The 57,671-nt window shown below is 67.6% G+C and carries 48 protein-coding genes and 3 pseudogenes (1 of these 51 running past the window's edge); 22 read left to right on the top strand and 29 right to left on the bottom strand.

The genetic code is table 11. The features are described from left to right. Together AVL48_RS10280 and AVL48_RS10275 are read right to left on the bottom strand one after the other, a co-directional pair. Positions 1 to 166, bottom strand: the start of a protein-coding gene (locus tag AVL48_RS10280) for a beta-xylosidase/alpha-l-arabinosidase (RefSeq protein WP_061987503.1). 2,129 nt of this gene lie to the left of the window's left edge; the window shows 166 of its 2,295 coding nt (coding positions 1-166); it begins with the start codon at positions 164 to 166; its stop codon lies off the left edge, out of view. Then, positions 163 to 1,197, bottom strand: coding sequence for a LacI family DNA-binding transcriptional regulator (locus AVL48_RS10275; RefSeq protein WP_061987505.1), 1,035 nt, complete (start codon positions 1,195 to 1,197; stop codon positions 163 to 165). Before AVL48_RS10275 ends, AVL48_RS10280 begins: the two co-directional genes overlap by 4 nt. A gap of 133 nt (positions 1,198 to 1,330) precedes the next feature. Here AVL48_RS10275 and AVL48_RS10270 point away from each other — a divergent pair, with 133 nt between their 5' ends. Genes AVL48_RS10270 through AVL48_RS10260 form a run of 3 tightly spaced genes read left to right on the top strand, consistent with a single transcriptional unit; the run spans position 1,331 to position 4,403 of the window. Next, positions 1,331 to 2,623 (top strand): ABC transporter substrate-binding protein, encoded by a 1,293-nt coding sequence (locus AVL48_RS10270; RefSeq protein ID WP_061987507.1) that lies wholly within the window; start codon positions 1,331 to 1,333, stop codon positions 2,621 to 2,623. Beyond that, positions 2,620 to 3,585, top strand: coding sequence for a carbohydrate ABC transporter permease (locus tag AVL48_RS10265; RefSeq protein WP_061987509.1), 966 nt, complete (start codon positions 2,620 to 2,622; stop codon positions 3,583 to 3,585). Before AVL48_RS10270 ends, AVL48_RS10265 begins: the two co-directional genes overlap by 4 nt. After that, positions 3,585 to 4,403, top strand: coding sequence for a carbohydrate ABC transporter permease (locus tag AVL48_RS10260; protein WP_061987511.1), 819 nt, complete (start codon positions 3,585 to 3,587; stop codon positions 4,401 to 4,403). Before AVL48_RS10265 ends, AVL48_RS10260 begins: the two co-directional genes overlap by 1 nt. 462 nt (positions 4,404 to 4,865) lie before the next feature. Here AVL48_RS10260 and AVL48_RS10255 read toward each other — a convergent pair whose 3' ends face one another. Next, on the bottom strand, positions 4,866 to 5,915 hold the full coding sequence (locus AVL48_RS10255) for a LacI family DNA-binding transcriptional regulator (RefSeq protein ID WP_061987513.1): 1,050 nt from the start codon (positions 5,913 to 5,915) through the stop codon (positions 4,866 to 4,868). 38 nt (positions 5,916 to 5,953) lie between these two features. On the opposite strand from AVL48_RS10255, the gene AVL48_RS10250 reads away from it, so the two are divergent. Then, positions 5,954 to 6,970: an endo-1,4-beta-xylanase gene (locus AVL48_RS10250; RefSeq protein ID WP_244162551.1), complete on the top strand. Its 1,017-nt coding sequence runs from the start codon at positions 5,954 to 5,956 to the stop codon at positions 6,968 to 6,970. Positions 6,971 to 7,352: 382 nt separating this feature from the next. Here AVL48_RS10250 and AVL48_RS10245 read toward each other — a convergent pair whose 3' ends face one another. From AVL48_RS10245 to cmtR, 3 genes are read right to left on the bottom strand one after another with little or no spacing between them, the layout of a single operon-like run. Continuing rightward, positions 7,353 to 7,967, bottom strand: coding sequence for a class I SAM-dependent methyltransferase (locus AVL48_RS10245; RefSeq protein ID WP_061987515.1), 615 nt, complete (start codon positions 7,965 to 7,967; stop codon positions 7,353 to 7,355). Positions 7,968 to 7,977: 10 nt separating this feature from the next. Next, positions 7,978 to 8,646, bottom strand: a complete 669-nt coding sequence (locus tag AVL48_RS10240; RefSeq protein ID WP_177242312.1) for a cation efflux transmembrane domain-containing protein — start codon at positions 8,644 to 8,646, stop codon at positions 7,978 to 7,980. Next, positions 8,643 to 8,984, bottom strand: a complete 342-nt coding sequence (cmtR, locus tag AVL48_RS10235) for a Cd(II)/Pb(II)-sensing metalloregulatory transcriptional regulator CmtR (protein WP_061987517.1) — start codon at positions 8,982 to 8,984, stop codon at positions 8,643 to 8,645. Before cmtR ends, AVL48_RS10240 begins: the two co-directional genes overlap by 4 nt. 497 nt (positions 8,985 to 9,481) lie before the next feature. On the opposite strand from cmtR, the gene AVL48_RS10230 reads away from it, so the two are divergent. The 4 genes from AVL48_RS10230 to AVL48_RS10215 are packed head-to-tail and all read left to right on the top strand — an operon-like array spanning position 9,482 to position 14,376. Beyond that, positions 9,482 to 10,903: a family 2B encapsulin nanocompartment shell protein gene (locus AVL48_RS10230; protein WP_061987519.1), complete on the top strand. Its 1,422-nt coding sequence runs from the start codon at positions 9,482 to 9,484 to the stop codon at positions 10,901 to 10,903. Then, positions 10,900 to 12,288 carry a family 2B encapsulin nanocompartment shell protein gene (locus AVL48_RS10225; RefSeq protein ID WP_061987521.1) on the top strand — a complete coding sequence of 463 codons (1,389 nt, stop codon included), beginning with the start codon at positions 10,900 to 10,902 and terminating at the stop codon, positions 12,286 to 12,288. The genes AVL48_RS10230 and AVL48_RS10225 overlap by 4 nt, the downstream gene beginning before the upstream one ends. 53 nt (positions 12,289 to 12,341) lie before the next feature. Beyond that, positions 12,342 to 13,205, top strand: a complete 864-nt coding sequence (locus AVL48_RS10220; RefSeq protein WP_061987523.1) for a geranyl diphosphate 2-C-methyltransferase — start codon at positions 12,342 to 12,344, stop codon at positions 13,203 to 13,205. A gap of 34 nt (positions 13,206 to 13,239) precedes the next feature. After that, the gene (locus tag AVL48_RS10215) at positions 13,240 to 14,376 is read left to right on the top strand and encodes a family 2 encapsulin nanocompartment cargo protein terpene cyclase (RefSeq protein WP_061987574.1); all 1,137 of its coding nucleotides are present in this window, start codon (positions 13,240 to 13,242) and stop codon (positions 14,374 to 14,376) included. A 69-nt stretch (positions 14,377 to 14,445) separates the two neighbouring features. Here AVL48_RS10215 and ligA read toward each other — a convergent pair whose 3' ends face one another. The 3 genes from ligA to AVL48_RS10200 all read right to left on the bottom strand — a co-directional run bounded on the left by ligA (position 14,446) and on the right by AVL48_RS10200 (position 17,927). Beyond that, positions 14,446 to 16,437, bottom strand: coding sequence for an NAD-dependent DNA ligase LigA (gene ligA, locus AVL48_RS10210; protein ID WP_061987525.1), 1,992 nt, complete (start codon positions 16,435 to 16,437; stop codon positions 14,446 to 14,448). Positions 16,438 to 16,489: 52 nt separating this feature from the next. After that, positions 16,490 to 17,587 (bottom strand): calcium:cation antiporter, encoded by a 1,098-nt coding sequence (locus tag AVL48_RS10205; RefSeq protein WP_061987576.1) that lies wholly within the window; start codon positions 17,585 to 17,587, stop codon positions 16,490 to 16,492. A gap of 100 nt (positions 17,588 to 17,687) precedes the next feature. Then, complete coding sequence (locus tag AVL48_RS10200) at positions 17,688 to 17,927, bottom strand: hypothetical protein (RefSeq protein ID WP_061987527.1); 240 nt, start codon at positions 17,925 to 17,927, stop codon at positions 17,688 to 17,690. A 285-nt stretch (positions 17,928 to 18,212) separates the two neighbouring features. Here AVL48_RS10200 and AVL48_RS10195 point away from each other — a divergent pair, with 285 nt between their 5' ends. Next, positions 18,213 to 18,734 (top strand): hypothetical protein, encoded by a 522-nt coding sequence (locus AVL48_RS10195; RefSeq protein WP_244162550.1) that lies wholly within the window; start codon positions 18,213 to 18,215, stop codon positions 18,732 to 18,734. A gap of 47 nt (positions 18,735 to 18,781) precedes the next feature. Here AVL48_RS10195 and AVL48_RS10190 read toward each other — a convergent pair whose 3' ends face one another. The 4 genes from AVL48_RS10190 to AVL48_RS10175 all read right to left on the bottom strand — a co-directional run bounded on the left by AVL48_RS10190 (position 18,782) and on the right by AVL48_RS10175 (position 22,104). Beyond that, positions 18,782 to 19,243, bottom strand: a complete 462-nt coding sequence (locus AVL48_RS10190) for an OsmC family protein (RefSeq protein WP_061987531.1) — start codon at positions 19,241 to 19,243, stop codon at positions 18,782 to 18,784. After that, on the bottom strand, positions 19,240 to 19,875 hold the full coding sequence (locus AVL48_RS10185; RefSeq protein WP_061987533.1) for a GntR family transcriptional regulator: 636 nt from the start codon (positions 19,873 to 19,875) through the stop codon (positions 19,240 to 19,242). The genes AVL48_RS10190 and AVL48_RS10185 overlap by 4 nt, the downstream gene beginning before the upstream one ends. 82 nt (positions 19,876 to 19,957) lie before the next feature. Next, entirely contained in the window at positions 19,958 to 20,899 is a 942-nt protein-coding gene (locus AVL48_RS10180; protein ID WP_061987535.1) for a glycoside hydrolase family 43 protein, read from the bottom strand. Between the two features lie 356 nt (positions 20,900 to 21,255). Then, on the bottom strand, positions 21,256 to 22,104 hold the full coding sequence (locus tag AVL48_RS10175) for an alpha/beta fold hydrolase (RefSeq protein WP_061987537.1): 849 nt from the start codon (positions 22,102 to 22,104) through the stop codon (positions 21,256 to 21,258). A gap of 137 nt (positions 22,105 to 22,241) precedes the next feature. Here AVL48_RS10175 and AVL48_RS10170 point away from each other — a divergent pair, with 137 nt between their 5' ends. Further along, positions 22,242 to 23,159, top strand: coding sequence for an AurF N-oxygenase family protein (locus AVL48_RS10170; protein WP_061987539.1), 918 nt, complete (start codon positions 22,242 to 22,244; stop codon positions 23,157 to 23,159). Position 23,160: 1 nt separating this feature from the next. Beyond that, the gene (locus tag AVL48_RS10165) at positions 23,161 to 24,666 is read left to right on the top strand and encodes an FAD-dependent oxidoreductase (protein WP_061987541.1); all 1,506 of its coding nucleotides are present in this window, start codon (positions 23,161 to 23,163) and stop codon (positions 24,664 to 24,666) included. Between the two features lie 15 nt (positions 24,667 to 24,681). On the opposite strand, the gene AVL48_RS39505 is transcribed toward AVL48_RS10165, so the two are convergent. The 3 genes from AVL48_RS39505 to AVL48_RS10155 form a co-directional block, all read right to left on the bottom strand. Beyond that, positions 24,682 to 24,858 carry a hypothetical protein gene (locus AVL48_RS39505; RefSeq protein ID WP_167386372.1) on the bottom strand — a complete coding sequence of 59 codons (177 nt, stop codon included), beginning with the start codon at positions 24,856 to 24,858 and terminating at the stop codon, positions 24,682 to 24,684. A gap of 6 nt (positions 24,859 to 24,864) precedes the next feature. Then, positions 24,865 to 26,127, bottom strand: coding sequence for an NAD(P)/FAD-dependent oxidoreductase (locus tag AVL48_RS10160; protein WP_061987544.1), 1,263 nt, complete (start codon positions 26,125 to 26,127; stop codon positions 24,865 to 24,867). A 108-nt stretch (positions 26,128 to 26,235) separates the two neighbouring features. After that, positions 26,236 to 27,774 (bottom strand): PucR family transcriptional regulator, encoded by a 1,539-nt coding sequence (locus AVL48_RS10155; RefSeq protein ID WP_061987545.1) that lies wholly within the window; start codon positions 27,772 to 27,774, stop codon positions 26,236 to 26,238. A 172-nt stretch (positions 27,775 to 27,946) separates the two neighbouring features. On the opposite strand from AVL48_RS10155, the gene AVL48_RS10150 reads away from it, so the two are divergent. The 3 genes from AVL48_RS10150 to AVL48_RS10140 all read left to right on the top strand — a co-directional run bounded on the left by AVL48_RS10150 (position 27,947) and on the right by AVL48_RS10140 (position 32,213). Further along, a complete protein-coding gene (locus AVL48_RS10150; protein WP_061987548.1) occupies positions 27,947 to 29,515 on the top strand; it encodes a discoidin domain-containing protein in 1,569 nt (522 codons plus the stop codon). 89 nt (positions 29,516 to 29,604) lie between these two features. Beyond that, a complete protein-coding gene (locus AVL48_RS10145; RefSeq protein ID WP_061987550.1) occupies positions 29,605 to 31,164 on the top strand; it encodes a discoidin domain-containing protein in 1,560 nt (519 codons plus the stop codon). Between the two features lie 17 nt (positions 31,165 to 31,181). Continuing rightward, positions 31,182 to 32,213 (top strand): TolB-like translocation protein, encoded by a 1,032-nt coding sequence (locus AVL48_RS10140; RefSeq protein WP_061987552.1) that lies wholly within the window; start codon positions 31,182 to 31,184, stop codon positions 32,211 to 32,213. A gap of 125 nt (positions 32,214 to 32,338) precedes the next feature. On the opposite strand, the gene AVL48_RS10135 is transcribed toward AVL48_RS10140, so the two are convergent. After that, positions 32,339 to 35,335 carry an RICIN domain-containing protein gene (locus AVL48_RS10135; protein WP_061987554.1) on the bottom strand — a complete coding sequence of 999 codons (2,997 nt, stop codon included), beginning with the start codon at positions 35,333 to 35,335 and terminating at the stop codon, positions 32,339 to 32,341. A 398-nt stretch (positions 35,336 to 35,733) separates the two neighbouring features. Between AVL48_RS10135 and AVL48_RS10130 the strand changes: the two genes are divergently transcribed. The 3 genes from AVL48_RS10130 to AVL48_RS10120 all read left to right on the top strand — a co-directional run bounded on the left by AVL48_RS10130 (position 35,734) and on the right by AVL48_RS10120 (position 41,868). Next, positions 35,734 to 36,660 (top strand): hypothetical protein, encoded by a 927-nt coding sequence (locus AVL48_RS10130; protein ID WP_061987578.1) that lies wholly within the window; start codon positions 35,734 to 35,736, stop codon positions 36,658 to 36,660. A gap of 306 nt (positions 36,661 to 36,966) precedes the next feature. Then, positions 36,967 to 41,271 (top strand): DNA/RNA non-specific endonuclease, encoded by a 4,305-nt coding sequence (locus AVL48_RS10125; protein WP_063054097.1) that lies wholly within the window; start codon positions 36,967 to 36,969, stop codon positions 41,269 to 41,271. 18 nt (positions 41,272 to 41,289) lie between these two features. Continuing rightward, positions 41,290 to 41,868: an SMI1/KNR4 family protein gene (locus AVL48_RS10120; RefSeq protein ID WP_061990456.1), complete on the top strand. Its 579-nt coding sequence runs from the start codon at positions 41,290 to 41,292 to the stop codon at positions 41,866 to 41,868. Positions 41,869 to 42,271: 403 nt separating this feature from the next. Here AVL48_RS10120 and AVL48_RS10115 read toward each other — a convergent pair whose 3' ends face one another. After that, positions 42,272 to 43,417: an acyltransferase family protein gene (locus tag AVL48_RS10115; RefSeq protein ID WP_061990315.1), complete on the bottom strand. Its 1,146-nt coding sequence runs from the start codon at positions 43,415 to 43,417 to the stop codon at positions 42,272 to 42,274. A gap of 218 nt (positions 43,418 to 43,635) precedes the next feature. Between AVL48_RS10115 and AVL48_RS10110 the strand changes: the two genes are divergently transcribed. Beyond that, entirely contained in the window at positions 43,636 to 44,955 is a 1,320-nt protein-coding gene (locus tag AVL48_RS10110) for a cytochrome P450 (protein ID WP_244162676.1), read from the top strand. A 13-nt stretch (positions 44,956 to 44,968) separates the two neighbouring features. On the opposite strand, the gene AVL48_RS10105 is transcribed toward AVL48_RS10110, so the two are convergent. After that, positions 44,969 to 45,745 (bottom strand): SDR family oxidoreductase, encoded by a 777-nt coding sequence (locus tag AVL48_RS10105; RefSeq protein ID WP_061990309.1) that lies wholly within the window; start codon positions 45,743 to 45,745, stop codon positions 44,969 to 44,971. Positions 45,746 to 45,810: 65 nt separating this feature from the next. After that, entirely contained in the window at positions 45,811 to 47,592 is a 1,782-nt protein-coding gene (locus AVL48_RS10100; RefSeq protein WP_061990307.1) for an asparagine synthetase B family protein, read from the bottom strand. A gap of 240 nt (positions 47,593 to 47,832) precedes the next feature. Between AVL48_RS10100 and AVL48_RS10095 the strand changes: the two genes are divergently transcribed. Then, on the top strand, positions 47,833 to 49,029 hold the full coding sequence (locus AVL48_RS10095; protein ID WP_063816618.1) for a cytochrome P450: 1,197 nt from the start codon (positions 47,833 to 47,835) through the stop codon (positions 49,027 to 49,029). Positions 49,030 to 49,144: 115 nt separating this feature from the next. Here the strand turns inward: AVL48_RS10095 and AVL48_RS10090 are convergent. From AVL48_RS10090 to AVL48_RS38980, 6 genes and pseudogenes are all read right to left on the bottom strand, one after another. Next, positions 49,145 to 49,477: pseudogene (locus AVL48_RS10090) on the bottom strand (lysine 2,3-aminomutase); the annotation flags it as partial. Positions 49,478 to 49,799: 322 nt separating this feature from the next. After that, on the bottom strand, positions 49,800 to 50,114 hold the full coding sequence (locus AVL48_RS10085) for a hypothetical protein (RefSeq protein ID WP_061990301.1): 315 nt from the start codon (positions 50,112 to 50,114) through the stop codon (positions 49,800 to 49,802). Next, the gene (locus AVL48_RS10080) at positions 50,111 to 51,373 is read right to left on the bottom strand and encodes an RNA polymerase sigma factor (RefSeq protein ID WP_061990300.1); all 1,263 of its coding nucleotides are present in this window, start codon (positions 51,371 to 51,373) and stop codon (positions 50,111 to 50,113) included. Before AVL48_RS10080 ends, AVL48_RS10085 begins: the two co-directional genes overlap by 4 nt. Then, entirely contained in the window at positions 51,370 to 51,795 is a 426-nt protein-coding gene (locus AVL48_RS10075) for a YciI family protein (RefSeq protein ID WP_425266139.1), read from the bottom strand. The genes AVL48_RS10080 and AVL48_RS10075 overlap by 4 nt, the downstream gene beginning before the upstream one ends. A gap of 468 nt (positions 51,796 to 52,263) precedes the next feature. Then, positions 52,264 to 52,905, bottom strand: a pseudogene (locus AVL48_RS10070) (tyrosine-type recombinase/integrase); the annotation flags it as partial. Between the two features lie 431 nt (positions 52,906 to 53,336). Beyond that, positions 53,337 to 53,495, bottom strand: coding sequence for a hypothetical protein (locus AVL48_RS38980; protein WP_156515765.1), 159 nt, complete (start codon positions 53,493 to 53,495; stop codon positions 53,337 to 53,339). Between the two features lie 173 nt (positions 53,496 to 53,668). On the opposite strand from AVL48_RS38980, the gene AVL48_RS10065 reads away from it, so the two are divergent. The 3 genes and pseudogenes from AVL48_RS10065 to AVL48_RS38175 form a co-directional block, all read left to right on the top strand. Further along, complete coding sequence (locus AVL48_RS10065; protein WP_061990296.1) at positions 53,669 to 54,181, top strand: DUF2231 domain-containing protein; 513 nt, start codon at positions 53,669 to 53,671, stop codon at positions 54,179 to 54,181. A 36-nt stretch (positions 54,182 to 54,217) separates the two neighbouring features. Next, complete coding sequence (locus tag AVL48_RS10060) at positions 54,218 to 54,619, top strand: hypothetical protein (RefSeq protein ID WP_061990294.1); 402 nt, start codon at positions 54,218 to 54,220, stop codon at positions 54,617 to 54,619. A 37-nt stretch (positions 54,620 to 54,656) separates the two neighbouring features. Continuing rightward, positions 54,657 to 55,184: pseudogene (locus tag AVL48_RS38175) on the top strand (NAD(P)/FAD-dependent oxidoreductase); the annotation flags it as partial. Between the two features lie 106 nt (positions 55,185 to 55,290). Here AVL48_RS38175 and AVL48_RS39500 read toward each other — a convergent pair. The 3 genes from AVL48_RS39500 to AVL48_RS10035 form a co-directional block, all read right to left on the bottom strand. Then, positions 55,291 to 55,758: a hypothetical protein gene (locus tag AVL48_RS39500; RefSeq protein WP_061990288.1), complete on the bottom strand. Its 468-nt coding sequence runs from the start codon at positions 55,756 to 55,758 to the stop codon at positions 55,291 to 55,293. A gap of 180 nt (positions 55,759 to 55,938) precedes the next feature. After that, positions 55,939 to 56,487, bottom strand: coding sequence for a hypothetical protein (locus tag AVL48_RS10040; protein WP_061990286.1), 549 nt, complete (start codon positions 56,485 to 56,487; stop codon positions 55,939 to 55,941). Positions 56,488 to 56,781: 294 nt separating this feature from the next. Next, the gene (locus AVL48_RS10035; RefSeq protein ID WP_061990284.1) at positions 56,782 to 57,099 is read right to left on the bottom strand and encodes a hypothetical protein; all 318 of its coding nucleotides are present in this window, start codon (positions 57,097 to 57,099) and stop codon (positions 56,782 to 56,784) included. Positions 57,100 to 57,671: the final 572 nt, after the last annotated feature.

Here is a 57,671-nt window from a genome sequence, read left to right as displayed (position 1 = left end):
GGTGCGGTGCCATCTCGCCACCGGAGTCGATGCCGACCCAGACGCCGTAGAGCTGAGCGAGCTTCTCCCGCAAGGTCATCCGGTCCAGCAGCGCACGGACCCGGTCCGCCGGATCCGCGGTCGGGTCGTGCCATGGCCGGGGTGACGCGCTGGGCTGCGTGGTCAAGGCCGTCCGTCCTTCGTCTGAGTGTCGAGGGCGCGCGTCGAGCGGCGCACCACCAGACCGGTGGAGAGGGTGATGTGGGTTCGTTCCTCGGGCTCCCCACTGATCAGCGAGATCAGCAGAGTGATGGCGCGATGGCCCATCTCGCGAATGGGCTGGTCCACTGTGGTCAGTGGCGGGGTGCACAGGGCGGACTCGGGGACGTTGTCGAAGCCGACCACCGACAGGTCGTCCGGCACGGAGAAGCCGAGGTCCGCGGCGGCTCCGACGGTCGCGATCGCCGAGATGTCGTTGGCGGCGAACACCGCCGTCGGCCGATTTTCGCTGGTCAGCAGTTCGCGCGCCGACCGGGCGGAGATCTCCGGATCATAGGCGCCGAGCCGGATCAGGTCCTCGTCGATCGGCACGCCCGCCGCGGTGAGCGCCCGCAGGTACCCGGTCTTGCGCAGTTCGGCCGATTCGAGATCCGGCCGCCCGGCGAGGAAACCGATGCGGCGGTGGCCGAGATCCAGCAGATGCCGGGTCGCCAGCTGCGCGCCGCGCAGGTTGTCGGAATCGATGGTCGGCACCGTCGACGGGCCGGTGTGCGGATCGACCGCCACCACCGGGGTGCCCGGGACAGCCTCCAGCGAGGCCACCGGCGTGACCAGCACCGCGCCGTCGACCAGCGTACCGGAAAGTCTTGACAGGTAACGCTTTTCCCAGCCCGACAGGTCACCGGTGCGGCCGCCCGCCGAGTACACGACGAGTTCGTAGCCGGTGCCCCGGATGGCGTCCGCCGCGCCCTTGAGCAATTCGGTGGAGAACGGTTCGAGATCGGCGACCAGGATCCCGATCACGTTCGTCTTGTGGTTGCGCAGGCTTTGGGCGACCAGACTCGCCTCGTAACCGAGTTCGTCGATCACCGCGCGGACCTTGGCCAGGGTCGCGGCGGCGACGCCGTAGCGGTCGTTGATCACTTTGGACACCGTGGCCACGGAGACGCCGGCACGAGCCGCGACGTCACGGATCGTGACCCTCGAACTGGGCTGCATGTGCTCAGACTAGCCATGTAAAACGTTATCGACAACGATTGACATAGGAATTTGATGCGCGCAAACTCATCGCCAGTCCGGGCGCAGTCACGCCCCGTCCTACTCGGCCGAAGTCGTCAGGAGTGGACTCACCATGTTTTCGAACCGCCGAATCCCCGCCGCCGCCGCGCTCGCGGCGGCCGTCCCGCTCGCGATCGCCGGCTGCTCCGGGGGCACCGAGACCGCGGCCGAGCCCAGCGGGCCGGTCACCCTCACCTGGTGGCACAACGGCACCACCGACCCGATCAAATCGATCTGGGCCCAGGTCGTCGCCGACTACCAGAAGGCCCATCCCGAGGTGACGATCAAGGGGCAGCCGCTGCAGAACGAGGAGTTCACCACCAAGGTCCCGCTCGCCCTGCAGTCGAACGAGCCGCCGGACGTCTACCAGTCCTGGGGCGGCGGTGAACTGGCCTCACAGGCCACCTCGGGCAAGGTCGCGGATCTGACCGACGCGGCGAAGGGCTGGCTCGGCTCGGTGGGCAAACTCGCCGAGAGCTGGCAGGTCGACGGCAAGCAGTACGGGATCCCGTGGGAGCAGCACTTCGTCGGCTTTTGGTACCGCAAGGACCTTTTCGCGCAAGCGGGGGTGACCGCGCCGCCGTCCACCATGGACGAACTCAACGCCGCCGTCGCCAAGCTCAAGCAGGCGGGTATCACGCCGATCGCGGTCGGCGGCAAGGATCGCTGGCCGGACGCCTTCTACTGGAACTACTTCGCCCTGCGGGCCTGCTCGGCCGACACGCTGAAGCAGTCGGTCAAAGCGGTGAAACTCGAGGATCCGTGCTGGACCAAGGCCGGACGCGACCTCCAGGCGTTCCTGGCCACGCAGCCGTTCCAGCCCGGGTTCACCGGCACGCCGGCCCAGCAGGGCGCCGGCAGCTCGGCGGGGCTGGTGGCCAACGGCAAGGCGGCGATGGAACTGCAGGGCGACTGGGAGCCCGGCACGATGTCCTCGCTCACCGAGGACAAGGACCTCGACTCGAAGGTGGGCTGGTTCCCGTTCCCATCGGTCCCGGGCGGGGCCGGTGATCCGGCCGCGGTGCTCGGCGGCGGCGACGGTTTCTCCTGCACCACCCGCGCGGCCAAGGCCTGCGCGGACTTCCTGCAGTACCTCGGCAGTGAGCCGGTGCAGAACCAGCTCGCGGCGAAGGGCGCCGGACTGCCGATGACCGCTTCGGCGGCCAAGTCCCTCAAGACCGAGTCGCTGAAGACCGTCTTCGACTACGGGCAGAAGGCGCCGTACCTGCAGATGTACTTCGACAAGGCGTTCCCGACCGCGGTGGGTGCCGCGCTCAACGACGCCGTCGCGGACTTCTTCGCCGGGCAGGGCACCCCGGAAAGCATCGTCGACGCGGTGAACAAGGCCGCGGCGGGCGACAAGTGACGGCGACGGACACGCGGGTGCGGGCGGCGGCGCGGCCGCCCGCACCCGCGGTCCGGACGCGGCGACCAGGAACCCGCAGGAAGCTGGAACTGGCGTTCCTGCTCGGACCAGCGCTCGTGCTGTTCGTCGGGTTCGTGCTGGTCCCGATCGGGATCGCGGTGTTCTACAGCCTCTACGAGTGGAACGGTTTCGGTCCGCTCGACGACTTCGTCGGTCTCGACAACTACACCGACGCCCTGTCGGGCTCGGTGTTCCAGGGCGCCATTGGGCACAACCTGATCATCGCGGGCCTGTCCATTGGGGTCCAACTGCCCCTGTCCATCGCGCTCGCGCTGCTGCTCAACCGCAAACTACGCGGCCGAGCCGTCCTCCGCGCCCTCGTGTTCGCGCCGTACGTGCTGTCGGAGGCGATCACCGCGGTCATCTGGCTGCTGATGCTGCAGCCGAACGGCTTCGTGGACCAGACGTTGCGCGGAATCGGCCTCGGCGGACTGGTCCAGCACTGGCTCGCCGACCCGGGGATCGTCCTCTACACACTGTTCGCGGTGATCACCTGGAAGTACATCGGCTTCGGCATCATCCTGTTGCTGGCCGGGCTCCAGGGCGTGCCCGCCGAAATACGGGAAGCGGCCGCGCTCGACGGCGCATCGGCCTGGCAGACCACCCGGCATGTGGTGCTGCCGCTGCTCGGACCCACCATCCGGATCTGGGTGTTCCTGTCGGTGATCGGCTCACTGCAGCTGTTCGACCTGGTGTGGATCATGACTCTAGGCGGTCCGGCCAACTCGTCGGCGACCATGGCGACCTACCTGGTCGACCACGGGTTCAAACGGTACGAGTTCGGGTTCGGCAGCGCCGTCGCGGTGATCCTGTTCGTGGTCTGTTTCCTCTTCGCGTTGTTGTATCAGCGTTTCGCCCTGCGTCGCGACACCGACGGCGCCCTGACCAGGATGGTGGGCTGATGCGCCGCGCCGGGACGCCGATCGGATACGTCGCCGCGATCGCCGTCCTCGGGATCACCGTGGTGCCGCTGCTGTTCGTGGTACTGGGCGGGTTCCGCACCACCGCGCAGATCAACGCCTCACCCGCGGGCCTGCCGGATCCGTGGGTATGGGACAACTACGCGGCGATCCTCGGCTCGTCGGCGTTCTGGACTTTCCTGGGCAACAGCGCGCTGATCGCGGTCATCGCGACCACGTTGACCGTCGTGCTGGGCTCGATGGCCGGGTACGCGTTGTCGCGGTACGACTTCAAGGGCCGCGAGGGCCTCTACACGCTGTTCACCCTCGGCCTCCTCTTCCCGCTCGGAGTGGCGACCCTGCCGCTGTACCTGTGGCTGCGCCAACTGGGAATGCTGGAGAGTTTCTGGGGCGTGGCGATCCCCGAAGCGGCGTTCTCGCTGCCGGTGACCATCGTGATCCTGCGGCCGTTCATGCGGGCGATCCCCGGGGAGATCGAGGACGCCGCCGTACTCGACGGCGCGAGCAGGCTCGGCTTCTTCTGGCGGATCCTGCTGCCGCTGTCCGCGCCCGCCCTGACCACCGTCGCCGTTCTCGCGTTCGTGACCAGCTGGAACTTCTATCTGCTGCCGTTGCTGGTATTCAACGACTCCGCGAACTTCACGCTGCCGCTCGGGGTGGCGACGTTCCAATCCCAGTACTCGCAAGACACCGCGCGCGTGCTCGCGTTCACCGCGCTGTCGATGATCCCCGCACTCGCGTTCTTCGTGCTCGCCGAACGCCGCATCGTCGGCGGACTGACCGGATCCGTGAAGGGCTAGTTTCCAGGAGGTCGAAGATGACGTCCGACGAGCAACCCCTGCACCGCAGGAATTTCCTGCGGCTGCTCGCCGTGCTGGGCGCAGGTACCGCCTTCGCTCCGGAAGTCGCCGAGGCGGCACCGGAGAAGGGCGGATTCCCGCTGGTCGCGCGGGGCAAGGCGGCGACACTGGTGGTGAGCTCCCGTGACAAACCGGGAGTCCGCCGCGTGGCCGGTGATCTCCGGGACGACATCGAGCGGGTCACCGGGATCCGGCCGGAGCTGGTGTTCGACCGGATCCCCGCTTCCGGCCCGGTCGTGCTGATCGGCACGCTCGGGCACAGTCCGCCGGTCGACGACCTCGTGGCCGCGCGGAAGCTGGACGTCACCGGGATCGCGGGGAAGTGGGAGACGTCGCTCAGCCAGGTCGTCGACGGCAGGCTCGTCCTCACCGGCAGTGACCAGCGCGGCGTCATCTACGGCGTTACCTCGGGCCGCCCGAACGCCTCCGGCTGGGCACATGGCCGGCCGGCGGAGCGGTGCTGTCGCGGACGACGAGGCTGGTGGCGAGTTCGATGCGGTGGCTCTCCGGTACCCGGCCCCTGGCGAGCGAGAGGGCGAGCCGGGCTCCGGCGACGGCCATCTGCCGCAACGGCTGGCGGATCGTGGTCAGTTCCGGGGTCAGCCAGCAGGCGAGCGGCAGATCGTCGAAGCCGATGACGCTCAGGTCGTGCGGGATGCGCAGGCCCGCGTCACGTGCGGCCTCGTAGACGCCGAGCGCCTGCAGGTCACTGCCGGCGAACACGCCCGTCGGCCGGTCGGGCAGGGCGAGCAATGAGGTCAGCTGCCGGTAGCCGGAACGCGGGTGGAAGTCGCCGCGGCGCACCAGAGCCGGATCGAAGGCCAGCCCGGCCGCCTCCAACGCGGCGCGGTAGCCGTCGATCCTGGCGCGACCGCACAGGACGCCGTCCGGACCACCGATCACCGCGATCCGCCGGTGGCCGAGGTCGAGCAGATGCCGGGTGGCGGCCAGCCCGCCCTGCCGGTTGGTCGTGCCGACCGAAGGCGTCTCCGGACCGGGTTGCCCGGCGGGGTCGATCACCACCAGCGGGATGTCACGGGAGCGCAGTTTCGCCAGCTGGCCGGCGGTGAGGTCGGAACAGACCGAGACGATGCCGACCGGGCGGCGGGTGAGCACGCTTTCCAGCCAGTCGTGCGCGGGCGTGTGGCGGCCGGAAGATTCCGCGAGGACGACCGACATCCCGTTCTCGCGGGCGACGTTCTCCACACCACGGATGATTTCCAGCGCCCAGGTGCTTTCGATTTCGTGGAACATCAATTCCAGCAGACGTGACCGCTGTGATCTTTGGTCGGCACGGCGCCGATAGCCGTATTTACGGATCAATTCCTCCACTCTCGCCCTGGTTTCGTCGGCGACGTCGGAGTGACCGTTGACGACCTTGGAAACGGTCGGCACGGACACGCCGGCTTCGGCGGCTATCCGGCTGATGGTGATCCGAGGTTCCGTTGACATGTCAGTGATTCTACGTCTTATCAACGAAAAGGAGACCCATGAAGAACACGTTCTCGACAAGACGAGCGGTCGCTCTTTTGGTCGCCGTCGCGGGTATTTCGGTGTGGAACTCGACCCCGGCTTCGGCCGCCGGTCCGCTGAAGGACATCACGAATCGCTACGTCGGCAGCGCAGTCGCGGCGAATCACCTCGCCAGTGAAGTCGATTACCGTTCCGTGCTCACCCGCGAATTCGACAACGTCACCCCCGAAAACGAGATGAAATGGGGTGTCGTCGAGACGGACCGGGGCCAGTACAACTGGTCCGGCGCGGACGCGATCGTCGACTACACCCAGCGAAACGGCAAGTCGGTCCGCGGGCACACCCTCGTCTGGCACAGCCAGCTGCCCGGTTGGATGAACAACGTCGGCGCCGGTGAGCTGCGGTCGGTGGTGCAGCGGCACATCACCACGGAAATGGGCCGGTACAAAGGCAAGATCCGGGCCTGGGACGTGGTGAACGAGATGTTCGACGACGACGGCACCCGCCGGGCGTCGGTATTCCAGCGGAAACTCGGTGACGGCTACGTCGCCGACGCGTTCCGCTGGGCCCGCGCGGCGGATCCGTCCGCGAAGCTGTACATCAACGACTACAACACCGAAGGGCTCAACGCGAAGAGCGACGCCCTGTACAACCTGGTGCAGACGCTGAAACAGCAAGGCGTGCCGATCGACGGCGTCGGCTTCCAGGCGCACTTGGCCACTCAGTACGGCTTCCCCGGCGGCTACCAGGCGAACCTCGCCCGGTTCGCCGCGCTGGGTGTCGACGTCGCCATCACCGAGGCCGACGTCCGCATCCCGATGCCCCCCGACAGCACCAAGCTGAACACGCAGGCGAGCTACTTCAAGCAGCTCTGGGACGGGTGCCACGCGGTGGCGCGGTGCGTGGAGTTCACGACCTGGGGCTTCACCGACCGCCACTCGTGGGTGCCGGACACGTTCCCCGGACAGGGCGCGGCGTGCCTGTTCGACACCAACCTGCGGCCGAAACCGGCCTACACCCGCATCAACCCCTGAGTCCCTTCGGGGTCGTGAGTGAGGTTGGTCCGTGAAGGCCTCCTTTCCTACCTTGAACGTAGGGAAGGAGGCCTTCACGACCTTTCGCGACCGAGGCAGCCCACACGGCAGCGCGCCGTGCCTCGGCGCGAACCTTCGAAGTACATGATGGCCCCCTTCCTTGCGCTAGGCGCAAGGAAGGGGGCCATCATGTACTTCCCGCGCCACCGGTGTGACTGGTGACGCCGCCGCATCCCGGTGAGCCCTCGCGCCACAAGACTCTGTCACGCCACGTTTGTCTTACCCCTCATTAGCACTCACCACCTGCTCGTGAAACCGGGTGAAGTCCGCTCCCGCCGGCACCTTCGAGGAGTCGTGACTGTGCGGACACCGGCGTCCCCGGTCACCCCCTGGTCGCGACGAGCCGCTCCACCAGCCCGAGTTTGAACCGCTCCTGCTTCTCGACGGCCAGGCCGAGCGCGCCGATCATTTCCGCCGGGCGGCGAAGGAAGTGCTCGCCGGCCATCGGCACGGTGATCTTCTCCGTGAGCCATTGCAGGCCGCGGATCGCGCGCGTCGAACTCGCGATGTGGTCGAGCAGGATGAGCCGTCCACCGGGCCGGAGGACGCGGGCCATTTCCCGCAACGCCTTGTCGTGGTCCGGGATCGCGCAGAGCCCGAGCGTGCAGACCACGGTGTCGAACGAACCGGCCTCGAAGGGCAGGTCGTGGGCGTCGGCCCGCCGGAGGGTGACCGGGTGGCCGATGCGTTCGGCGCGGCCGCGGGCGATGGCGAGCATGCCGTCGCTGAGGTCGACGCCGGTGAGGGTGACGCCGTCGGGGTAGAGCGGCAGGTTCAGTCCTGTCCCGACGGCGACCTCGAGGACGTCTCCGGTGGCCTGACCGCAGGCCCATTCCCGGGAATCGCCGAAGAGCTTCCGGTCGAGGAACTGCATCTCCCGGTCGTAGTTCCGCGATTTGCCGTCCCAGTAGCGGTTCCAGCGCGCGGACCGGGTCATGACGCTCCTTTCAGCAGCAGTGCTCGCCGCGCCAGGCTTCGCGGCCTTCCTTGATCGCGACGGCGGCGATGACGAGCGCGACCAGCGGGTCCACCCAGTACCAGCCGAGGAGGCTGTTGAGCAGCAACCCGACGAGCAGCACACCGGAAAGACAGCTGCAGAGCAAGGTCTGTTTCGAGTCGGCGACGGCACTCGCTGAGCCGAGTTCTCGGCCGGCGCGGCGCTGAGCGAGGGAGAGGAACGGCATCACGAGCAGTGAGATCGCCGCCAGCACGATGCCGACTCCTGAGTGCTCGGCCTGGTCGGCGCCGAACAGGGTGCGTACGGACTCGACGGTGACGTAGGCGGCCAACGCGAAGAAGGACACCGCGATGATCTTGAGCGCGGTGCGTTCACGGGCTTCAGGGTCCGCTCCGGAGAACTGCCAGGCGACCGCCGTGGCGGAGGCGACTTCGATGACCGAGTCCAGGCCGAAGCCGATCAGCGCGGTCGAGGAGGCCATGGTGCCTGCCGAGATGGCGACGACGGCCTCGATGACGTTGTAGGTGATCGTCGCCGCGACCAGGAGCCGCACCCGCCGTGACAGCAGGGCGCGCCGATTCGGGTCCACTGTGGACACCGTGGTGCAGCAGCCATCCGTGCAGCCACCGGTCTCGACGGGAAGAGCGCGTTCGGTCATCGGAGCACCCGGAGGCTGGTGTCGTCCTCGATGCAGGGCTCGGCCGTGTCGACGGCGAGCACGACCTGGACCAGTTCACGGAGTGCGCGGGCGAGATGCCCGTCGGCCAGCGCGTAGCGAACTTGGCGGCCTTCGTAGGTGGCCACGACCAGGCCGCAGCCCCGCAGACAGGCGAGGTGGTTGGACACATTGGACCGGCTCAGTCCGAGTTGGACGGCCAGCTGACCGGGGTAGCTCACACCGTCGAGCAAGGCGACCAGGATCTTGCACCGGTTCGGGTCGGCGAGGGCACGTCCCAGCCGGGCGAGCGCGGCACCGTGGGTTTCACACGTCAGCACAGCCAGGACAGTACAGCCACCGCTGATATATCAGCAAGGACTGAACTATGACCCGTCCGTACCGGAACATGGTGGCCGCGCGGGAGTGACTGACACGACGGGGTGTCCGAACGCGACCCTCTGTTTCGTCGCTGTCTGTCAAGTCGCCGTCGAACATGTGCGGGGCGTCGACCCGAAAGTGATCGCCCTGCCCACTCCAACGGCCGCATCACCGGCACCGCCGGGAGTTTCGCGAGGGCTTCGCATAACACCTCAGGGCTGGGACTGACCCGATTGCGTGAGCGTTTTAAATTGACGAGTCACGATGAGAAGATCTTTCGGCGGCAATGCCTGAATCGGCATTCGGGTGGCCTTTTCGCATTACCCGAAAGTGCGCTTGTGCGGGCAAAACGCCTTGCTATGTTGATCCCTGCGGGGCCGTCACCTCGGGGAATACCGGCCCGCCGCGGTTCGTGGATCTTGTTTGTTCACATGACTATCGAAGGGTGGACCTTGCTGTGACCGTGACCGAATCGGACACTTCCGCCGAAGGTGTCCAGGGGCCGGGAAATCCGCAGCTGAGTTTGGGTCGGGCCGCCGCGCGCAACCTGGCGACCACGACCAAAACCGTCCCGCAGATGCAGGGAATCTCGTCCCGGTGGCTGCTGAAGATGCTCGAATGGGTCCAGGTCAACGGTGGCGCCTATCGGGTCAACCGGCGGCTCAATTACGCGGTCGGCGACGGACGGGTGACGTTCTCGAAGACCGGTGCCACTGTGAGCGTGATCCCGGCGGAACTCGGGGAACTGAAGCCCCTCAAAGGTTACGACGACGAAGAGGTCCTCGCCGAACTCGCCCGCCGCTTCGAACAGCAGGAGGTGGCCGCCGGCGACGTGCTCGTCGAATTCGGGCATCGCGCCGACCGGGTCTACCTCATCGCGCACGGCAAGATCACCAAGACGGGCCCCGGGCCTTACGGCGACGAGACCGCGCTCGGCGTGGTCAAGGACGGCGACTACTTCGGCGCCCAGGCGCTCGTCGACGGCGACGGTATCTGGGAGTTCACCGCCAAGGCTGCCACCGTCTGCACCGTGCTGACGCTGAGCCGCCAGGCCTTCGAGCAGGTTTTGGAGCAGTCCGAATCACTGCAGGCGCAGATCGAGCTGGCGTCGCAGGACACCGGGCGGTCCAACGACTTCGGCGAGGCCGAGATCGACATCTCCTCCGGCCACGACGGCGAGCCGCTGCTGCCGGGCACGTTCGTCGACTACGAGACCTCACCGCGGGAATACGAGCTGAGTGTCGCCCAGACCGTGCTGCGGGTGCACAGCCGGGTCTCCGACCTCTACAACCAGCCGATGGACCAGACCGAGCAGCAGCTCCGCCTGACCATCGAGGCGCTGCGTGAGCGGCAAGAATACGAGATGATCAACAACTCGGACTTCGGCCTGCTCCACAACGCCGACTTCACCCAGCGGATCGCCACGCGCACCGGCCCGCCGACCCCGGACGACTTCGACGACCTGCTCGCGCTGGTGTGGAAGGAACCCGGCTTCTTCCTCGCGCATCCGCGCACGATCGCCGCGTTCAGCCGTGAGTGCAGCAAACGCGGTATCTACCCCACCGGCGCCGACCTCGGCGGGCACAAGGTGCCGTCCTGGCGCGGGATCCCGATCCTGCCGTGCAACAAGATCCCGGTGAGCCAGAGCAACACCAGTTCCGTGCTGCTGATGCGCACCGGCGAGAAGAACCAGGGCGTGGTCGGCCTGCGTCAGATCGGCCTGCCCGACGAGTACGAGCCGGGCCTGAACGTCCGCTTCATGGGGATCTCGGAGCAGGCGATCATCTCCTACCTCGTCAGCACGTACTACTCCGCCGCCGTGCTCGTACCGGACGCGCTGGCCGTGCTCGAAGCCGCCGAACTCGGCCGCGAAGGATGACGGCCACGACGCCGGAGGTCGACCGGCGGTCGAGTCTCAGCCCCGCGGCAGCGCGGAATCTGGCGACGACCACCAAGACGCGGCCGCAGATGCAGAGCATCACGCCGCGCTGGCTGCTGAAGCTGCTGCCCTGGGTCGAGACGAAAGGTGGCACCTTCCGGGTCAACCGGCGCCTGACCTACGCCATCGGCGACGGGCGGGTGAGCTTCACCAACGTCGGCGCCGAGGTCCGGGTCGTCCCGCAGGAGCTGGCGGAATTGGCGCTGCTGCGGGGGTTCGACGACGAGGATACGCTCACCGCGCTCGCCGACCGGTTCGTACAGCACGAGTACCGGCCCGGCGAGACGATCGTCCGCCACGGCACCCCGCTCGACGAGGTCGTGCTGGTCGCGCACGGCAAGGTGGTCAAGGTGGCGCCTGGCGAGTACGGCGGCGAGTCGACCATCGGCAGCATGGCCGACGGTGATCATTTCGGCGAGGAGACGCTCGCCGGGATCGAGCGGAACTGGCCGTACACGGTCAAGGCCATCACCCCGGTGATCGTGCTGACCCTGCGCGCCGGCGACTTCGCCGACCTCAACGGCAGGTCCGAGGCGATGCGCCGTCATGTGCAGGACATGCTGGCGCGGGGGACCAAACCCCAGAACGCGAAGGGTGAGGCGGAGATCGGGATGTCGTCCGGACACGACGGCGAGCCGCCGCTGCCGGGCACGTTCGTCGACTACGAGACCTCACCGCGCGAGTACGACCTGGCCGTCGCCCAGACGTCGCTGCGGGTGCACACACGGGTGACCGATCTCTACAACGGGCCGATGAACCAGTTCGACGAGCAACTCCGGCTGACCGTGGAGGCGCTGCGGGAGCGGCAGGAGCACGACCTGATCAACAACCGTGAGTTCGGCCTGCTGCACAACGCCGATCTGAAATCGCGGTTCCAGACCCGGTCGGGCCCGCCTACGCCCGACGACATGGACGAACTCGTCAGCCGCCGCCGCAAGACGAAGTTCTTCCTCGCCCATCCGCGCGCGATCGCCGCGTTCGGGCGGGAATGCACGCGCCGCAGCCTGTACCCGGAGGGCACCACGGTCGACGGCAAGGTGGTCGCCGCGTGGCGCGGGGTGCCGCTGCTGCCCTGCGACAAGATCCCGATCACCGACGCGGGGACGTCGTCGATCCTCGCCATGCGGACCGGGTTGGAGGACAACGGCGTGGTCGGGCTGCATCAGACCGGTCTGCCCGACGAGTACGAGCCCGGTCTGAACGTGCGGTTCGACGGCATCACCGAGCAGGCCGTGGCCACCTATCTGGTCAGTACCTACTACTCGGCCGCCGTACTCGTACCCGACGCGCTCGGCGTCCTGGAGAACGTCGAGGTCGCCCGGTGACCCCTCGATCCACATCGACACCGCACTTGAACAACCGAGAAAGGACCACCCACGTGACAGTCGCCCGTACGCCCGCTCCCACCAAGGTTCTGCGCACCGAATACCAGAAGTCGGTGGCGTCGTACTGGAACAAGGAGAAGGACCCGGTCAACCTGCGGCTGGGCGACGTGGACGGGCTCTACCACCACCACTACGGGGTGGGTGAGGTCGACTGGTCGGTGCTGGAGGGGCCGGAGAGCACCCGTGACGAGCGGATCATCGCCGAGATGCACCGGCTGGAGACCGCGCAGGCGGACGTCCTGCTCGATCACCTCGGCGACGTCAAACCGGGCGACCGGCTCCTCGACGCCGGCTGCGGACGCGGCGGGTCCAGCATCATGGCCAACGCGCGGTTCGGCTGTCACGTCGACGGGATCTCGATCTCGGAGAAGCAGGTCGAGTTCGCCAATCACCAGGCGGAGATCCGCGGGGTCGCCGACAAGGTGCGCTACCACTTCCGCAACATGCTCGACACCGGCTTCGAAACCGGCTCGCGCAAGGCGATCTGGAACAACGAAAGCACCATGTACGTGGACCTCTACGAACTTTTCGCCGAACACGCGCGGCAACTGGAGTTCGGCGGGCGCTACGTCACCATCACCGGGTGCTACAACGACGTGACCGGTGGGCGGTCCAAGGCCGTCGCGCAGATCGACCAGCACTACACCTGCAACATCCATCCGCGCAGCCAGTACTTCAAGGCGATGACGGCGAACGACCTGGTGCCGATCTCGGTGGTGGACCTGACGGCGGACACGATCCCGTACTGGGAGCTGCGGGCGAAGTCGTCGGTGGCGACCGGGATCGAGGGACCGTTCCTCGACGCCTACCGCGAAGGGAGTTTCCACTACCTGCTCATCGCCGCGGACCGCGTCTGATCCCGCATCCACCGAGACCATCGGAGTGACCGCGATGACGGAACATGGCGCTCTGGCCACGCTTCTGGCCGGGCCGAGTGGACTGGGAACGTCCGCCGCGCGCCTGGCGGCCCGGCTCGCACACACCCCGGCGGAGACCCCGCTGCCACCGGGGCCCGTATCCGGGCTCGACCCCGGATACGCCTACCGGCCGTGGGGTGACGGGTCGGCGCCGCCGCTGTACTGCCCGGTCACCGAACGGATCAACGATCCGCTCGCGGCGGAGGTCGACCGGAGGCTGGTCGCGTGGGCGGGTGAGTGCGGTTTCGGCGAGGAGGAGTGCGAGCAGATCGGGAAGGCGGGCTTCGGCAGGCTGGTCATGCTCGCCCACCCGGACTGTGAGGATCCCGACCGGCTGCTGATCTCCGCACGGCTCAACGCGGCGTGGTGGGCGGCGGACGATCTGTACGCCGACGACACCTCGCTCGGCGCTGTTCCGGCGGAACTGCCGCCGAAGCTCGCGCTGGCGATGGCCGCCATGGACCCGGTGCCGTCGCTGGGTGAATTCAGCCGCGACCTCGACGAAACGCTGCGGAACGACCGGGTGCTGGTGGCGCTGAACTCGGGGACGGACTTCCTGCGGCGAGCCGGGACGGCCGCCCAGGTTCAACGCGTCTGCTATTCGACCTTCGCGATGTTCGTGAGCTGGACCGCCTACGCGGCATGGCGCCACAGTGGGAAATACCCGCCGGCGTGGGAGTATCTCGCGGCGCGGCAGCACGACAGTTTCTACACGTCGATGACGCTGATCGACGTCCTCGGCGGCTACGAACTGACGTCGAACCTCTACTACGACCCGAGGGTCCGCGAGGCGGCGATCCAGGCGGGCACGGCGTCCGTGCTCGTCAACGACGTGCACTCGGTCGCCAAGGATCTGGAGGACGAGTCGCCGCCTTGCAACGCGGTCTTGCTGATCGCCGGAGACCGGAAATGCTCGATCGAGGAGGCCACGGCGATCACCGTCGAACTGCACAACGACGTCGTCCGCGACTTCCAGGCGGCGCACGAGCGGCTGAGCGGGGTTCCTTCCGTGGAACTGCAACGGTTTCTGCGTGGCTTACGGGGATGGATGGGCGGCGGGTTCGAATGGCACTCGACGAGCCCTCGGTACCGCACGAAACCCGGCATTTAGTCCTCTGGATGCGGTAGTTCGCGACACGAACCTCCGCATTCAGAGGACGAAATGCGGGGAGAAAGGAGGCTAGACGACACCTGCCGCGATCAGCTGCTGCCAGATCACGCCCTGGTCGACGACCTCGACTTCGAGCTTCTCGGCCTTGGTGAGCTTGCTCGCCCCGACGTCGGCGCCGGTGATGAGCAGGTCCGTATTCGCCGAAACCGACGACGCGATGGTCGCGCCCGCCTTCTCGCACAACCGCTGGAAGGTCGGGCGCGGCACCTTCTCCCCGGAACGGGGATCACTGATCGACCCGGTGACCACGACGGTCTTGCCCTCCAGCGGCGCACCGGCCACGACGACCGGCGGAAGGTCCTCTTCACGAACGTCGAGCGAGACACCGACCTCCCGCAGCCGTTCGAGTTCGGGACGCAACCGGGTGAGGTGCTCGATCAGCGAAGCGGCCACCTTGGGGCCGATGTCCTCGACGGCCACGAGCCCTTCCTCGCCCGCATCGAGGACCGCTTCCAGCGAACCGAAACCGGCACGGCAAAGGCGTGCGGCCGTGCCTTCGGACGCCATCGGGATCGCCAGCCCGATCAGCGCCCGGCGCAGGCCGACGGCCCGGCTCGCGTCGATCGACTCGATCATGCGGGTGGCGGAGATTTCGCCGATGCGGTCGAACTCCAGCAATGTCTCTTTGGTGAGCCGGTAGAAGTCCGACGGGTGTTCGAGAATCCCGGCCTCGGCGAGCCGCTCGATCCAGACACCGCCGATCGCGTCGATGTCCGCTGCCGCCCGCGAGGCCCAGTGGATCAGCCGCCGTACGGTCTGTGCGGGACAGGCGACGTTGGTGCAGAACAGTTCCCGGCTGTTGCCCTGTTCGGTCAGCGGCTCGTCACAGGACGGGCACACCGACGGCGGCACGATCTCGCGCTCCTCGCCGGTGCGCTTGGCGGCGTCCAGGACACCCGCGACGAACGGGATGACGTCGCCGGCGCGCCGCACCAGCACGGTGTCGCCGATCTTGATGCCGCGAGCGCGGATGACCTCCTGGTTGGCCAGTGTCGCGCGAGTGACGGTGGTCCCGCCGACGAACACCGGCTCCAGCCATGCCACGGGCGCGATCTTGCCGGTCTTGCCGACGTCCCAGACGACGTCGGTGAGCACGGTCGTCTTCTCCTCGGCGGCGAACTTGAACGCCATCGCGCCGCGAGGTGAGCTCGACCGGGTTCCGGCGGCGGCGTAGGCGTCGCGATCGGCCAGGCGCAGCACGGCACCGTCGAGGTCGTAATCCAGCTCGTTGCGTTGCTGCTCGATCGTCGTGATGACCGCTTGCGCGGCCTCGGCGTCGTCGCAGTGGCGCATGTCGGCGGCGGTGAACCCGAGTGTCCGCAGCGCGCCGTCCAGGTCGGTTTCCGCGCTGTCGGGTTCGGTGGTCAGGTCGAAGGCGAAGAACCGCAGACGTCGTTCGGCGACGGTGGCCGGGTCCTTGGCGCGCAGTGTGCCCGCGGCGGCGTTGCGGGGGTTGATCAGCGGCTTGTCCGGATGCGCCTTGTTGTAGGCGGCGAAGGTGGAGCGCAGCATGACCGCTTCACCACGGACCTCGACCCGGCCGGGTGCGTCGACCTTGTCCGGGACGCCGTCGGTCAGCGCCCGCACCAGCATGGTCACGTCGTCGCCGGTGGTCCCGTCACCGCGGGTCACCGCACGCGCGAGTCGCCCGTTCTCGTAAACCAGCGCCAACGACAGACCGTCCAGCTTCGGCATGACCACCACGGACTGGCCGGGGAAGCGGGCGAAGAACGCCGCGACCTGCTCGGGTTTGGTCGCCTTCTCCAGCGACAGCATCGGGCGCGAGTGCCGGATGGGCGCGTGCAGCACGGCGGGCGCGCCGACCTGGTCGAGTGGATTCGGATCCGGGGTCAGCTCGGGGTCGGCCTCGATGAGACCCCGCAATTCGTCCTCGATCGCGTCGTACTCGGCGTCGGCCACCTTCGGCGAGCCCCGGTAGTAGGCGTCGCGAAGGACGACGATCTGATCGGCGAGTTCCTGGATGCGGTCCCGAGCGTTCACGGGGCAGAGATTACCCGTGACCTCCGACAGAAGAGCGTCCGAAGAGGACGTGTCACGGGTTGATGGCAAGCACGAGGAACGAGGCCAGCAGCACGAGATGCACGCCGCCCTGGAGGCGGGTGGCACGGCCGGGGACCACGGTCAGCACGCTGACCGCGATCGTGAGCGCGAGCAGCACGATGTGGGTCGCACCCAGGCCCAGCAGCAGCGGCCCGTCCAGCCAGATCGACGCCAGCGCGATGGCCGGGATGGTGAGCCCGATGCTCGCGATCGCCGAGCCGTAGGCCAGGTTGAGGCTCGTCTGCATCCGGTCGCGCCGCGCGGCCCGCGTCGCGGCCAGTGTTTCGGGCAGGAGCACCAGCAGGGCGATCACGACACCGACGAACGACTGCGGGAAACCGGCCGCGCGGACCCCCGCTTCGATCGCGGGTGATTCGACCTTCGCCAGGCCGACCACGGCTATCAGTGCGACGAGGAGAAGCCCGAGGCTGGTCAGCGTGGCTTTGTTGGTCGGCGGCTCGGCGTGCACTTCCTCCTTGATGGAGCCGTCGGTGTCCACCGGCAGGAAGAAGTCGCGGTGGCGCACCGTTTGGGTGAGCACGAACAGGCCGTAGAGCAGCAGGGAGGCGATCGCGGCGAAGGTGAGCTGTGTGCCGCTGAAGGCCGGGCCCGGGGTGCTGAAGGTGAACGTCGGCAGCACGAGGGTGACCGACGCGAGCGTGGCGACGGTGGCGAGCGCGCCGCCGCTGCCTTCCGGGTTGAAGTGCGTTTCGCCGTAGCGGCGGGCGCCGACCATGAGCGAGATGCCCACGATGCCGTTCGTGGTGATCATCACCGCGGCGAACACCGTGTCGCGGGCCAGTGTCCCGGCCTCGGGGCCGCCGGAGGACATCATCGTGACGATCAGCGCGACTTCGATGACCGTGACCGCGATCGCCAGTACCAGCGAACCGAAGGGTTCCCCGACACGATGCGCGACCACTTCGGCGTGGTGGACCGCGGCCAGCACGGTCGCGCCGAGGGCGATCGCGACGATGGCCACCGGAACCGGGCCCAGATCGCGTCCCCAGCTCACCGCCAGCACCACTATGGCGAGGACCGGCGTGACGGTGGTCCAGGACACGGGGAATCGGCTGCTGCTGGTGGCCATGACGTCACCTTCGCACACCCTGCGTGACAACGCTGTCCAGCCGACTCGGGAGTGGCCTACAGCGGATGCCACACCTTCGCCAGCGAACCGTCGTTGCCACTCACGAGACGTGAGCGCCCGGGACCGTGATCCACCGGTCGGACGCCACGATGCGCCGCAGCCGGAAGCGGCAGAGGGTGTGGAACATTTCGCCCAGCTCCTCGGGGTCGATACGCCCTTCCAGGTCACGCCTGCTCGCGTTGAGCACCCGGCTGATCACCGCGGCGGGCACGCGGCCGCCGAACTCGCCCATCAGCCAGACCCCGATTTCGCCGATCTCGTCCGTGCACTGCGTGGTCATCAGCCTGATCTCTCCCCGTCGACGTGTCGCCGGCTCGCCCGGCGACGGTGCGACTCGCCATGACGAACCTCGTGACGGAGAACTCGTGAGATTGCTCCGCTCGGCGCAACGGGCTGATCCGCGGGACCCGGGCGCCGACGTTTGCACGGAACGGTGTAGCGGCACTGAGTGATCTCCGGGAGAACCCCGATGTGATCGACATCGGCCTGTGTCAGCCTCGGTAGTGACCATTATGGACAGTGCCGAGAGGAGAGTACACGCGTAGTGACCCCAGCAAGGGATGAAGTGACCGAGCGGTGGATCGCGGAATTGACGGCCTTGACCGAGCTGTACCGGGCGGCTGAGGCCGCGGGTTCGGGGGAGGCGGTGTCACACGAGGGGTGGCATACCGGAGCACGGATCGGGACGAGTGCCGCGAACGGGCGGTTGCTGGCCTACCACGATTCGGGACCCGAGGCGGAGTGCGTTTTCCGGGCGGGGGAGCGCACCCTGTTCAACATCATGAGCGGCGGATACGGGAACGACACCACCGAGCGGGGCTTCGCGGTCTGGAGTTCGCGGCCGGGTGTGCTCGGGGCGGTCGACTCCGGGGTGAGCCGCCTGGAGGTGACCGACGCGGACGGCGTCGTCGTCCCGGCCGAAATCGTGGCCCACACCTTCGCCGTGGAGGTGGATCTGGGGCCGGAGCCCCGGACGATCGACGAGGTCTTCGCGCAGTGGGAGCCACCGGAGCTGACTGTCCGGGTGTACGGCGAGGGCGACGTGTTGCGGTACGAAGGACCCCTGCTCGCACCTAGCCGGTCCTGACGAGGTGCGGGTGCCGGCCGATATCCCGGCCGGCACCCGCACCCTGCTCACGAACCGGCCGTGACCGGCTCGTGCCGGACGGGGAAGTTCACCGAGTTCGCGATGAAGCACGTGTCATGCGCCTGTTCGTGCAGCGCCTCGACCCGCTCGATCGCCGCCGGGTCGACGACGGTCACCTCCGGCCGCAGCACGACTTCGGTGAACCGGCCGCTGTTGCCCGGATCTTCCCGCATGACCCCACTGGCGGCGTCCACGTAGGCGGTCACCACGACTCCCTCGCGCGCGCACAGCGACAGGAAGGTGAGCATGTGGCACTCCGACAGGGAGGCGACCAGCAACTCCTCCGGATTCCACCGCTCGGGCGTGCCCCGGAAGGCAGGGTCGGCGCTGCCCTTCAGTGGTGGCTTACCATCGGCGAGCACGTCATGGTCCCGAACGTAGCCGCGGTAGCCGGCCCCCGTGTCGCCGCTCCAGCGCACCGTCACCCGATAGTCATGCTGCCTGTTCACGTTTCTTCTCCTTGTTCGGTGAGAACGGACATCGTGGCCAGGACGTGCTCACGCGCGTGGGCGGCGGCCTCCGCCGGGTGACCGTCCGTGATGGCTTCGATGAGCCGCCGGTGCTCGCCGTCCACCAGGACCGGCCGGGCAGGAACGGACAAGGACGCCCGCGTGGAGACGGTGATCTGGTCCCAGATCCGGTCCAGCGCCTCCAGCACCGCCTGGTTGTCCGCGAGTGTGGCGACGTATCGGTGGAACTCCCGGTTGTGCCGGACACCCGCGACCAGATCTCCTTGCCGCGTGGCCTGATCCGCCAGATCGGCGTGTTCGGCGAGCCGGGCGAGGCTCGCCGGTGACAGCTCGCCGTCCCGCTGTCGTCGCGCGACCAGTTCGGCGGTCAACGCCTCCAGGGAGGCGCGCATGAGGTAGACGTCCCGCAGCGCCTTGGTGTCCAGCTCGACCACCGTCACCCCGCGCCGCGCCGGCCGTACCAGGCCGTCACTCTCCAGCCGCCGCAACGCTTCCCGTACCGGCGTGCGGCTGACGCCGAGCCGTTCGCACAACTCCAGCTCGGTGACCGGCCGACCGGCGGGATACGTGCCGAACACGATCAGGCCGCGGATCTCCTGGTAAACCTCCATTGCATGCAATGTATACAAACCGGGCGCCGAGGGGAAGCGGATGTAGTCGGCCGTGATCCAGGGCCCGCTTTCTCGGCGCCGCTCAGCCGAGCTGGGGAAGGTCGTTCGGGAACGCGATGGGCAGCTGGAACAGTCCACGCGCCGTGCGGCCACCGCCGAGCCAGCCGTGGAAGTAGATATGGCCGTCCACGACGTCTGCCCCACCTGGTGCGTCGACCTTGCCGCCGAGGAGATCGGTGGAGAGGAACGGCGTGTCGGCTTTCACGAACGGTCCGTTCAACGCCGGCGCCGAGGCGTATCCGGTGTGGTAGCCGGAACTCTGGAAGGTGTCGGCCGAGTAGAAGAGCAAGAACCGGCTCGCGGTTTTCACCACCGCCGGCGCCTCGACGACCGCCTTTTCGGAATTGAGATCCGCACGGAGAAGCTCGATACGCGGGCCGGTCGGCGTCCGTCCGTCAGGGAGCAGCTTCTGCGACCAGATCGCCGACGGCGGGCCGACCGCGGCGCCGTCGCTTTTGTAGAGCAGGTACCGCGAACCGTCGGAGTCCACAAAGGTCTGTGGGTCGATGTCGCCGCTGTCGCCGGGTACGCAGATCAGCGGGCTTTCCCCGGCGGGTGTGTACGGCCCTTCGACTTTCGACGCTGTCGCGACCCCGATGCACATTTCTCCTCCGGGGGCCACCGCCGCCGAGAAGTAGAGCAGGAACGTGCCGTCGGAAAGCCGGGTGACATCGGGAGCCCAGAACCCGCCGTCCGGTTTGGCCCACTTCGGAACCGCGGCGAGAGCGTCGCCGGCGACCCGCCAAGGACCTTCCGGCCCCGGCGCACTCGCGTACGGCACTTTCACCGCGCCGGTACTCGTGGAGAAGGCGAAGTAGCCGGAGTCGGTCTTGACGACGTCGGGGTCGGGGAAGTCCTGACCAAGGAGCAGCCGCGGGATGCCGATGGCGGAGGCCGGGGGAGCGGTCGTGAGGCTCATGGTGATGACCACGGCGAACGCCAGCAGGCGGTGCTTGAACTTCATGACCGATTTTCTCGACACGATGATGTGGTCGGCAGCTTCACCGGGGCGCTGTCACCGGGAAGCATGGACTTGCTCGTTCACCCGGTCCCATGTGATTCATCCGAGCGTCATCGGGGAAGCAGTGATCAAATGATAAGCACGTACCTATCATAATTGAGGTGCAGCCAGCTGAGGCTGAGGCGAGGAGCAACATGATCAGAAGCGGTACGAGCTTGATCAACGGAAGATCAGGGACGTTGAGTGCCCCAAATCTTCCGTTGATCAAGGCGCTCCAACCCGAATCGCCACTCACGACCGATTCGGTGAGACGATGACAGTCGCACGGCCCCTGAGACGACCGCTGTGGACTAGGTCAGTCACGTGCCGGCGGCGGTGCGGTCGATGAGGGCGGCCAGTGTCGCGGCCGCCTCTTCGGGAACCCAGTGGCTGACGCCGGTCAGGATTTCCAGCCGGTACCTGCCGTCGACATACTGGCCGGCGAGTTCGGCGCCGCGGCGAGACAGAGCCGTGTCGCCGTCGCTCCACACGTGCGTGGTCGGCACGGAAACCCGGGTCGGCAGAGACGTCGGAGGCTGCAGGAACATCGCGCGATACCAGTTCAGCCCGCCGGTCAAGGCGCCGCCGACGAGGATCTCCTGATGGACCCGGTCGATCTGGTCCGCTGTCATCCCGGTTTTCGCGAGCGTGCGATCCAGTACGCGAGACTGGAGCCGGATGGCGAGTTCGGGCAGCCAGGGGAGCTGGAAGAAGAACATGTAGTAGGACCGGATGAGCTGGTCACTGGTCAGCATCGCGCGCAGGAACGCCGTGGAGTGGGGGACCGACACGGTGGTCAGCGACCTGACCAGGTCCGGCCGCTGGGCCGCGGTCGTCCAGGCGACGTTGGCACCCCAGTCGTGTCCGACCAGATGTACCGGTCCAGCGCCGATGGCGCGGATCAGTGCGACGGTGTCGGCCACGAGACGGCTCGACCGATAGGCGAAGCGGCCGCGTGGCCGCGCGCGGGGTGAGTAGCCGCGCTGGTCGGGCGCGATCGTGCGGTATCCCCGTTCGTTGAGCAGCGCGGCGGTTCGGGCCCACGATGTGCTGGTCTGCGGGAATCCGTGCAGCAGCACGACGACGGCGCCGTCGAGCGGACCGGTGTCGCGTACGTCGAAGATGAGCCCGTCGTGATCGAACGAGGCGATGCGGCGCGGCGTGGTCATGAGCGGTCTCCTCGTTGGCCGTGGAGTCGGCCCGCCGCCCCCACTCGCGACAGGACCATTTAGGTGTTACCTTGGGTAACAGTGAACCACGGTAACGCCCGAATCCACACCCCGCCGACGTAGTCAGGGAGGTCCGTATGACCAGCACCGATGTGCCGCGCACCGCTGGAACGACCGGTACCGGTCGCCACGAGACCGCGCAGCGGCTCCTCGATTCCTCCGCGATGCTGTCCTACGACCCGGCCACCGAAGTGGACTGGGAAACACCGTTGGACAAGAGCTTCCACGGCGCCAGCCCGGAGTGGAGCACCCTCTACGGGACGAGTTACTGGGCTGAAATGACTCCGGAGCAGCAGAAGGAGCTCACGCGCCAAGAGGCCGCCTCGGTCGCGAGCACCGGTATCTGGTTCGAGATGATCCTGCAGCAGATGGTGCTGCGCGACTTCTACGCCAAGGATCCGACCGACCCGGCGTTCCAATGGGCGCTGACCGAGATCGCGGACGAATGCCGTCATTCGATCATGTTCGCCCGTGGTGCGGAGAAGCTCGGCGCGCCGCCGTATCGGCCGCGCAGGCTCGCCGTCGAACTCGGCCGTGTCTTCAAGGCGACGGCCACCGGTGAAGCGGCGTACGCGGCGATCCTCGTCGCCGAGGAAGTCCTCGACGTCATGCAGCGCGACTGGATGCGGGACGAGCGGGTGGTCCCGTTCGTGCGGACCATCAACAACATCCACGTCGTCGAAGAGTCCCGGCACATGAAGTTCGCCCGCGAGGAGACACGTCAACAGCTGGAGGGCGCGGGCTTCCTGCGCCGCCGGATCAACGCGCTGGTCATCGCGATCGCGTCGTACTTCATCGTCAGCAGCATGGTCAACCGCGACGTCTACAAGAACGCGGGACTCGACACCCGGCGCGCGCTGCGCGAGGCGAAGGCCAACGAGCACCACAAGGCGATGATGCGGTCGAGCTGTGCCGGGCTGATGGAGTTCCTCGGCTCGTGCGGCCTGCTCACCAAGCCGGCTCTGGTGTTCTACAAGCGGGCGAACCTGATCTGACATGGCCTTCGCGATCACTCAGACCTGCTGCAACGACGCCACCTGCGTGTCGGTCTGCCCGGTCAACTGCATCCACCCGACGCCGGACGAGCCCGATTTCGGCACCACGGAGATGCTCTACGTCGATCCGGCCACGTGCATCGACTGCGGGGCGTGCGCGGACGCCTGCCCGGTGGACGCGATCTTCCCGGTCGACCTGCTGACCGGGCCGCTGCGGGTCTACGAGGGGCTCAACGCGCAGTACTACGCCGACCGCGAGTTCGTGGCGTCGGCCGACCCCGCGCCGAACTTCCACCGTTGGAGCGCTCCGACGTTCGACCGCGCGATCCCGAGCGACTTCGCGCCGCCGGACATCGCCGTCGTCGGCACCGGCCCGGCCGGTATGTACGCCGTCGAGGATCTGCTCCTGCACACGAACGCGCGGGTCACCCTGATCGACCGCTTGCCGGTCGCGGGCGGGCTCGTCCGCTTCGGTGTCGCCCCGGATCACCCTGCCACGAAACGGATCGGCGAAGCCTTCTCGCGCTTCCACGAGCATCCGCGGCTGCGAATGCGACTGGGCACCGAGGTCGGACGCGACGTCACCGTCGACGAACTCGCCGAGCGCCACGACGCGGTGATCTACGCCGTCGGAGCCTCCTCCGCACGCGGCCTCGGCCTGGACGGCGAGGACCTGCCGGGAAGTATCCCCGCGACCACCGTCGTCGGCTGGTACAACGGCCATCCGGACGTGCCCGCGAACGCGGTGGAGCTGTCCGCGGAACGAGTCGTACTGGTCGGCACCGGCAACGTCGCACTGGACGTGGCCCGGATCCTCACCGCCGATCCCGCCGCGCTGGCGGACACCACGATCGCCGCGCACGCGCTGGAACGGTTGCGGACAAGCAAGGTTCGCGAGGTCGTCCTGCTCGCCCGGCGCGGGCCGGAGGACGCCGCCTACACCTCGCCGGAACTGCTCGCGCTGGCACAACGCGCCGGCGTGCCGCTCGTCGTCGACGACGCGGATCCCCGCACCACGGCCGCGATCGAGGACGGCACCGGAAAAGCGAAGCTGCTGCGCGGACTCGGCCGCGAGACCGTCGACTGGACCGCGCCACCGGTCGCGGACGCACGCCGGATCGTCCTGCGCTTCCACTCCACTCCCACCGAGATCCTCGGTGACACGCAGGTGCGCGGCCTCCGGGTCACCGGTCCGGATGGGCCGGTCGAGATGGCCGCCGGGCAGGTCGTGCGCGCGGTCGGCTATCGCGGAACACCGGTGCCGGGCCTGCCGTTCGACGAAGCCCGCGGCACGATTCCGAACACCGCGGGCCGCGTCGACGACCGGAGCGGTGCCTACGTGGTCGGCTGGATCAAACGCGGTCCATCGGGTGGCATCGGCACGAACCGCACCTGTGCGGGGGAAACCGTCGCGACCCTGTTGGCGGACATCACTTCAGGCCGGCTGCCGGTACGGGCGCGACGGTCACCGATCGCCGCGCTGGCCGCCCGTTTCCGCGGTCGTTGACTTCTTGACCGACCCTCACTGCCACTCACGACCACCGTCCGGCTGCCGGAGGGCGCCCGCGTCGGCGGCGAAGCCGATCGCTGCCTTGAGCAGCAGGTCCTTCTCGGCGCGCAGCAGAGCGATCTCGGCGCGGAGCCGGTCCACTTCGGACTGATCGGCCGGTGGGGTTTCCTCGTCTGGGAGCATCGTCATCCGAACTCAGCGAAGGGGGTCGAAAGGCCGCAAGGCTTCGGGTTGTTTGCCGGTGGTGATGTGCTCGGCGAGGAGGCGTCCGGTGATCGGGCCGTGGGTGAGGCCCCACATCCCGTGCCCGCCCGCGACGTAGAGCCCGGGGGTGCCCGTCGCGCCGATCACGTGCCGTCCGTCGGGGGTGACCGGACGGGAGCCGACCCATTCGTCGGTGCGCCGGTCCCAGTCCAGGCCGGTGAGGAACGGCCGTGCCGAGGCGATGATCGCGGCGATGCGCGCCGGATCCGGTGGCGCGTCCGGCTTCCGGAACTCCATCGTGCCGGCCACGCGAAGACCTTCCCGGTACGGCGTGCACGCCACGCGGATGTCCGGCAGGTAGAGCGGACCCGGCACCGGTCGGTCGGTCGGCACGGTGAAGGAGTAGCCGCGTCCGGCGCGGACGGGGACCTTGACGCCCCACTTCCGGCCCAGGTCGCCAAGCCAGGCTCCGGTGGCGAGTACGACCGCGTTGGCGTTCACCGTCTGACCCGTCTTCGAGCGCACGCTCAGTGCGTGGCGGTGCGCGCGCAGGGACGCGACTTCGAACTTGTGGCGGATCGTGCCACCGCGGCCGACCACCGCCCGTGCCAGCGACTCGACGAACCGGCCCGGGTCCACGTAACGCTGCCCCTCGATCCGGACACCGGCGCCGAGCCTCGCGGTGGCCTGGGGGAAGCGTTCGGCGAGATCGGCCGCGGTGAGCCGGGTGTAGGAGATGTCCTGTCCGGTTTCCTCGATGCGCCGCAGTTCGGTGATCAGCCCCGCGGCCTGCTCGGGGGTCTCGAACGCCGCGGTGATCGGCGCTTCGATGGTCGGGGCGTCCACCCCGTTCGCGGTGAGGACGTCGAACGCCTCCAGGCATTCCTCGTTCAGCGGCGAGTTCGCCTCCGCCGCGCCAGTCCACGAGCGGCTGGTGCAGTTCGCGGCGAACCGGGCGAGGAACGACCACAGCCGGGGATCGGGGGACGGCGGAACGTGCAACGGGGCCTGCCGGTCCAGCAGTGTCCGCAGTCCGTAGCGCAGGACACCGGGTTCGTTGAGCGGGATCGCGAGGCCGGGGGAGAGCCAGCCGGCGTTGCCCCACGACGCGCCCGCCGCGATGCCCTCACGATCCAAGACCGTGACGTCGACCCCGCGGTCCTGCAGGAACCACGCGGTCGACAGGCCCACCACGCCCGCGCCGATCACGATCGCCGACCGCGGGCCACCGTCGATCCGGTAGAGCTCGCCCATGAATTCCTCCGCCGCCTGAGTGTGCTGTCGCGGTCAGGATGGCTCGGATCCGCACGGCGGAGATTGTCCGGTTCCGACAAACCGGTCACGTCTTTTTGGTGAAAACGGTCAAGTGGCGGGAGCGGATACGGCGAGCTCGATGATCATCGCCAGCCGCTTCGCGGGCTGGTCGAGCCCGAGTTCGGTCACCTCGGCCATCTTCCGGAGCCGGTAGCGGATCGTGTTGGGATGCACGTCCAGCCGCTCGGCCGCCTCGCCGAGATCCCCTTGTGCCTCGAGCCACGCTCGCAGCGTCGCGACGTAGCCGGTGCCGTTCGCGCTGTCGTGCCGCCGCAGCTCGGTGATCGGGCCGCGAGCCGGTGCCCGGCCGGACGCCGCGGCAGCCCGCAGCCGTTGGACCAGGATGTCGTCCCAGGCTTCGTCGTAGACGATCGCGGATTTCGTGGCCGGCCGTACGTCGTGCAGCGCGAGACATTCGTCGGCTTCCCGCCTGCTGGCTGGCAGCTCCGCGGACGTCGCGCCCGCCCCGACCCCGGCCGACATCGTCACCTGCCGGGGTAGCGCCTCGTGGATCGAACCGACCCACGCCCTGGCCGCCTCGACGTCGTCCCCGGGCAGGACGGTGTAGACGGTGTTGCTGAACAACGTGCTGCGGCCCGCGCGCGACCAGCCGAAACCGGTGGTCGCCCGCTCGAACGCGAGCAGGAGCGCGGCATGGCGTTCGTCGCCGATATGGGCCTGCAGCGCGATCACCCGGAACCGGCCGGGCGGGAGGCCGAGCCTGCTGAGCACGGCCGCGGCGTCCGGGGTGCCCTCCACCAGCCGGATCACCAGATCGGATTCGACCTGCCGCTCCAGATCCGCGCTCGCCCGGGAGCGCAGCAGGTGCAGGCCCACCGTGCGCGAACTGTCCCGCAGCACCGTGCGTCGGGCGTCGGTCAGGGGCCGGTCGCATTCCACCCAGATCGAGCCCAGCAGCTCCCGGCCCGCGCGGACCGCGACGACCATGCGCCCGGTCAACCCGTGTTCAGGGGCGGCCTCGACGAACAGCGGCTCGTCGGATGCGGCGAGGTGCCCGAAGACGCCGCGCCGCTCGAACAGCTCGCGGACCGGCTCGGGGACGCGCCTGCCGAGGATCGTCTCCAGTCGCGCCCGGTCGGCGAGGTGCTGACGGCTGGAATAGGCCAGGATCCGGGAGAGCCGGTCTTCGATGGTCACCGCGCTGCCGAGTGCGTCCGCCAGGCTGTCGGCCAGCGCGAACAGGTCGGTCGGTCCGCGGCCCGACTCGGTCTCGCGACCTTCCAGGACGAGCCCGTAGACCACGCCGGCGAGCTGGCCCCACGACACGTCCGGTTCGACCAGCAGTACCGCGACACCGCCGCGCTCCGCGCGTTCGGCCGCCTCCGGAGCCGGAGGTGCGGACCCGCGGACCAGGACGACCGATGCCTGTGCCGCCGCGGCCAGGTCGACGGCCGCCGTGACGGAGTCCGTCCCGACGGCGAGGTAGACGTCCCCGCGCAGGGCACGCGGATCGGCGGCGTCGTGCATCACCACGTCGCGCAACGCCACCTCGCGCGATACCGGGCAGCACCACAGCCGCGCCCCGTAGCCACCCAGGACGTTCACGAGCCGATCCAGCGTCACCATGCCGCGACCTTGCCATCAAATGGTGCCGGACCGGACGCGTTCACCCGTTGACTGTGAGTTTAAGAACCTTTTACACTCCAATCGTTAGGAAACTTACTTAACGAAAGCGACTCCGGCTGACGACGCCGCCCACCGCCGGTACTCGCCGACTCCGCAACGTCGAGGAGTTCGCATGAAACGGAGAACACCCCTGGCCGGGGTCGCGGTGGCGGCTCTGGTCCTGCTGGGACAGACACTCATCTCTTCAGGTACCGCCGCGCAAGCGGAATCCCTGCTGTCCGCCGGGAGACCGACCACGACCTCGTCGATCGAGGGCACCGGTTTCGAGGGCGGCAACGTCGTCGACGGCAGTACGACGACCCGGTGGGCGAGCGAGGAGGGGGTCGATCCGCAGTGGATCGCCGTCGACCTCGGCGGTACCGCGACCGTCACCAAGGTCAAACTGAACTGGGAAGCCGCCTACGCCAAGACCTACAAGATCCAGGGCTCGGCCGACGGCAGGACCTGGACGGACCTCAAGTCGGTGGTCGGCGGTGACGGCGGCATCGACGAGCATCTCGGCCTCAACGCGTCCGCGCGCCACATCCGTGTGCACGGTACGGCCCGCGGCACGACCTACGGCTATTCACTGTGGGAACTGGAAATCTACGGTGACTTCGTCGGCGGCGGCGACACCCAGGCGCCGACCGTGCCCACGGGACTCGCCGCGACGGCGACCACCGTGGACAGTGTCACCCTTCGCTGGACCGCGTCCACGGACAACATCGGGGTCACCGGATACGAGGTGCTCCGCGACGGGAACGTCGTCGGCACCACCGCGACGACCACCTACACCGACAGTGGCCTGGCGTCCGGAGTGGAATTCGGCTACTCCGTGCGGGCACGGGACGCGGCGGGCAACGTCTCCGCGGCGAGTCCGCTGATCAGGGCCGCGACCCAGCCCGGCGGCACCGGCCCCGTCACCCTCGCGCTCGCGGGCGACATCGCCAACCCCGAACTCTTCTCCACCCACCAAGGAACGGCGAACCAGGTCGCCAGGATCAACCCGCGGTACGTGCTGACCGTCGGCGACAACCAGTACCACAAGGGCACCATCTCCGAGTATCGCTCCCACTACGACAAGACCTGGGGCAAGTTCAAGAGCATCACCAAGCCCACGACGGGAAACCACGAATGGGACGACCAGCTCAGGGGCTACAAGGAGTACTTCGGCGCGATCGCGTACCCGCAGGGCTTGCCGTACTACAGCTACGACATCGGTGATTTCCACTTCGTCGCGATGGACTCGAACCCGGTCTACACCGGCGGTGGTTCCGAACAGGTGACCTGGCTGCGCAACGACCTGGCGAAGAACACCAAGTCCTGCGTCATCGGGTACTGGCACCATCCGCGTTTCAACTCGGGCAACTCCGGTGACAAGAAGCAGATGGCGCCGCTGTGGAACGAGATGGCCGCGGCGAAGGCGGACATGGTGATCGCCGGGCACGACCATCACTACGAGCGGACGAAGCCGCTGGATGTGAACGGGCATGTCGACGAGGCCAACGGTGTGCGGTCGGTCATCGCCGGTATCGGCGGCGACTACCTCTACAGCGACTACCGGGCACGCGAAGGGGTCGAGAAGATCCTCGCCAAGCACGGGGTGATGAAGCTGATGCTGAACGGGAAGTCCTACTCCTGGGAGATCCACGACACGAACGGGAATGTGCTCGACAAGGCGGGCCCGTACACCTGCCGCTGATCACCCGTGGTCCGGTGCCGTCCGCGGCACCGGACCCGGTCTGTTGTCCACGACGGCGTAAGCCCCATCCAGGAGTACAGGTGAATCGAATGGTGAAGCCGGCCATCGCCGCGATCGCGGCGATCGTCCTGCTCGCTCAGCCCGTGACCGCTTCCGGCGCCACGTCCGGGCCGGGGGAAGCACTGCTGTCGGTCGGCAAACGCACCACCACCTCCACCGTCGAGAACGAGAGCTTCAGTGGTGCGCTGGCCGTCGACGGTGATTCGACGACCCGCTGGGCGAGTCTGGAGGGCGATCCACAGTGGATCGCGGTCGACCTCGGCGGACCCGCGAACCTCAGCCGGGTCAAGGTCTTCTGGGAATCGGCCCACGCCAAGGACTACGAGGTCCAGGTCTCCGACGACGGCCAGAACTGGCGGCCGGTCAAGAGCGTCGTGGGCAGTGACGGCGGCCTCGACGAGTTCACCGGCCTGAACACCTCCGCGCGGTACGTCCGGATCTTCGGCACGGCAAGGGCGACCGTGTACGGGTACTCGTTGTGGGAACTGGAGGTCTACGGCGTCCGCACGGGCGACGGCGACATCCAGCCGCCATCGGTGCCGACCGGCCTCCGGCAGACGTCGTCCACCACCGAGAGCATCACGCTCGGCTGGACTCCGGCGAACGACAACGTCGGTGTCGTCGAGTACGAGGTACTGCGCAACGGCAACCTCATCGGCCGGTCCCCGACGACGTCCTACACCGACACGTCGCTGGCGTCCGGCTTCGACTTCCAGTACGCGGTGCGGGCGCGGGACGCGGCGGGGAACCTGTCCGGATCGACCAATCCGGTGAAGGCGGCCACCCGGCCGTCGGCCTCCGACGGCATCGTCATCGCGCTCGCCGGCGACATCGCCAAGCCCGAGCTGCCGTCCGAGCACCAGCGGACAGCCGAATTGGTGAGCAGGATCAAACCGCGATACGTGCTGACCGTCGGCGACAACCAATACGTCGACGGCACCATCGAGGAGTTCCGGTCCTACTACGACAAGACGTGGGGCAAGTTCAAGAAGATCACCAAACCCACGCCGGGCAACCACGAGTGGAACAACAACCTGGCGGGATACCTACGATACTTCGGGAAGACCGCGGCTCCCAAGGGAAAGCCGTACTACAGCTTCGACGTCGGCGCCTTCCACTTCGTCGCGCTCGACTCGGACCCGGTGTACAACGGGGGCGGCGCCGAACAGGTCGAGTGGCTGCGCAAGGACCTCGCGAAGACCAAGAAGTCCTGTATCGCCGGATATTGGCACCACCCGCGCTTCAATTCCGGGAACTCCGGAGATGCGAAGAGCATCGCTCCATTGTGGAACGAGTTGGTCAAGGCGAAGGCGGACGTCGTGTTCGCCGGGCACGATCACCACTACGAGCGGACCAAGCCGCTGGATGTCAACGGGCATGTCGACGAGGCCAACGGTGTGCGGTCGGTCATCGCCGGTATCGGCGGCGACAGCCTGTATCTCGATTACAAGGCTCGCGAAGGCGTCGAGAAGATCCTGGGCAAGCACGGGGTGATGAAGCTGGTGCTCAAGGGAAAGAGTTATTCCTGGGAGATCATCGGCACCAACGGGGAGCTGCTCGACAAGGCGGGACCATTCCGCTGCCGGTGACGGGGCAAGGAGACAGGGTGAAGCTTCCGGTGAAGTTCGTCGTGGCGCTGGCGGGTGTCGCCGCACTCGCCGCCGCCTCGGTGGTGTACGTGGTGCAGGCCAAGGCGAACAGTCCTGAGCGGCAGGTGGCCGGCACGACGGTCGCGGTGGATTCCTCGGTGCCGGTGATGCTGGGGGAGCGGGGGAGGCTGCTGTTCCGCAACGAGGCACCGGGGCCGGGGTACGGCAACGTCGCCTCGGTCCCCGTTTCCGACCCCGGCGGGGCGCGACGGATCAGTTCACTGGCTTGCGAGCGGTTCTTCACGGCCGTGGACCGCGGCCTGTGCCTGGCGAAGGAACCCACGCCGAGGCCCGGCGCGGTCGCCCGGTTCGTCGATGCCGGGCTCGGCGAGGTGAAGCGGGTGGAAGTCCCCGGAATTCCCAACCGGGCCAAGCTGTCACCCGGTGGCCGGATGGGAAGCTGGACCACGTTCGTCACCGGTGACTCCTACTCCAAGCCCGGCACGTTCTCGACCCGGACGGCCATCATGGACCGGGAGCGCGACGAGCTGTCGAGCAACATCGAGGGCATCCCGCTGCGGATCGGGGACGTGCCCCAGCGCGGGGAGGACGTCAACTACTGGGGTGTCACCTTCGCCGCCGACGAGCGCATGTTCTTCGCCACGGTCGCCACCGGCGGGCGGACGTATCTGGTGCGGGGTGACAACGAGGCCTGGAACGCCCGGACGCTGCGGGAGAACGCGGAATGTCCGTCGTTGTCGCCGGACGGCACGAAACTCGCGTTCAAGAAACGGGTGGCGGACGGCGACGCCCAGCCGTGGCGGGAGCATGTGCTGGACCTGGCGACCATGCGCGAGACCCCGCTCGCGGAAACGCGCAGTGTGGATGATCAGGTGGTGTGGCTCGACAACGACACGATCGCCTACGGCCTGCCGCGCGGGAACGGGAAGGGAAGCGACGTCTGGTCCGTGCCCGCGGACGGCAGCGGTGCGGCGCGGCTGCTGGTCCCCCTCGCCTCGTCGCCGTCGGTCACCACGGCCGCGCGTTGAGCTCAGACGCTTTCGCCTCGAGCCTCCCCCAGTACATGATGGCCCCCTTCCTTGCGCCAGGCGCAAGGAAGGGGGCCATCATGTACTTCAGGCCGCAGGCCACGCGCGATGGCCGCGGTGTTCGATCAGCGGGGGTTGACGGTCCACCGCTGGTGTGACTGCCCGCTGTCCACCTGCTGGACCACGCCGGTGGCGTTGGGGTCCTGCGCACCGGCGGCTTCGACGATCTTCGCCGAATGCACGGTGCGCAAGGCGACCGAACCGTCCGCGGTCGTGGTGAACTCCCACTGCTGCGTCGTCCCGTAGTGGCACTGGTACTGGACGATCGGGTTTCCGTTGTGCAGCTCGCCGTAGCGCAGATCCAGGCACTTGCCCGAATGGCGGTTCTTCAACGCGTAGACGTTGTTGCCGAGGTGGGTCACGTCCCACAGCTGCTTGACGCCACCGACACAGTCCCACAGTTCCATGCCGGCGAGGTCGTTGAGCGCGCCTTCCCCGATGAGCCCCGCCGTCTGGATGCAGCGACCCGACTTGGCCCCCTTGAGCTCGACCGTGTTGTGCGGCACGGCGGCGACGCGGTAGGCGGTGGTGCCGCCGTTCTCGCTGCTCCAGTCGATCCGGCCGTTCTGGAACACGCTGCGCTTGCCCAACGGCAGGCCGGTCTCATCCGACTTCGGATAGCCGAGGTACGACCGCTCCGCGCCCATCGTCTTGTACTTCAGGCTGATGTTCCCGAAGACCATCCGGGCACCGGTGCTCGGATGCCAGTAGATCGAGCTGGATCCGATCGAGAAGTCCGCCACCTTCCCCACCCCGTCCGAAGTGGTCCGGATGTCGCCCGTCGGGTATCCGAGGGCACCGGTTTCGTAGCCGTACTCGGCGAACTTCCGGTGGATGTCCCCGTTGATCGCGACGGTCCCGTTGCGCGTGAGGTAGATCGAGCCCGCGGTGAAGCGCTGCATGGGACTGCCGTCCGGTCCGAAGGTACCGGCGTCCGCGGCGGGATAGCCCATCCCCGCCTCGAAGCCCATGGCGGCGAACTTCCGATGGATCTCGCCCTTGACCTGACGGATCGCGGAACCGGGCACGTAGTAGATGGTCCCGGTGGCGAACCGGCTGTGGCGGACGTTCGTGCCACTGACCGTGGCCTCGTCGGCGAGCGGGTAGCCGTAGGGGCCCGTTTCACCACCCGACGCCGCCCAGATCTCGCCGATCATGCCGAAGACGATGTGGGCACCGGTCGACGCGCTCCAGACGATGTGGAGGTTCTGCCCGCCCATCGTGGGTTTGACGACCCGGAGCACCTGGCCGTTGCCGTCCTTGGCAGGCACCTGGTCGGTCATCGCGCCGCCGACCCCGGCCGGGCCACCCAGTGCGAGGAGCTTGTCGAGGATCGGTCCGTTGTAGACCACCTGCACCGCGATGCGCTGGTTGGTCTCGTCATTGCCCGCGGTGAGGTAGAGCCTGCCGTTGTCGTACACCCGGTGGCCCAAGGTGACCCCGTTGGCGGTCCCTCCGGGAACGAAGTCACCGACGGGCTTGCCGAGCTTGTCGCGCAGCGGCTTCTCCGCGGCATAACGCCGGTCGATCGGATGCGGTGCCTGAGGCGCTTCGGCGTGCCACTTCGGCGGGGTAGCGTAGAAGTTGTCGTCGATGGCACCGGTCACGAACAGGTACTTGCTCGAACTGCGCGAGGGACGGATGGCGACGCTGGCCGCGTCACCGCGCACGCACCAGGTCGCGTCGCCCTTGAACGCGTTCGAGCCGTCGCTCGGGTCGACGTAGGCCGACACGCGCTGGGACTGCGGGGGGATGACAGCCGCGTTGGCCGCCGAGGACGACCCCGACCGCCAGCGCAGGTAGTGGTTCGGGCGGCTGACCGACTGGAACGAGAAGCACTCGGGATTGCTCAAGCCGGGCTCGATCCTCCACTGTGCTTCCGGCCGGTTGCCCGGCTGCCACTGTTCGAGGACGACGTCACCGTTGCGGTCGGTGAGGTAGACGTCGATGCCGCTGTAGGCGTCGACGCGCAGTGCCTGGACCAGGTTCTCGTACTGGCCGGACCGCAGGAACTTCTCGCGGTCGCTGCGCTTGGCGGCGAGGGCCGCGTCGGCCGCCGCGACGAGCGCGGGCCGGATCAGCTGGTTCGCCGCGCGGGTGCGCAGTTCGGTGATCTGGCGGATGTACTCCTGATCGCGTTTGTTCAGCTCGTTCACGATGTCGCGCAGGTGCGCCTCCTCGGCGCCCTGGTTGATGAAGAAGGTCCAGTCGGCCGGGTCGAGGCTGCCGACGGCGTCTTCGGCGGCGCCGTGCACCTCGGTGTCACGGGGCACGGCCTTCCAGATTTCGACGACGAAGTCCCGGTCCTTCAGGTTGATCAGGTACTCCAGCCGGGTCTGGGGCACCGACCCCAGCGTGTGCGACACGGCGTTCGCCTTGGCGGCTTTGGCCCGTTCGGCGGCCTTGGCCGCTTCGTCCTTGGTGGCGTCGTCCTGGATCACCCGATCCACGTCTTTCTTGTGCTCGACGAAGAGCCCGACGGTCAAGAAGCGCCACTGGTCGTCCGCGGTACCCCGCAGCGCGGCGCGGGCGGCCTCTTTGACCGCCATGTCCTTGTAACCGTCGGCGTTGAGGTCCAGGTGGACGATGAAGTCGAAGACCGACTTCGCCAGGACGGTGTTGTCGACCGGGATGCTCAAGGTCGAGGCGGCCAGCGCCTTGGCGGCGCGTTCCTGTTCCTGCTGCTGCCGTCGCTCGGTGACGATCTTCTCGTCTTCCCGGTGCGCGTCGTGGATCCCGACCTTGATCCACTGGGTGGACGCTGCCTCACCGTCGGCGGCGAGGGCGGCGATGGCCGTTTCCTTGAGCTTCTGGTGCTCCGGTTCGAGGGGGTGCTGCTTGTCGATGTCGTCGGCCGCGTAGTACATCGCGGCGACGAAGCCCCGGTCGCTGAGGATCAGCAGATCGGGCCCGGCGACGATCTTCAGCACGGCGGCGGCGTTGCCCTTGTCGATATCCGTGGACTGCGCCGCGGCCGATGGCGCCGACTGCGGCGCGGCGACGGCCATGGTGGGCATCGCGACATTGGCCGCCGACGCGACGATCGCGGTGGCGACGATCAATCTTTTGAAAACCCCTCTTCGCCGTGCCGATGGCACGCCGGAGGGACCCCAGTATCCGTTCAAGACATCCTCTCCCTGAATAACGCACGCGAGGCCGGAATTCGGTCTCCATCGCGCGTGCGAATAGGAGATCAGGTCGCGACAGAAAAGGACCACGACTGTGACGTGGATCACGCCCTTTACGAGGGTTGTGGTTATGTGTCATAGTCGTCTTCTGCGCGCGCAGGCGCGCATTTCTGGGGTCTGGGGTTCTGGGGATGAGACTTCGTGTAATGATCGGCGCCCTCATGCTGTCGATCATCGGCATGGTCGCCAATGTCGCTACGGCGAATGGAGTAACGGTAACGGCCAAAAGTTTGAATGTCCCGGGTATCGAGAATTCGATTTACTATCCGATCGTGCGGCAGAACGCCCTGTACCACTCGGAGGACCTGGTCCGGGTGGCGGCGTGGCAGGCACTCCGGTCGAGCGAGGGCGAGCCGGCCCTGCGGGAGTTCGTCCGGAGCGGGTTCTCCGCGGCCAGGAAGCGCGCCGAGGACTACAACGCGCGCAACAAGGAGTTCGCGCGCCGGGTCATGAACAACTACAGCGCGCAGTACTCGCCGAACGTGCACGCCGAGGCCACGGCCGCGTACAAGGGCAGTTCCGCTCAGCAGGAGCAGTTTTTCCGAACCGGGTTCGCCGCGGCGAAAGCGCTCGACGACGCCGCCCGCGAGGCCGATGAGCAGCACAAACAGCAAATCCTCGAAGAAGATCGGGCCTTCGTGCGCTTGCTGGCGGAGTTCGATCCGGGTGAGCAGGTGCGTCTTGCCGCCCAGTACGCGTTGCGCGCAGGAGGCACGGACAGCCACCTTCGGGCGTTCTTCGCCTCCGAGTGGATGGCGGCGTCCGCCACGGACATCGAGATCTTCCGGATCCGTACCCAGGAGGCCGGGGTCCGCTTCTACGCCCTGATCCCGCAACTGATCGCCGATGCCGAGGAAGCCGAGCGCGAGGCGCTCGCGGCCGAAGGCGCGGCGGCGGAACAGGCGCGGGCCGTCGCGGCCCGAGCGTGGGCCACCACCAGGGAGAAGGCCGACGAGGCCCGTGCGGTCTGGGAGAGCGAGGCGCTGGCCTGCGCCGAGCAGGCGCGGTACTGGCGCACGGTGATCGAGCGGGCCAACGCCAGTGTCGACCCGGTCTGGGCGATGATCGCCGCGAAGGCGGACAAGAACCGGGGCAACTGGGCCGCCGACGGCACTTTCGCGGATGGGCAGACCCAGTACTGGGCGAGTGTCGAAAGGCATGCGAAAGAGCATCGGGACCAAATGTCTCCCGCAGGCTGAGGCGGACAACTTTTCACTGGTTGGCGAATTTCGTCTTCAGCGTTGATTGAAGACGTTCAGATATTCAACATCAACCGCGAATCAGATTATTTCCGATAAGCGGGACGAGCTGGCGTGTGCGGACGCTCGTCCCGCTTACACCGGTGCCCGGAAATTGTTTCCATGTTCTTCCGGTGCGCGATTTCGCCGATTTCACGACCTTTCGACTACTGGGTTTCGACTACTGGGGAGTGGTGTGCCATGAAGAGGAAGACGCGACGTGTGAGACGGGGGCCGCTGGCCTCGAGATGGTGTCGTGGCGCGGTCGTGCTGACCGTGTCCACGGCGTTGGTCGTCTCGGGTGCGGGGTTGGAGATCGCCTCGGCCGCGCCCGCGGTCCCGGCGGTCGCGGCCACCGGGCAGGCACCCGCTCAGCCACCGGCCTCGACGGCGCCGCCCGGTCCGGCGGCAGCGGCGGCAACCGATCCGGAAGAGGAAGCGCTTCTGCGGCAGCTGCAGCTGGATCTGCTCGCCGACATCGCCGCACTGGACGAGGACGACGAAGTCCGGGTGGCGGCCCGGGAGGCCAGGAAGAAGGCCGAAGCCGGGGACGACGCGGCCATCTCGGCGTTCTTCGATCACGGGCATCAGGAAGCCAAAACGCGGGCGAAACAGCGTAAGGAAGAGGCGGACAACCGCAACCGCAAGGTGATCGAGTCGCTGGTGGGTACCGGTGGCCCGGCCTTCAACGCCGCCGTCGACCGTGCGCTGCGAGGCAACGCCTACGACCGCGTGAACTTCCTGGCCTTCGGGCGGGACATCGCCGCGGAGCAGGACCGCCGGGCCGGTGCCTACGAGAAGGAGCTCCGTGACCGGCGGCGGGCGCATGTGCAGGTCGCCGCGGACCGGGGGACGCCGGAGGTCTCCGCGGCCGCCAAGGCGGCGCTGGCCCAGGGTGACGCCGCGATCGAGGAATACCTCAAGACCGGGTACTTGGCCGCGGCCAAGCGCGACGCGGATGCCCGAGAGCGTCAGCTCTCCGAACTGGAGAAGCAGCGCAAGGAAGCCGAAGCGAACTCGGAACTGGCACAGCGGATCGCGCGGGTCATGCGAGCGCGCCAACAGTTGTTGGCCGCACACGCCGACGGGGTCCGGTCGCTGGAGCGGACCGCCAACGACATGACGCTGGCGGCGAACGCGTCACGGGAAGCGGCGCGAACGCTGGCCGCCGACCAGGCCGGGCACACCTATCATCCCGAGCTGTATCAGCGGGCGAAGGACGAGGTGGCCCGCTTCGTCCGTGACGCGCGGACCGACGCGCAGCAGGCCCAGTCCGCCGCCGCGCTGGCGAGTGCTCAAGTGGACATCCTGGTGCAGAACCAGATGCCGCACGGCACGCAGTGGGCGAAGGTGGTCCAGGGCATGGCCGCCGCGGCGAGCGCCGCTAAACAGGCCGCCGAAACCGCGGCGCACGCGATCGACGCGATCTCCGCCGACGCCGCGGCCACCGACGCCGCGGAGAAGGCCGAGGCTCGGGAAGAGAACGCCCGGCGCTGGCGCGAAAACGCCCAGTCCCACGCCGCCGCGGCGGAGCGGTTGGCTCAGGCGGCTCGTGAGCAGGCCGCGGCGGCAGCTCAGGCGGCGGCACAGGCACAGCAGGCGAAGACCGACGCGGAAACCGCGCTGCAGAACGCCAGAGCGCACGCCGCGAAGGTCAAGCAGGCGCGGACGGACGCTGAACGCGAACGTGACCTGGCCGGCGCCAAGCGGCAGGAAGCCGAGCAGTGGCGTGACCAGGCCGCGCGCAAGAGGCAGGAGGCCGAGGCGAAGCAGCAGGAAGCCGCGAGCGAGCGCGACAAGGCCAAGCGTGAGGCGGGCATCGCCCAGCAGAAACGGCAGGAGGCCGAAGCGCAGCAGCGGATAGCTTCCGAGAAGCGCGTCGCCGCGCAGGGACAGGAGCAGATCGCCGGCGACGCCGCCAAGGAGGCGCGGCGACTCGAACAGGTCGCGGCCGACATCGACCACAACGCCGGTATCGAGGAGAGCAAGGCCCACCAGGCCAGGGAAGACGCCGCCAGGCTGCGGCAGTCGGCCGAGACGACGGCGAAGAAGGCACAGGCACTCGAACAGCTGGCCGCACGAGCCGAGAGCGCGTCGGAGGTCCTCCAAGAGGACAAGCAGAAGGTGCGTGCCGCGGCGACACAGGCTCGGACCGAGGCGAACACGGCCAGGGACGCCGCACAGTCAGCGGATGGCCTCGCCACCCAAGCCGGGCAGGCCGCGGCGACAGCGCGTGCGGCGGCGACGGACTCACAGGCGGCCGCCGGCCGGTCGCGCGCGCACGCGGATCGAGCGCTGGCCGCGGCGTCGCAGGCTCGTGCGGCGGCGCGGGAAGCCGAGGTAGCGGCGGAGAAGTCACGTGCGGCCGCGGACGAAGCGCAGGCAGCGGCCGCACGGGCCGACGAGGCGGCGGCACGCGCCGAGCGCGAAGCCGCCGCGGTTCACGCGGAGGCGCTGAAGGCGCGCGCGGCGGCGGAAGAGGCGACGGCGGCAGAATCGCGTGCCGCCGAGAACGCCCGTAACGCGGCGAATCTGGCGCAACAGGCGGCGGTGGAGTCGGAGCGCGCACTCGGCTCCGCGCACCGCACCCAAGAAGAGGCCAACGCGGCCGCGGCGGAGGCCGCGACCGCCGCGACCCAGGCCGGCATCGCCACCCGCGCGGCCGTCGCCGCGGGGTTGTCGGGGTCCGGGATCGCCGCTCCCGCCGACCAGGCGATCAACCTGGTCAGCCCCTTCACCGGAGATGACCTCGACGCCGACTTCGTGCTGATGGTGGCCAACCGGGCGAAGGACGTCGGTGACACCCAGGTGCGGGCCGCGCAGGCCGCCGCGACCGACGCGGCGGCTCAGGCGGATCGCGCGGCCCAGGCGGCCAGGAACGCCGGGCTCGAGGTGAGGCCCGCGTTCGAGGCAGCGGCCGCGGCAGCCGGTTCGGCGGCCGACGCGGCACGCTCCGCGGCGGCCGCCCAGCAGTCCGCGGCGGAGGCGGCCGTGTCCGCCGCTGCCGCCAGGAAGGCGTCGGCCGAGGCCGACGTCGTCGACGCCGACGCGCAGGCCGACGCCAAGGCCGCACGCGCGGCTGCCGACCAGGCCGCGGCGGACGCGGCTCTGGCAGGCCGGGCGGCGGACAAGGCGGCGGCGGACGCGGCGGCGGCTCGGAAGGCCGCCGACGACGCCACTCGCGCGGCGAACGAAGCCGTCGCCGCGGCCGACCGGGCACAGCAAGCCGCCGCCGCGGCCCAGCAGGCGGCGGCGCAGGCCCAGCGTGACGCCGACGCGGCACGCACGTCGGCGAACCGGGCCGCGGATCACGCTCGTGACGCCGATTCCGCGGCCACCAACGCCGAGAAGTACGCGAAGAACGTGGAGGACCGGGCGGCGAACGCCGAGGCGGACGCCAAGGCGATCCAGGACCAGCTGGCCGAAATGCAGGAGCAGCTCCGGCAGGAGGAAGAGGCACGGGAGCGCGCGGAGGCCGAACAGGCCATCACCGACGACAGCGAGGTTCCCGCGCTGACGCAGGAGGAAGAAGAACTGCTGCGCGCGGAAAAGGGTCAGGCGGGCGTCGACGAGTACAACCGTGCCCGCGCCGACGCGAACAGGGACCTGATGGGACTGATCGTCGACGAGGGCGGTCAGGTCATTCTCGACCTGATCGGCTACACCGACGCGAAACGGTGCTTCATGGAAGGCGACTTCATCTCCTGCGTGATGACCGCCATCAACGCGTTGCCGATTCTCAAGATCGCGTCGGTGCTGCGGAAGATCCCGGACGCGGTCGGTGCCACCGTGCGGATCGTGAAGGGCATCCGCACCTTCAAGGACGTGAAGATGCTCGGCCGTCGCATCGCCGACAACCTGCGTGACCTGATCAGGCAGCTCAAGGGATGCAAGAAGCCGGGCCTCGCCGCCGCGGCCGCCGCCCCGCCCGCGTGCGAGGTCGTCGACAGGGAAGCGCTGCGCAAGAAAATGGAGGACGAACACAAGAACCAGCCCGCGGTCAATCCGCAACCGGGAGAGAAGCTCAGCACCATCGCGCGGCAGCGGGAAGTCGAAGGCTGCTTCAAGAGCGTGATCCCGGCCAACATTTCGTTCAACTACCCCATGGAGGACTTCACCTGGCTCGGCAAAGCCGCCAAGCGGGCGACCGGTGGCATCGTCTGCGCGAACCAGACGACAGGGCGATCAGGAGATCCGCAGGCTCCGGTCGGGCATCCTGAACCCCCGCGCACCCTGAACGGTACGCCGGTGCAGAAGGGGCACCTGGTCGCGGCGAGGCTGCATGGTTCCATGTTGGTGGACAACATCGTCACCCAGTGGCGGACGGTCAACCTCTCGGACGTCAAGGTGGTGGAGAACGCGGTGGGGGACATGCTGAACCGGCATCCCAACCGGGATGTCTCGGTGATCTACGAGGTACACGTGCAGTACCCGAGCGCCACAGCGGCGATGCCGCGGTGGATCTTCATCGAGGCGATCGCTTCCAATGGCGCGAAGTGCTTCGCCAAGATCGAGAACATCCCCACCGGTAACCTCGTGAAGGAAACGTGCCCCGCGTTCCGGACGGTCTGACGGCGACCTGGAGAAGAGATGACAGACGCATCGAAACGGTCGTACGTGGAGGAGATCTGCGAGCTCGTCGGGTGGCGAGCGGGGGACTTCCGACCCGAGCTGGACTGGACCACCGTCGAACGCGAACTGGGAACACCGCTTCCCGGCGACTACAAGGAGTTGCTCACTCGTTTCCCCTCTGGAGGCTTTCGTGAGGTGATCGAATTCTTGAACCCCAGCGAGAGCATCGAGAAGTGCGCGAACGTCAAGCGAGACAACATCGGGCTGCTGGAGATCTTCGGCGACGAAGACCTCGACTACCTCAAAGGCGTTCCGTACCGGCTGTTCCCGGAACCGGGCGGGCTCTATCCCTGGGGGGCCAACGGTGCGGGGGGAACGTTCTGGTGGATCCGCGACTCGCCCGACCCGGACGAGTGGGGGGTCGCCTACAACAACCGTGACTACTGGCACGAGGCTCATCCCGGGCCGATGACGAAGGTCATCCAGGAGCTGCTGGTGAGTAGCGGAGAGGACAACATCCTCGGCTGGGACATGTCCGGTAAGCCGGTGAACTTCGATGGTTATTGGGGGGATCGCTACATCTCCCACCCTGGCTGAGTGACCCTGGCGAGGAAGTCAAGTCCGTGAAGGCCTCCTTGCCTGCTGTCAGGGTCAGGGTTCCGGCGAAGTCGCAGAGCTGCTGTTCTGGTGGGCTGGTGGCGCGTTCGCGGTGAGGGGTGTGTGGATTCAGGGACGTTGAACGTCCCTGAATCCACACACCCCTCACGAGCGGTGACACTTACGTGCCACCGGCCGTAGCGAGTGAGCATGATCGGGTCGGCGGAAAGGGTTGAGTGACGAAGCCGCGCGCATTACCCCAACGGGCGTTTGGGTCTCGGCTCACCTGACCGGCGACTTTGCCGGGACGCTGGCTCTCAAGGTAGGGAAGGAGGCCTTCACGGATGGCTTAGCAGTAAAGCGTCGGCATCAACCCCTGTGATCCCCGGCCGCGAGAAGTCGGCTACTTGTGGCCCGAGATGTTTCCGGTGGGGTGTTTCGGCCTGGCAAATCGTCGCATGAGTGGTCTTTCATAGTACTGGTAAACCAGCGTGGATATCACCTGCACGATCATTATGTAGACGATCGCGAACAAGATGGCGGCCCACGGGGTGTGAATGAAGTCCGCAACCATTTGCCAGGTGATCAGAAGGACCGGGAAATGGATGATGTAGAGGGCATAGGAGGCCTCTCCGAGGAAGACCACGGTGGGTCGCGTAAGCGACCCTGACCGGCCGTCGATGTCTCGGATGGCCAAACCCGCGATGATCAGGGTAAGCGGAACGGCGCAGGCCGCTCCGAAGAGGTATTGCGGGGGGAGCAGAGGAGTCGCGAGGAAGGACATGGTGAGCAGGGCGGCCGTGCTCCAACGAGGCAGCGTGGGCCAGCGGCCTACCTGGATGAGGCGCGCGGTGACGATGCCGAGCGCGAACTCCATCAGCCTGACCGGGGGGAAGACGTAAATGAACCAGAGGCTGTATTCGTTCATCTTCAGCCACTTGTACGGTTCGGGTGCTTCCGGGCCACTGATCGTCATGGCCACCAAGGGCAAGGTGACGACGATGATCGCGAGGGTGGCCCAGAGTTGACGTAGTCGGCTTACCGGAATTTTTTTGACGCCGACTACAAGGAGAGGGAATAGCGCGTAGAAGAACACTTCGGCCGAAATCGACCAGGCGGGGGAATTGAAACCGGCGAAGACGGTGACGTCCGGGATCCAGTTTTGCACGAGGAAAAAGCCGGTGACTCCGGCGAGCACGCTGTGGCCCGGCAACGTGATCGCTGCCGAGGTGGCGATCGCGACGACGACGTGGACCACACTCAAGGTCCAGGCGAGTGTGTGATTGGGAAAGATCTTCCAGAAGCGACGGCGCCAGAAAGCGGTGGTGCGATCCTCGGGCGTATTGACCCAGGTGAGGACGAAGCCGGACAGGATGAAGAAGCCGCTGACGGCGGCGGTCGATGCCAACTCGATGAAACCGTGGACCTGCTGCAACGGGCCCCCGAAGGCGATGAGGACGTAGGTCGCGTGGGACAGCAGGACGGAAAGAGCGAGGACGAATCGCAGACCTGTCAGCGACGGAAGACGGATCGGTCGAACTTCGCGCATTTGCGGCTCCCCCGTCGGCACCCGGGCGGTTGTCGTCGTGTCGGCTCGCCCCACTCTCGAATAGCCAGGTCGAGAGCGGCTGAAGTCCGGGGCAACGCCTGTTCGACCCGGGTTCGAGGAGGCGTGGCTAGGTTGCGGAACGGGACCCGCGCGGCTGGGGAGGTCGGCGCCGGGCGTGGTGGTCATCCGGCGATAGGGGCAAAGCATTGGATACGACGTTGCCACATCCGAAGTGGCGTCTTCCGCTGCTCGGCGACCTGCTGGGGGTCTCCGCCGACCGCCAGATCGAGCACGCGGTGAAATTGGCTCGCCAACTCGGGCCGATCTACGTGCGCAAGATCTTCAACCAGCACATCGTCTTCGTATCCGGTGCCGACCTGGTCACCGAGCTCGTCGACGAAGAGCGCTTCGTCAAGCACGTCGCGCCGACGATCGTGGCGCTGCGCCCGATGATGGCCGATGGGCTGTTCACCGCCTACAACGACGAGCCGAATTTGCACCTCGGCTATGAAGTGCTGCGGCCGGCCTTCAGCCAGGCGGCCATGCGGCGGTATCACGAGACCATGCTCGATGTGACACGGCAACTGCTGGCGCATTGGGACATGGGCGCGGTGGCGGACGTGGTCGGCGACATGACCAAGACGACCCTGGAGATCATCGGCCGCACCGGCTTCGGCTACTCGTTCGATTCGTTCCGGCGGATTACGCCGCATCCCTTCGTCGCGGCCATGATCAGGGCGCTGATCCACGCCCAGCGGTCCCTCTTCCGCCCGCCGGTGATCGGCAACATCACCGGGTGGCGGGCAGACCGGCGCAACGCGGCCGACATCGCCTACCTGAACTCCGTGGTCGATCAGGTCATCGAGTCCCGTTCGGGTGCGGAGAACGACGACATGCTGGCGCTCATGCTGAACTCGCCCCTGGACAAGGTCAACATCCGCCATCAGATCATCACCTTCCTCTCCGGAGGTCATGAGACCACCGCCGGCGCACTGGCCTTCGCGCTGTACTTTTTGGCGGAACACCCGGAAGTCGCGGCCCGCGCCCGGGACGAAGTGGACAGCGTGTGGGGTGAGGACGAGCCCACCTTCGAACAGGTCGCCAAACTCCGTTATGTCCGCCGGATCGTGGACGAAGCGTTGCGGCTGTGGCCCACTGCACCGGCCTTCGCCCGGGAGGCGCGCGTCGACACGGTGGTAGGCGACCGCTTACGGATGCGGGCAGGTGATTGGGTCGTGGTGCTTACCGCCGCGCTGCAACGGGACCCCGCGGTATGGGGGCCGGACGCCGACGAATTCGACCCTGACCATTTCTCCACCGAGGCGGTCAAGGGACGGCCGAAACACGCGTTCATGCCCTTCGGCACCGGTATGCGGGCGTGCATCGGCCGCCAGTTCGCGTTGCACGAAGCCGTTTTGGTCCTTGGCATGGTGCTGCGTCGCTATGACCTGCGGCCTCAGCCTGATTACCGGCTGCGTGTGCGGGAACTGCTCACCCTCAAGCCCGAAGGCTTCTTCCTCACCCCGGTCCGCAGATGAGCGAGCGGCCGGTTCACCGCGCCGGCAGTACCCGTTCCCGCACGAAGGCGGCGGTCAGGCGCCGTATCGCCTTGGCCGCGGTCAAACGCAGCACCCTCGCGTCGGTTCGGGTGGCGGCGAGCATCTTCGCCGCCAGCCACGGTGCCACCACCTCCACCGGTTCCGCGAGGACCCGGTAGTACTGCCGCTGGCGCTCGCCCCGCAGGTCAGCGGTGGCGATACCCGACTCGGTCACCAGATCCGTCAGCACCAGACCCGGATCGACCACCCCGACGCGTACCGGTGTGTGCGCCGTCTCGACCAGCAGCGCCCGATGCAGGTAGTCAAGGGCGCGCTTCGTACATCCATACGTCGCCATTCCCCGCGAAACCCGGGCGTTGCTGCCGAAACCAAGGGTGTTCCAGACGAATCCGTGAGACTGGTTCACCATGCCCGCGATGGCCACCGCACTGCCATGCAGCGAACCGGCGAGGTTGACCGTGATCACCTCGTCGATACCCGTCGACGGGGCTTCCCAGAGCAACTGCGGGCGCATCGCGGCGCCGGCGTTGTTCACCCAGTGGTCCACGACGCCGAACTCGTCCACTGTGCGATCCCACAGACGCTGCAGATCTTCCCGGCGCGTGACGTCTGCGGCCATCCCGAGTACGCCGGGTCCGATGCTCGCCGCGGCGGCCCGCGCCGATCGCTCGTCGCGTCCACAGAGCGCCACACGCGCACCCGCCGCCACGAAGGCCTGCGCGAGCGCGTATCCGATCCCCCGGGTACCACCGGTCAAGACGACAGCCATACGACACCCTTTCCTCGGCTGGTGGAGGCGGGCTGAAACCCGGATGGAGGCCGGGTCCGCCGGTCTCATCCCGGCAACCGCAGATTCCTCTTCGTCAGCCAGGCGTTCAGGCGCAGCGCCAGTTCCATCTCATTACGGCTCAACCGGGGCGCGTCCGGCCCCATGGGATCGGCATGCAGCGCTTGGACGAGGTCCTCGTCCACAAGAGGGCGCACCGGCGCGTCCGGATCCGTGTGCAGCTTGCCGACGGCGGTGCGCAACGCCCGGTCGTACCCGGCGTCTCGGGTGAGCGGATATCCGGACTTGCGACGCTCTCGCACGGAGCCGGGGAGCAGATCGCCTGCCGCGGCCCGCAGGAGGCTCTTCTCCCGGCCATCGAAGGTCTGCATCGACCAAGGGGCCGCGAAAACGTATTCGACCAGCGCCCGGTCACAGAACGGGGTGCGGATGTCGAGGCCGATGGCGGCGCCGAATCGGTGAGCTCGTTCCAACTGCTCCGGCAGGAATCGGGTCAGGAACAGCTGGACGACCAACCGCATCCTGGTGTCCGGGCGGGTATCCCGACGATCGCCGACGAACTCGTCGGCTGCCGTGCGATACTGCTCAGCGCGGAAGCCCGGCACGTCCAGCTCGGTGAACGCGCGACCGAAGAGCGGCTGGACGACCATGTCCGTCGTGGGTGTCCAGGGGAAGTCCTCAGCCAGCGCCCATTGCGGATGATGGAACCACGGGAAGCCGCCGAAGAGCTCATCCGCGCCCTCGCCGCCTAGGACAGCGTCGGCCGCTTGACGGACCCGTCGATACAGCGAGTACATCGACGGCTCGACGTCGGCGAGGATGGTGGGCGCCTCGAGCAGGTCCACGAGCGTGTCCCACAGATCGGTGGCGGTGAGAGCGGCCGCTTCCAGGATCACGTCGGTGTGCCGGGAGCCGATGTGCGCGGCCATATCGCGCACATACGGGCTGTCCGGTGCGGGCCGGGCGATATGGGGCTGGTAGCCGGTCTCATAGCCGGGATAGTCGACCGCGAAGGTCGCGATCGCGGCACGCGCTTGCTGGGCGTACAGCGCGGCGAGCGTACTGGAATCCAGTCCACCGGAGAGCAAACTGGCCACTGTGCCGCCGTTCGTGCGGCGCCGGACCGCCTGTGCCAGCAGTTCGCGGGTCTGCCCGACGGTGGTGGCCAGGTCGTCGGGATGTCCAGCGCTGCCGTCCAGCCGCCAGTGCCGACGTTCCTGATCGCCGTCGCGGCTGAACCGCAGGGCGTGTCCCGCACGAACCTCCCGAACCCCCGCGTACGGGGTGTCGCCCGGGACCGCGATCCCCGCCAGCATTTGCCGCACGCCATCGGTGGTCAGCCGGGCCGGCACGGCGGGATGGTTGAGGACCGCGTCCAGGCTGGACGCGAAGACGACGCCGTCAGGCGTGCGGTAGTAGTAGAGGGGCCTGGTGCCGAGTGCGTCTCGGACAAGGGTCAAGTGCTCCCGATGGTCGTCCCAAACCGCCAGGGCGTAGTCACCATCGAGCGAGCCGGGCAGGTCGTCGGCTCCCCGTACGCAAGCATCGAGCACCAATCCCGCGTCATCATCGAACGACGCCGTGCCCGGCCCGGCGCTGCAACGGCCGAGCAAAGCGGCGACCAGCCCCGCGCGTGCGGGCCGGCCGGACGCCAAGGCCCGCGATGAATCTGGTTCGGCCGCATGTCCCCGAACCCCGATGACCGCATGCGGCCCTGCCCAGAATCGGTCGTCGCTTGGCCGTGGGCCGGGCCGGGCGGCCAGCATGCGGAGGGCGACCGCGCGCTCCACGACCGCGGTGAAGCAGACGTAACCTACGAGTTCGGTCATGGTCGGCCCTTCTGCCGTCGGCGCCGCCCGCGCCATGCCGGGCCGTCGGACGGCCTCCCGGGGAGTGGACGGAATCCGGATCTGACCTGACCACGCTCGAAGCAACGCCGAAAACCGGTCGACTCTCGGCCCGCACCGCCGGGGAAAAGCGGACGGACCACCCAATCCAGGAGTTCTCGACCCGATTCCGACCGGCTGGTCCCTATCGTTGCACCTCAACAAACAATCGCAGGGGGAATCGTGGACGCCTCGCTGAAGGAGCCACTGGAGTATCCATTCGCTTTTGACGGCTTACGGTTGCCGCCGGAATTCGGCGAACTACGACGGCAGGCGCCGATCACGCGGGTGGTGTTACCCACCGGCGGGCAGGCGTGGTTGGTCACCCGGCACGCCGATGCGCACGCGGTGCTCAGCGACGCGCGGTTCAGCCGGGCGGCGGCCGAGTCGCCATGGGCGACGAAACTGGGACCGTTCACCCCGAGCACACACAGTTTGCTGGGAATGGATCCGCCGGAGCACACGAAGCTCCGGCGGCTGGTGTCGCGGGCGTTCCAACCACAACGGGTGGCATCGTTGCGGCCGTTGATGCAGACGGCCGCCGAGACGTTGCTGAAGCAGCTGCGACAGCAGGACGGGCCGGTGGACCTGTTGGCGACCTTCGCGTTGCCGTTCGCCACCACCGCCGTCTTCCAGTTGCTGGGGGTGCCGGAGGCCGACAGCGGTCCCTTGCACGTGTGGACGCCGGTGTTGTTCAACTCCCGAGCCGCCGGCGACGCGGACCCCTTCGAGGAGCTGATCCGCTACCTTCGGGTGATCATCGAGAAAATGCGGCGTGACGGCGTGCAAGACGGCGTGATCGGATCCTTGATCGCCGCGCGGGACCAGCAGGGGCAGCTGTCCGAGGACGAGCTGATCCATTTCGTCCTGCTCCTGATCACCGCCGGACACCGCAGTACGGCCAACGCCATCGCGACCGGGATGTTGAATCTGCTACGCCGCCCGGAGTTGTTCGCACGACTGCACACCGACCGCGAACTGATTCCGAACGCGCTCGAGGAACTTCTGCGCTACAACGTGCACAACGCCCTCGGCGCGTTGCCGCGGGTGGCGGTCGTCGACGTGGAGCTCGGCGGGGTCACCATCCGCGCCAGGGAGACCGTGCTGGTCTCCCTTGGCTCGGCCAACCACGACGAGGATGTCTTCCCCGGCGCCGAAACCGTCGACATCGAACGCGATACGAAGATGCACCTGGCGTTCGGGCATGGTGCTCATTTCTGCATCGGCGCGTCGTTCGCGCGGCTCGAGACCGAGGTCGCGCTTGAGTGCATTCTCCGGCTGCTGCCGTCCACCCTGCGGTTGGCCGTGCCCGCCGAGCAGGTGCCGATTCACCAGTTGCTGGTCGGGTACGCCTTGGCGGAGTTGCCGGTGGTGTGGTGACAGTCGGAATTCGCGGAGTCACCACACCACCCGATTGTCCACTGTGGTCGGCCGAGGAGGCGTTGAAGCTCGCAAATGAGCCTGACCGCCCCTCGAGGACCTACCCGACGAGCGGTCAGTGCTGCCGGGGCTGGTCGCGCCACCAGCGCTGACCGGCTTCGGGCAGCGTGGAGATCGGGTCGTAGTAGGGGTAGCGACGCTGCAAGGCTTCGGGGTCCTCGTGCTCGATCCCGATGCGGTAGTTCTTGGTCCAGTAGGAAATGCCCAGCTCACGGTCGTACTCGGCGAGCTGGTGCACCCATCGTTTCCCGACGTAGGGCACGTCGCAGACGATCCGCGGCGTCGCGTAGCCCGGCCGGTAGCCCATGATCGCGTGCTGCAGTTCCTGTGCCTCGTGCACGGAAACCCGCCAGTGTTCGGCGTTGGGGATCATGTCGCACATGTAGAAGCTTGGCGCGGGCAGGAACCTGAGTGCCGACTTTCCTGCCGTTTTAGCTGCTGCGAACGTCCACAATAGATCTCTGAGCCGAATCTGGGCCCGCGGTGGCGGTCAGGCAGTACAGCGAGATGTCGGTGAGCATCCGGTCGTCACTGATCGGCGAACGAGGGTCCGTCCACTTGGGTCGATCGTTGCTGCGATCCGCCTCGTGCCGCGGCTGCCTGCCTTGTGGTCGCGTTGCAGGCTCAGCTCAAGTCTGGCTCCACTGAGCAGCATCCCATGTGGGCATGGGTACTGACGTGCTAGTACAAAGTTGATCGGTGACGATAGGTCAGCCGGTAAGGCTGTTCAGCGCCACCTCGGCGTAATGGGGCCAGGCCTGGGCATGGCTGCTGGGGATCGCGACCCAGTCCTTGAAGGGGCGGTGTTTGCCGGACGGGTCGAATAGTTCGGCACCAGGAAGAGCCAGGGCCTCAGTGTGCGCGGGGCGCCCGGCGCCTAGTCGGAAGGCGAGCAGGTCGCCCTTGAGGCAAGCAAACGCCTTGCCGTGGGCTTTGAGGGCACGCTTGCCGAACATCGTGCCTGCGGTGGCGCCCCTCACGGCGAGGTCGGCGGCGATCGCGTCGAGGTGGTCATCGGAGGTCATGTGGCCGGTCCTTGCATTGGGTGGGCGAGCTGGTTACGTCGGCGGGTGAGATATTCGCGCTCAGTGTCGTTGCCGACCAGACCGAGGGCTTCGTCGTAGGCGACGGCGGCCTCTGCCCTGCGGTCCAGACGTCGCAGCAAGTCGGCGCGGGCGGCGGGCAGCAGGTGGGTCGTGGCGAGGTGGCCAGCGTTCTGGAGCTGATCTAACAGGCGAAGCCCGGCGGCGGGACCATCGGCCATGGCGACGGCGATCGCCCGATTCAGCTCGACCATCGGTGAGGGCGCGACACCTGCGAGCAGCCCGTAGAGGGCGGTTATCTGCGGCCAATCGGTCGTGTCGCTACTGGGGGCGTCGGCATGGACGGCAGCGATGGCGGCCTGCAGGGCATAGGTCCCCGGCGGCCGGGTCTGGAGTGCTTCTCGGACGAGGTGGCGTCCCTGGTTGATCAGATCCCGGTCCCAGAGGGCCCGGTCCTGCTCCTCAAGGGTGATCAGGTGTCCGTCGGCGTCGAGGCGAGCCGGACGTCGTGCGTCGACCAGCAGCATCAGCGCGAGCAGGGCGGTGGCCTCAGCCTCATCGGGAAGGAGGTGGTGCAGGGCTTCGGCCAGGTGGATCGCCTCGTTGCACAGTTCGGGTCGGATCTGCGCAGGGCCGCAGGTCGCCGCGTAGCCCTCAGTGAACAGCAGATAAAGGACGGCCAAGACCGCTGGCAATCGTTGTCGCAGTTCCTCGCCTGAAGGGACACGGTATGGGATGGCGGCGTCGCGGATCTTGCGTTTCGCGCGCACGACCCGCTGCGAGATCGTGACATCGCTTGTCAGAAAGAGGCGGGCAACCGCGGCATTGGTTAGCCCGGCCAGACAGCGCAAGGTGAGAGCCACCTGGGCGGACAGGGCCAGCACAGGATGGCAACAGGTGAAGAACAACCGCAGCCGCTCGTCGGGGATATCGGCTTCGTCCGGATCAGGCGGTGCGAGAGTCTGAGCTATGTCGACCTCTGGATACAAGCGAGGAAGTTTGGTGGCGAGGACTTTCTCTCGGCGGATCCGGTCGATCGCCCCGTTACGGGCCACTGTGGTCAACCAAGCGGCCGGATGATCCGGTATCCCTGATCCTGGCCAATGCCGGACCGCTTGCAGACAGGCATCGGCGAGGGCCTCCTCGGCGACGTCGAGATCCCCGAGGAAGGCCACCAGGCGGGCCAGGACTCTGCCGTGCTCAGCCCGGAAGATCCCATCGAGACCCTCGCCGTCCGTCACGTCGGCATCACCGGACGCACTTCGACCGTGCCGTGGCTCGCCCCTGGACACCGGGCCGCCCACTCCAGCGCCTCATCCAGATTCGCGCAGTCCAAGACGAAGAAACCACCCAACTGCTCACGGGCCTCCGCGAAAGGCCCGTCGGTGACCAGACGTTGATCCGCCCGAACTACGACTGTGGTCGCGGTGGCGGAGGGCTGAAGCTTCTTGCCGCCCCGCATCACAGCAGCCTGCGCAACGGCGGCGGCGTACTCCTCGTATTCCCGGCCGAGCTTGGCCCAGTCGACATCGCCGTCCTTGGATTCATCCCGATAGATCAGCACCAAATACTCCATGCTCAGGCCCTTTCTCCAACTATCATCGAGCACGACCCAGGCAGGCCGCTCGCCGAGGGAGACGAACAGCGCACTCGAAATCGACACTCCTGGCCGCTGAGACGCCGTGACGCCTGCCACTCGCTCGTAGCGATCACGGCATCAGCGTCCCTGGTGCCCCGCCAGGCTCGGGTTCCCTGGGCGGCACCTCACAACGAGCTCAGTCGAGCCAGAGGGTGCCGGGTCATGAAACGAATATGGAGTTGTCAAACGTCAACGTGCAACCGGGGCAGCACGGACATTTCAGGCAGGCTGATTCAGAGTCGACCTGGCCTGGGAAACTTTCTCGACAGCCACGGCGGCCGCCTGGCCCGTGCAGCACAGCCGGACAACGGACACGTCACAAACCAGCGCCATAACTCGGCCTCGTAGCCCATGACGTGCCGGTAGGGCCGTCCCTGGGTGAGCTCGGCGATGACGGTATCCAAGGGCCAGGCCTTGAAATGCTGGCTGCTTCTCTGCACTAAGCAAGCCGACGCGCCGCAGCAGCCGTCAGCCTGCCTGCAGCTACTCGTCCTACTCCTGAACGATCGTCAGGTTCGGACGCTGGAGCGTTGACAAGGAACATTCGAACCCCGATCGGCATGCCGCCCGACTCGGCGAACGCCTGTGGCCAACGCGCCGGCTCGTTACGGGCCGAACATCCGCTATTGCCGATGAGCGGATATCTCGCCGTCGTGCAGCAAGGCCGGGGAGGATGGCGAATCCACAACACAGCGTGGCGAGGAGCCTTCGGAAGTCATGAGGCGTGAAATGTAGCCCGCGGAATGCTGGATTCGTCTCACCAAGGCTCTGGCACTGCTTCCGCAAGTTGTTCAGGATGGTGGCTGTGCTGGTCACCTTGCGGACGCCACCGATCTGCCGCTGGAACAAGAACGGCATCGGCGCGGTCCACACCCGCTCATGGCCGTCATAGCGCGGTATCGACGGGATCGGGCCGTGCGCGGTTTGCCGCATGACGATCATCGCGATGACGTGGAACAACTCCGCGGACATGGGGATCACGCGCTCCCGGTCGGTCTTCGACGGGGTGATGACCAGCAGCGCGATCACCTCGCCGTTGGGGCGCTGGTACTGGCGGATGCTGGTGTGCGCCAACTCCACCAACTCCTCGACACGCACCCCGCTGTGCCTCAGGACCTCCACGTAAGCCCAGTCCCAGAAAGCGACCTCCTCCTCGTCGGCCTAGGCCCGTTAAGCACGCCGCTGACAAATGCCTGGTTTGATACTGCACACGAGCTCGGGCGCCTTCGCGGCGAGCGGATGGAACGGGCAATTTCGCAGCCGAAGGCAATCCGGGGCCATTTCGTATGGCGCGAAGTCGTGGCGTTCGACGATGGTCGAGCTGAGGGTCTGCGCTCGCTCCGTGCCCAGGCGTCCGGGCCGTGCGAGATCGCGTTTCGTGGCGTCGAGGCCTTCGCCATGGCGACGAGCGGTGTGGATCGCAGCGTCGCGGGCGGTCTCGCCGTCACTTCGTCGAGGACGGCGTCGAGCAGGATGTGGGCGAGGATGTCGTGCTGGCGGGGCGGGATTCTCACCTGCACTTTCAGGTCGGACGGCTCATGGACTCTTCGGAGCGCGCGCCCGACCTACCGGATGTCTCCGCCGAACTCGTAGCGGGTCAGCCGCAGTCCGGCGGCGACCAGCGTGTCCGGGTGGAATGCGGCCAGATTGCGGGAGATTCCGACCGTCTCGGCGGCCTCGACGCGGCTGGTCGGGAGCTGGGCCTGCCAGATGTGGCTGTACATGCCCCGCCGCGGCGGATCGCCCAGCGCGGCGAGCGCACTGATCGGCTCCTGGTCCGTGGCGGCAGGCTAACGCCGACTTGTGTAGCTGTAACTCCGATCGGGTGTCGCTCACCTGCACGGCTTGACCCCTGCTGCGAGTAAGACCAAACTTTATTGGCGAAAAGGAGTTCATCATGACGCATGATCCAGAGCAGGCGAAGCGGCCAGTGAGCGCCGCGCTGGCCGGCCCGTACGGGCACCCGCTCCACCCGATGCTGGTGACCGTCCCGATCGGCGCGTGGGTCTCCAGCCTGGCGTTCGACGTCGCGTCGCTGATCGTGGACGATCCTGGGTTTCTTACCCGCGGATCGGTCTGGCTGATCGCGCTCGGTGTCGTCGGCGCGCTCGCCGCGGCCGTGGTCGGAGCCCTCGACCTGTTCGCGATCCCGTCCGGTACGCGAGCGTTCCGGACCGGGCTGACGCATATGGGCCTCAATCTTGCGGTCACCGCCGCCTACACCGTCGGCTTCTTCTGGCGCCGGGCCGCCTCGGACGAGGCCGGGCCGGTCGGCATCGGCCCGCTCGTGCTTTCCGCGGCCGCGTTCGTCGCACTCGCCGTGTCGGGCTACCTCGGCGGCAAGCTGGCGTACCGCTACGGCGTCCGCGTCGCCGCCGAGTCCACTCAGGCGGAGGGCTTCACGGCCTGAAAGTCCGTTGCCATCACCACATCGAGGAGACAGAACATGGACATCGCCGCGCTGGTCGCCTGGCTGGTCACCGCCGTGGGCGGTTTCGTCATGCTGGGCACCTGGATCGCCAAAGGCGGCACCCGGGAACCGGAACGCAGCAAATTCTCGACGGGGCTGGTCTTCGGCCACTTCGCCCTCGCCGCGGCCGGATTGGTGCTGTGGATCGTGTACCTGTTCGCGGGCTCGGCGGTGCTGGCGTGGATCGCGTTCGTCTTGCTCGTGCCGATCGCCTTGCTGGGGTTCACGATGTTCGCTCGCTGGTTGCCCGGCCACCGGTCCGGCGCCGCGGCTCCCGAGCAGCACTTCCCCGTAGTCGTGGTCGCGGCACACGGACTGGTCGCGGTCGCGACCGTGGTCCTGGTGCTGCTCGCCGCCCTGGGCGTCGGCGGCAGCTGACCCGTATCCGGTGACCCGACCCTTGAGGAGCCGATAAGTGGAACCGCCGACGTTTGTGATCATCGGTGCCGGCCTTGCCGGCGCGAAGACCACGGAAGCTTTACGCGACAAGGGGTTCGACGGGCGGATCGTACTGCTCGGCGACGAGGAGCAGCGTCCGTACGAACGGCCGCCGCTGTCGAAGGACATACTCATCGGGAAAGCTGGGCCCGACACCGCCTTCGTGCACGACGAGGGCTGGTACTCCGAGCACGAGGTCGACCTGCGGCTCGGTGCCCGCGTCACCGCGATCCATCGCGCGGCTCACGAGGTCGAGCTCGCCGACGGCACCCGGGTCGGCTACACCAAGCTGCTGCTGACGACTGGCGCCGAACCCCGCGTCCTACCGGGCGGGGAGGACGCGCTCACGCTGCGCCGCCTCGGCGACTCCGAGCGCCTGCGGCAAGTATTGGCGACGGGGTCCCGGCTCGCCGTGGTCGGCGCCGGGTGGATCGGTCTCGAAGTCGCGGCGGCGGCCAGGCAGGCCGGTCTCGACGTGACCGTGCTGGAAGCGCTCGAGCTGCCACTGCTGCCCGCGTTGGGGCCCGAGGTGGCCAGGGTGTTCGCGGACCTGCACACCGCACACGCAGGTGCCGTACGCGCAGTCTTTCGAAAGGTGCCGCAACGCCTGCTCAGCCTTCTGCATGCGCAAGTCTCGCGATCACTTCCGGTGTCAAAACGAGCATCTGCCCGGCCGATTCCGGCAGCCCGAGCGCTTCCGCGACTCGATGCATCACCGGCACCGTGTTCCGCACCACGTCCTGGCGAGCCGGGAAGTCCTCACGCTTCCCCTTCACGACGAAGAGGTTGACCTGCCGACCGCGGACACCGTCGTCACCACGTGCCGCGACGGCGACCTTCCGGGCAGCCGTCGCCACCGACTCGACATCCGCCGACTCGAGGAACAACCAGATCACGACGTTCGTGTTCGTCGGCAGACCCGGATGCTGAACCTCGACCAACGCGCCAGTGACCCCCGGCACCGCGGAGAGACGCGTCTCGAAACCCGCTGTATCGACCTCGGCGGACCGTGACGCGCAGCCCGCCAACGCCAGGGTTGCCCACAACACGCACACGACGACCCTGATCGTGACCTTCACCCTCGTCCTTCCCATCGGCACCGATCTCCCAGTACTTGACCCCATGTCCGTGTGCGGTAGTCAAGCGCCTCGGCCTTGGCTCGCGACTGCCGCCCTCGCTGACGCCACCCGGCGTTCGCCACGGACACAGCATTGAGCGTTCACGGCGGAGGACGTCGTCTATGGCCACGCTCGCTGTGGTCAGCGCCGCGGAAGCCGAGGCGTGCCGGCGGCGACCCAGCGCATCGTCGGCGGCATCAGTGCCAGCAGGAGCGTCGCGGCCGCGGCGACCAGGACCACGGCGAACGGCCAGACGTTGTCGGTGATCGGGGTCAATCCGCTGTACGAGACGGCGGAGCGCGAGCTGATCCACGGCACGAGCAGGGCCAGGCCGGAGAATCCGAGTGCAATCCCCGCTCCGATCGCGGTGAGCACCCGTCCAGGGCCTTTGCGCTGGAGCAGCAGGATTCCTCCGCTCGAGAGGAGCGCCATGGCGACGAGATCGGTCACCGCGGCGATCGTCAGGAACACGGGAGCGGCGCCGGAGAGATCAGTGCGGGGGGTGATGGCTCTGGGGGCGATGGCTCCGACGGCGAGCACATAAAGGGAAAGGACGAGCTCGATGATGTGGAGCGCGGCAGCTGCCAGGAACCCGAGTCCGCCGAGAACCGCCAGGACCCCGGCGGCGATCCCGGTCGCGCCTTTCGGCTGTGCCGTCGCTTCCGGCAACGGATGGTGCTCGAGTGTCATCACATTCCAGGTCGGGGTGGTTGCCGTGCATGGAGTTCGATCATCCTGTCGGCCTGAGGACCTGAGCTCAGCCACCACGGCGTAACCATCGCGGGGGGTGAAGCAGATTGCTACCGCCTCGATCGTTCGTCAGGGCAGGCTCGCGAACTGCTCCTTCGTCGCCGTGGTGACGGCAGGCACGTTCGTCGAAGGCCCGACAGCAGGCCGGCTGCCGCAGGGAGTCGGGCGTGCCGTTCGGCGAACTGGGATTTCCGTGCGCGGTGGGCAGAGACGTAGCGAGCCAGTCGACGGTCGTCAGCAGGCCTTGACGATGACCGAGTGAGCTTTGCTGCCGAGGTCGAGAATCTTCACGTTCCGGTTACCCGCGGGCACGCGAACCTGATAGGTGCCGGGTTGGACAGGGTATCCGAAGTAGCTTCCCGCCGGGGCGGCACTGGTGCCCGCGATCATCGAGCCGTCGGTGCGGTGGATCGTGGTGGAGACCGCTTTGCCGCAGTTGTTGGAGATGTAGATCTTGCCCTGGGTCGCGGCGGAGGCGGATCCTGCGCAGAGCACCGAGACGGCTAGCCCTGTGCTGGCCAGAATGGCGAGAACGCGCCTGGTAGTCGTCATGGTGGCTCCTACGGTGATCGGGTCGGGGCGGTCACAAGTTACTGGCATGCGCATCCAGGTTCTGTCAGTCGAACAGACCACACCACCACGAGACAGCCGGTGATGTTCGTCTCGTCGGTGGGCGTTGAGGTCCCGGATGTACCTGAAGCGCACTCTCATGCCGCGAAGAGGACCTTCGGGCAGGCGGCTGGACCAGCCAACGCTGCCCGATCGCCCGTAGCTGCCCAACAGGCCGAAGAAATGCCAGGAGTTTGAGACTGATCATGGTGACGTCGTCGTGAGACAACGGAGAACGCCCAGGTCGCACGAGATCGACATGTCACGAGCGACGAGAACCTACAGTGGAGAACTTTGGAGGTGCCGATCCGGCCAGGTTCAGGAGCGCCGACACGATGCCCGTGGGGGCATGACCTCGCGGTCGGCGGAGTGCGGCAGGGCTGGTCGCAGGATTATCGGGCGCCGGAATGGCTGTGCGAGGCTTGTTATGCCCTTCCAGGCAGGGACGGGGTGTGGGCGTTGATCGACCCCGCTCCGTCAAGGCAGATAGGTGAGGATCAGGTCGACGAATACGG

Source organism: Amycolatopsis regifaucium (assembly GCF_001613935.1).
Lineage (GTDB): Bacteria > Actinomycetota > Actinomycetes > Mycobacteriales > Pseudonocardiaceae > Amycolatopsis > Amycolatopsis regifaucium.
The sequence above is the reverse complement of the archived record's forward strand: the minus strand, read 5'-3'. Positions and strand labels throughout refer to the sequence as shown.

Bases quoted from the DNA above. Each gene is read 5' to 3' on its own strand.
- AVL48_RS10275 (WP_061987505.1), bottom strand. From the start codon at position 1,197: ATGCAGCCCAGTTCGAGGGTCACGATCCGTGACGTCGCGGCTCGTGCC.
- AVL48_RS10270 (WP_061987507.1), top strand. From the start codon at position 1,331: ATGTTTTCGAACCGCCGAATCCCCGCCGCCGCCGCGCTCGCGGCGGCC.
- AVL48_RS10260 (WP_061987511.1), top strand. From the start codon at position 3,585: ATGCGCCGCGCCGGGACGCCGATCGGATACGTCGCCGCGATCGCCGTC.
- AVL48_RS10255 (WP_061987513.1), bottom strand. From the start codon at position 5,915: ATGTCAACGGAACCTCGGATCACCATCAGCCGGATAGCCGCCGAAGCC.
- AVL48_RS10250 (WP_244162551.1), top strand. From the start codon at position 5,954: ATGAAGAACACGTTCTCGACAAGACGAGCGGTCGCTCTTTTGGTCGCC.
- AVL48_RS10245 (WP_061987515.1), bottom strand. From the start codon at position 7,967: ATGACCCGGTCCGCGCGCTGGAACCGCTACTGGGACGGCAAATCGCGG.
- AVL48_RS10240 (WP_177242312.1), bottom strand. From the start codon at position 8,646: ATGACCGAACGCGCTCTTCCCGTCGAGACCGGTGGCTGCACGGATGGC.
- AVL48_RS10225 (WP_061987521.1), top strand. From the start codon at position 10,900: ATGACGGCCACGACGCCGGAGGTCGACCGGCGGTCGAGTCTCAGCCCC.
- AVL48_RS10215 (WP_061987574.1), top strand. From the start codon at position 13,240: ATGACGGAACATGGCGCTCTGGCCACGCTTCTGGCCGGGCCGAGTGGA.
- AVL48_RS10205 (WP_061987576.1), bottom strand. From the start codon at position 17,587: ATGGCCACCAGCAGCAGCCGATTCCCCGTGTCCTGGACCACCGTCACG.
- AVL48_RS10200 (WP_061987527.1), bottom strand. From the start codon at position 17,927: ATGACCACGCAGTGCACGGACGAGATCGGCGAAATCGGGGTCTGGCTG.
- AVL48_RS10185 (WP_061987533.1), bottom strand. From the start codon at position 19,875: ATGGAGGTTTACCAGGAGATCCGCGGCCTGATCGTGTTCGGCACGTAT.
- AVL48_RS10180 (WP_061987535.1), bottom strand. From the start codon at position 20,899: ATGAAGTTCAAGCACCGCCTGCTGGCGTTCGCCGTGGTCATCACCATG.
- AVL48_RS10175 (WP_061987537.1), bottom strand. From the start codon at position 22,104: ATGACCACGCCGCGCCGCATCGCCTCGTTCGATCACGACGGGCTCATC.
- AVL48_RS10170 (WP_061987539.1), top strand. From the start codon at position 22,242: ATGACCAGCACCGATGTGCCGCGCACCGCTGGAACGACCGGTACCGGT.
- AVL48_RS10165 (WP_061987541.1), top strand. From the start codon at position 23,161: ATGGCCTTCGCGATCACTCAGACCTGCTGCAACGACGCCACCTGCGTG.
- AVL48_RS39505 (WP_167386372.1), bottom strand. From the start codon at position 24,858: ATGACGATGCTCCCAGACGAGGAAACCCCACCGGCCGATCAGTCCGAA.
- AVL48_RS10160 (WP_061987544.1), bottom strand. From the start codon at position 26,127: ATGGGCGAGCTCTACCGGATCGACGGTGGCCCGCGGTCGGCGATCGTG.
- AVL48_RS10155 (WP_061987545.1), bottom strand. From the start codon at position 27,774: ATGGTGACGCTGGATCGGCTCGTGAACGTCCTGGGTGGCTACGGGGCG.
- AVL48_RS10150 (WP_061987548.1), top strand. From the start codon at position 27,947: ATGAAACGGAGAACACCCCTGGCCGGGGTCGCGGTGGCGGCTCTGGTC.
- AVL48_RS10145 (WP_061987550.1), top strand. From the start codon at position 29,605: ATGGTGAAGCCGGCCATCGCCGCGATCGCGGCGATCGTCCTGCTCGCT.
- AVL48_RS10120 (WP_061990456.1), top strand. From the start codon at position 41,290: ATGACAGACGCATCGAAACGGTCGTACGTGGAGGAGATCTGCGAGCTC.
- AVL48_RS10115 (WP_061990315.1), bottom strand. From the start codon at position 43,417: ATGCGCGAAGTTCGACCGATCCGTCTTCCGTCGCTGACAGGTCTGCGA.
- AVL48_RS10105 (WP_061990309.1), bottom strand. From the start codon at position 45,745: ATGGCTGTCGTCTTGACCGGTGGTACCCGGGGGATCGGATACGCGCTC.
- AVL48_RS10100 (WP_061990307.1), bottom strand. From the start codon at position 47,592: ATGACCGAACTCGTAGGTTACGTCTGCTTCACCGCGGTCGTGGAGCGC.
- AVL48_RS10085 (WP_061990301.1), bottom strand. From the start codon at position 50,114: ATGACCTCCGATGACCACCTCGACGCGATCGCCGCCGACCTCGCCGTG.
- AVL48_RS38980 (WP_156515765.1), bottom strand. From the start codon at position 53,495: ATGTACAGCCACATCTGGCAGGCCCAGCTCCCGACCAGCCGCGTCGAG.
- AVL48_RS10065 (WP_061990296.1), top strand. From the start codon at position 53,669: ATGACGCATGATCCAGAGCAGGCGAAGCGGCCAGTGAGCGCCGCGCTG.
- AVL48_RS10060 (WP_061990294.1), top strand. From the start codon at position 54,218: ATGGACATCGCCGCGCTGGTCGCCTGGCTGGTCACCGCCGTGGGCGGT.
- AVL48_RS10040 (WP_061990286.1), bottom strand. From the start codon at position 56,487: ATGACACTCGAGCACCATCCGTTGCCGGAAGCGACGGCACAGCCGAAA.
- AVL48_RS10035 (WP_061990284.1), bottom strand. From the start codon at position 57,099: ATGACGACTACCAGGCGCGTTCTCGCCATTCTGGCCAGCACAGGGCTA.